Annotated in this window: 60 protein-coding genes and 1 tRNA gene (1 of these 61 only partly in view); 30 read left to right on the top strand and 31 right to left on the bottom strand. The window is 70.2% G+C overall.

Features of this window, described 5'->3' with window-relative positions:
• The 4 genes from VF330_RS30875 to VF330_RS30860 all read left to right on the top strand — a co-directional run.
• On the top strand, positions 1-6 hold the 3' end of the coding sequence (locus VF330_RS30875; protein ID WP_330855220.1) for an HAD-IB family hydrolase. Its footprint begins 789 nt before the window's first position; only the last 6 of its 795 coding nucleotides appear in the window; its start codon lies beyond the left edge, outside the window; it ends in the stop codon at positions 4-6.
• Positions 7-633: 627 nt separating this feature from the next.
• The gene (locus VF330_RS30870; RefSeq protein WP_330855227.1) at positions 634-2289 is read left to right on the top strand and encodes a glycoside hydrolase family 3 protein; all 1656 of its coding nucleotides are present in this window, start codon (positions 634-636) and stop codon (positions 2287-2289) included.
• Positions 2286-3491, top strand: a complete 1206-nt coding sequence (locus VF330_RS30865; RefSeq protein WP_330855219.1) for a DUF1343 domain-containing protein — start codon at positions 2286-2288, stop codon at positions 3489-3491. The genes VF330_RS30870 and VF330_RS30865 overlap by 4 nt, the downstream gene beginning before the upstream one ends.
• Positions 3492-3498: 7 nt before the next feature.
• The gene (locus tag VF330_RS30860) at positions 3499-5022 is read left to right on the top strand and encodes a serine hydrolase domain-containing protein (RefSeq protein WP_330855218.1); all 1524 of its coding nucleotides are present in this window, start codon (positions 3499-3501) and stop codon (positions 5020-5022) included.
• Here VF330_RS30860 and VF330_RS30855 read toward each other — a convergent pair.
• The gene (locus VF330_RS30855; protein ID WP_330855217.1) at positions 5005-6342 is read right to left on the bottom strand and encodes a PLP-dependent aminotransferase family protein; all 1338 of its coding nucleotides are present in this window, start codon (positions 6340-6342) and stop codon (positions 5005-5007) included. The genes VF330_RS30860 and VF330_RS30855 overlap by 18 nt on opposite strands.
• A gap of 50 nt (positions 6343-6392) precedes the next feature.
• Here VF330_RS30855 and VF330_RS30850 point away from each other — a divergent pair, with 50 nt between their 5' ends.
• The 3 genes from VF330_RS30850 to VF330_RS30840 all read left to right on the top strand — a co-directional run bounded on the left by VF330_RS30850 (position 6393) and on the right by VF330_RS30840 (position 8741).
• On the top strand, positions 6393-6839 hold the full coding sequence (locus tag VF330_RS30850; protein ID WP_330855216.1) for a carboxymuconolactone decarboxylase family protein: 447 nt from the start codon (positions 6393-6395) through the stop codon (positions 6837-6839).
• A 73-nt stretch (positions 6840-6912) separates the two neighbouring features.
• Positions 6913-7833, top strand: a complete 921-nt coding sequence (locus VF330_RS30845) for a MurR/RpiR family transcriptional regulator (protein ID WP_330855215.1) — start codon at positions 6913-6915, stop codon at positions 7831-7833.
• Entirely contained in the window at positions 7830-8741 is a 912-nt protein-coding gene (locus tag VF330_RS30840) for an N-acetylmuramic acid 6-phosphate etherase (protein ID WP_330855214.1), read from the top strand. Before VF330_RS30845 ends, VF330_RS30840 begins: the two co-directional genes overlap by 4 nt.
• On the opposite strand, the gene VF330_RS30835 is transcribed toward VF330_RS30840, so the two are convergent.
• From VF330_RS30835 to VF330_RS30825, 3 genes are read right to left on the bottom strand one after another with little or no spacing between them, the layout of a single operon-like run.
• Positions 8730-9854, bottom strand: a complete 1125-nt coding sequence (locus tag VF330_RS30835; protein WP_330855213.1) for a globin domain-containing protein — start codon at positions 9852-9854, stop codon at positions 8730-8732. The two genes, VF330_RS30840 and VF330_RS30835, sit on opposite strands and share 12 nt — an antisense overlap.
• A gap of 11 nt (positions 9855-9865) precedes the next feature.
• Positions 9866-10300, bottom strand: coding sequence for an Rrf2 family transcriptional regulator (locus VF330_RS30830; RefSeq protein ID WP_330855212.1), 435 nt, complete (start codon positions 10298-10300; stop codon positions 9866-9868).
• Positions 10301-10338: 38 nt separating this feature from the next.
• Complete coding sequence (locus VF330_RS30825) at positions 10339-10779, bottom strand: Lrp/AsnC family transcriptional regulator (protein WP_330855211.1); 441 nt, start codon at positions 10777-10779, stop codon at positions 10339-10341.
• Between the two features lie 105 nt (positions 10780-10884).
• On the opposite strand from VF330_RS30825, the gene VF330_RS30820 reads away from it, so the two are divergent.
• Together VF330_RS30820 and kynU are read left to right on the top strand one after the other, a co-directional pair.
• Positions 10885-11700: a tryptophan 2,3-dioxygenase gene (locus VF330_RS30820; protein WP_330855210.1), complete on the top strand. Its 816-nt coding sequence runs from the start codon at positions 10885-10887 to the stop codon at positions 11698-11700.
• Entirely contained in the window at positions 11634-12797 is a 1164-nt protein-coding gene (gene kynU / locus VF330_RS30815; RefSeq protein WP_414675490.1) for a kynureninase, read from the top strand. The genes VF330_RS30820 and kynU overlap by 67 nt, the downstream gene beginning before the upstream one ends.
• Here kynU and VF330_RS30810 read toward each other — a convergent pair.
• Positions 12787-13515 (bottom strand): oxidoreductase, encoded by a 729-nt coding sequence (locus VF330_RS30810; RefSeq protein ID WP_330855208.1) that lies wholly within the window; start codon positions 13513-13515, stop codon positions 12787-12789. The two genes, kynU and VF330_RS30810, sit on opposite strands and share 11 nt — an antisense overlap.
• 258 nt (positions 13516-13773) lie before the next feature.
• Here VF330_RS30810 and acs point away from each other — a divergent pair, with 258 nt between their 5' ends.
• The 4 genes from acs to VF330_RS30790 all read left to right on the top strand — a co-directional run bounded on the left by acs (position 13774) and on the right by VF330_RS30790 (position 18422).
• Positions 13774-15756 (top strand): acetate--CoA ligase, encoded by a 1983-nt coding sequence (gene acs / locus VF330_RS30805; RefSeq protein ID WP_330855207.1) that lies wholly within the window; start codon positions 13774-13776, stop codon positions 15754-15756.
• Positions 15757-15898: 142 nt separating this feature from the next.
• On the top strand, positions 15899-17068 hold the full coding sequence (nhaA, locus tag VF330_RS30800) for a Na+/H+ antiporter NhaA (protein WP_330855206.1): 1170 nt from the start codon (positions 15899-15901) through the stop codon (positions 17066-17068).
• Positions 17065-17508 carry a phage holin family protein gene (locus tag VF330_RS30795; protein WP_330855205.1) on the top strand — a complete coding sequence of 148 codons (444 nt, stop codon included), beginning with the start codon at positions 17065-17067 and terminating at the stop codon, positions 17506-17508. Before nhaA ends, VF330_RS30795 begins: the two co-directional genes overlap by 4 nt.
• Positions 17505-18422, top strand: coding sequence for an alpha/beta hydrolase (locus tag VF330_RS30790; protein WP_330855226.1), 918 nt, complete (start codon positions 17505-17507; stop codon positions 18420-18422). The genes VF330_RS30795 and VF330_RS30790 overlap by 4 nt, the downstream gene beginning before the upstream one ends.
• On the opposite strand, the gene VF330_RS30785 is transcribed toward VF330_RS30790, so the two are convergent.
• Complete coding sequence (locus VF330_RS30785; protein WP_330855204.1) at positions 18394-19878, bottom strand: FAD-dependent oxidoreductase; 1485 nt, start codon at positions 19876-19878, stop codon at positions 18394-18396. The genes VF330_RS30790 and VF330_RS30785 overlap by 29 nt on opposite strands.
• 72 nt (positions 19879-19950) lie before the next feature.
• Between VF330_RS30785 and VF330_RS30780 the strand changes: the two genes are divergently transcribed.
• On the top strand, positions 19951-20721 hold the full coding sequence (locus tag VF330_RS30780; RefSeq protein WP_330855203.1) for a TetR/AcrR family transcriptional regulator C-terminal domain-containing protein: 771 nt from the start codon (positions 19951-19953) through the stop codon (positions 20719-20721).
• Here the strand turns inward: VF330_RS30780 and VF330_RS30775 are convergent.
• From VF330_RS30775 to nth, 4 genes are read right to left on the bottom strand one after another with little or no spacing between them, the layout of a single operon-like run.
• A complete protein-coding gene (locus VF330_RS30775; RefSeq protein WP_330855202.1) occupies positions 20639-21826 on the bottom strand; it encodes a MarP family serine protease in 1188 nt (395 codons plus the stop codon). The two genes, VF330_RS30780 and VF330_RS30775, sit on opposite strands and share 83 nt — an antisense overlap.
• 15 nt (positions 21827-21841) lie before the next feature.
• Positions 21842-22516, bottom strand: a complete 675-nt coding sequence (locus VF330_RS30770) for a CoA pyrophosphatase (RefSeq protein ID WP_330855201.1) — start codon at positions 22514-22516, stop codon at positions 21842-21844.
• Positions 22513-23073 (bottom strand): TlpA disulfide reductase family protein, encoded by a 561-nt coding sequence (locus VF330_RS30765; protein WP_330855200.1) that lies wholly within the window; start codon positions 23071-23073, stop codon positions 22513-22515. Before VF330_RS30765 ends, VF330_RS30770 begins: the two co-directional genes overlap by 4 nt.
• Complete coding sequence (gene nth, locus VF330_RS30760; RefSeq protein ID WP_330855225.1) at positions 23070-23777, bottom strand: endonuclease III; 708 nt, start codon at positions 23775-23777, stop codon at positions 23070-23072. The genes VF330_RS30765 and nth overlap by 4 nt, the downstream gene beginning before the upstream one ends.
• Positions 23778-23913: 136 nt before the next feature.
• Between nth and VF330_RS30755 the strand changes: the two genes are divergently transcribed.
• The 3 genes from VF330_RS30755 to VF330_RS30745 all read left to right on the top strand — a co-directional run bounded on the left by VF330_RS30755 (position 23914) and on the right by VF330_RS30745 (position 26697).
• Entirely contained in the window at positions 23914-24153 is a 240-nt protein-coding gene (locus VF330_RS30755) for a hypothetical protein (RefSeq protein WP_090057862.1), read from the top strand.
• 206 nt (positions 24154-24359) lie between these two features.
• Positions 24360-25034 carry a Crp/Fnr family transcriptional regulator gene (locus VF330_RS30750; RefSeq protein WP_030469453.1) on the top strand — a complete coding sequence of 225 codons (675 nt, stop codon included), beginning with the start codon at positions 24360-24362 and terminating at the stop codon, positions 25032-25034.
• 415 nt (positions 25035-25449) lie between these two features.
• A complete protein-coding gene (locus VF330_RS30745) occupies positions 25450-26697 on the top strand; it encodes an MFS transporter (RefSeq protein WP_330855199.1) in 1248 nt (415 codons plus the stop codon).
• Positions 26698-26779: 82 nt separating this feature from the next.
• Here the strand turns inward: VF330_RS30745 and dnaN are convergent, their stop codons facing one another.
• The 3 genes from dnaN to VF330_RS30730 form a co-directional block, all read right to left on the bottom strand.
• On the bottom strand, positions 26780-27871 hold the full coding sequence (gene dnaN, locus VF330_RS30740) for a DNA polymerase III subunit beta (protein WP_330855198.1): 1092 nt from the start codon (positions 27869-27871) through the stop codon (positions 26780-26782).
• A 97-nt stretch (positions 27872-27968) separates the two neighbouring features.
• Positions 27969-28781 carry an MBL fold metallo-hydrolase gene (locus VF330_RS30735; protein WP_330855197.1) on the bottom strand — a complete coding sequence of 271 codons (813 nt, stop codon included), beginning with the start codon at positions 28779-28781 and terminating at the stop codon, positions 27969-27971.
• The gene (locus VF330_RS30730) at positions 28778-29572 is read right to left on the bottom strand and encodes an NUDIX hydrolase (RefSeq protein WP_330855196.1); all 795 of its coding nucleotides are present in this window, start codon (positions 29570-29572) and stop codon (positions 28778-28780) included. Before VF330_RS30730 ends, VF330_RS30735 begins: the two co-directional genes overlap by 4 nt.
• A 39-nt stretch (positions 29573-29611) precedes the next feature.
• Between VF330_RS30730 and VF330_RS30725 the strand changes: the two genes are divergently transcribed.
• Both VF330_RS30725 and VF330_RS30720 read left to right on the top strand, forming a co-directional pair.
• Positions 29612-29968: a hypothetical protein gene (locus VF330_RS30725; protein ID WP_330855195.1), complete on the top strand. Its 357-nt coding sequence runs from the start codon at positions 29612-29614 to the stop codon at positions 29966-29968.
• A 14-nt stretch (positions 29969-29982) separates the two neighbouring features.
• The gene (locus VF330_RS30720; RefSeq protein WP_330855194.1) at positions 29983-30873 is read left to right on the top strand and encodes a Gfo/Idh/MocA family oxidoreductase; all 891 of its coding nucleotides are present in this window, start codon (positions 29983-29985) and stop codon (positions 30871-30873) included.
• 5 nt (positions 30874-30878) lie between these two features.
• On the opposite strand, the gene VF330_RS30715 is transcribed toward VF330_RS30720, so the two are convergent.
• The 4 genes from VF330_RS30715 to VF330_RS30700 are packed head-to-tail and all read right to left on the bottom strand — an operon-like array spanning position 30879 to position 33247.
• Positions 30879-32024, bottom strand: coding sequence for a hypothetical protein (locus tag VF330_RS30715; RefSeq protein WP_330855193.1), 1146 nt, complete (start codon positions 32022-32024; stop codon positions 30879-30881).
• 11 nt (positions 32025-32035) lie between these two features.
• Positions 32036-32638, bottom strand: coding sequence for a hypothetical protein (locus VF330_RS30710; protein WP_330855192.1), 603 nt, complete (start codon positions 32636-32638; stop codon positions 32036-32038).
• Position 32639: 1 nt separating this feature from the next.
• Complete coding sequence (locus VF330_RS30705; RefSeq protein ID WP_330855191.1) at positions 32640-33095, bottom strand: RidA family protein; 456 nt, start codon at positions 33093-33095, stop codon at positions 32640-32642.
• A complete protein-coding gene (locus VF330_RS30700; RefSeq protein WP_086668176.1) occupies positions 33092-33247 on the bottom strand; it encodes a DUF4177 domain-containing protein in 156 nt (51 codons plus the stop codon). The genes VF330_RS30705 and VF330_RS30700 overlap by 4 nt, the downstream gene beginning before the upstream one ends.
• 68 nt (positions 33248-33315) lie before the next feature.
• Here VF330_RS30700 and VF330_RS30695 point away from each other — a divergent pair, with 68 nt between their 5' ends.
• Genes VF330_RS30695 through VF330_RS30685 form a run of 3 tightly spaced genes read left to right on the top strand, consistent with a single transcriptional unit; the run spans position 33316 to position 35725 of the window.
• Positions 33316-33567 (top strand): hypothetical protein, encoded by a 252-nt coding sequence (locus VF330_RS30695; protein WP_330855190.1) that lies wholly within the window; start codon positions 33316-33318, stop codon positions 33565-33567.
• A 44-nt stretch (positions 33568-33611) separates the two neighbouring features.
• Positions 33612-34604 carry an ArsA-related P-loop ATPase gene (locus tag VF330_RS30690; RefSeq protein WP_330855189.1) on the top strand — a complete coding sequence of 331 codons (993 nt, stop codon included), beginning with the start codon at positions 33612-33614 and terminating at the stop codon, positions 34602-34604.
• Complete coding sequence (locus tag VF330_RS30685; RefSeq protein WP_330855188.1) at positions 34601-35725, top strand: ArsA family ATPase; 1125 nt, start codon at positions 34601-34603, stop codon at positions 35723-35725. The genes VF330_RS30690 and VF330_RS30685 overlap by 4 nt, the downstream gene beginning before the upstream one ends.
• 15 nt (positions 35726-35740) lie before the next feature.
• Here VF330_RS30685 and VF330_RS30680 read toward each other — a convergent pair whose 3' ends face one another.
• A complete protein-coding gene (locus VF330_RS30680; protein ID WP_330855187.1) occupies positions 35741-36031 on the bottom strand; it encodes a WhiB family transcriptional regulator in 291 nt (96 codons plus the stop codon).
• 238 nt (positions 36032-36269) lie between these two features.
• On the opposite strand from VF330_RS30680, the gene VF330_RS30675 reads away from it, so the two are divergent.
• Positions 36270-38738 (top strand): transglycosylase domain-containing protein, encoded by a 2469-nt coding sequence (locus tag VF330_RS30675; RefSeq protein WP_330855186.1) that lies wholly within the window; start codon positions 36270-36272, stop codon positions 38736-38738.
• Here the strand turns inward: VF330_RS30675 and VF330_RS30670 are convergent.
• The gene (locus VF330_RS30670; protein ID WP_330855185.1) at positions 38735-39382 is read right to left on the bottom strand and encodes a GntR family transcriptional regulator; all 648 of its coding nucleotides are present in this window, start codon (positions 39380-39382) and stop codon (positions 38735-38737) included. The two genes, VF330_RS30675 and VF330_RS30670, sit on opposite strands and share 4 nt — an antisense overlap.
• 52 nt (positions 39383-39434) lie before the next feature.
• Here VF330_RS30670 and VF330_RS30665 point away from each other — a divergent pair, with 52 nt between their 5' ends.
• A complete protein-coding gene (locus VF330_RS30665; RefSeq protein ID WP_330855184.1) occupies positions 39435-40151 on the top strand; it encodes an HAD-IA family hydrolase in 717 nt (238 codons plus the stop codon).
• A gap of 49 nt (positions 40152-40200) precedes the next feature.
• Here the strand turns inward: VF330_RS30665 and VF330_RS30660 are convergent, their stop codons facing one another.
• Positions 40201-40671, bottom strand: coding sequence for a GatB/YqeY domain-containing protein (locus VF330_RS30660; RefSeq protein WP_330855183.1), 471 nt, complete (start codon positions 40669-40671; stop codon positions 40201-40203).
• Positions 40672-40739: 68 nt separating this feature from the next.
• Between VF330_RS30660 and VF330_RS30655 the strand changes: the two genes are divergently transcribed.
• Positions 40740-41693 (top strand): metallophosphoesterase, encoded by a 954-nt coding sequence (locus VF330_RS30655; protein ID WP_330855182.1) that lies wholly within the window; start codon positions 40740-40742, stop codon positions 41691-41693.
• Between the two features lie 19 nt (positions 41694-41712).
• Positions 41713-41786, top strand: a tRNA-Pro gene (locus VF330_RS30650).
• Here the strand turns inward: VF330_RS30650 and VF330_RS30645 are convergent.
• Complete coding sequence (locus VF330_RS30645) at positions 41768-41956, bottom strand: hypothetical protein (RefSeq protein ID WP_330855181.1); 189 nt, start codon at positions 41954-41956, stop codon at positions 41768-41770. The genes VF330_RS30650 and VF330_RS30645 overlap by 19 nt on opposite strands.
• A 399-nt stretch (positions 41957-42355) precedes the next feature.
• On the opposite strand from VF330_RS30645, the gene VF330_RS30640 reads away from it, so the two are divergent.
• A complete protein-coding gene (locus VF330_RS30640; RefSeq protein ID WP_330855180.1) occupies positions 42356-42583 on the top strand; it encodes a hypothetical protein in 228 nt (75 codons plus the stop codon).
• A gap of 9 nt (positions 42584-42592) precedes the next feature.
• Here the strand turns inward: VF330_RS30640 and VF330_RS30635 are convergent, their stop codons facing one another.
• Entirely contained in the window at positions 42593-43072 is a 480-nt protein-coding gene (locus VF330_RS30635; RefSeq protein ID WP_330855179.1) for a GAF domain-containing protein, read from the bottom strand.
• 202 nt (positions 43073-43274) lie between these two features.
• Between VF330_RS30635 and VF330_RS30630 the strand changes: the two genes are divergently transcribed.
• Positions 43275-45086 (top strand): S9 family peptidase, encoded by a 1812-nt coding sequence (locus VF330_RS30630; protein WP_330855178.1) that lies wholly within the window; start codon positions 43275-43277, stop codon positions 45084-45086.
• A gap of 60 nt (positions 45087-45146) precedes the next feature.
• Here VF330_RS30630 and VF330_RS30625 read toward each other — a convergent pair whose 3' ends face one another.
• The 3 genes from VF330_RS30625 to VF330_RS30615 all read right to left on the bottom strand — a co-directional run bounded on the left by VF330_RS30625 (position 45147) and on the right by VF330_RS30615 (position 46717).
• A complete protein-coding gene (locus VF330_RS30625; RefSeq protein WP_330855177.1) occupies positions 45147-45623 on the bottom strand; it encodes a DNA starvation/stationary phase protection protein in 477 nt (158 codons plus the stop codon).
• Positions 45624-45637: 14 nt separating this feature from the next.
• Positions 45638-46060: an organic hydroperoxide resistance protein gene (locus VF330_RS30620; RefSeq protein ID WP_330855176.1), complete on the bottom strand. Its 423-nt coding sequence runs from the start codon at positions 46058-46060 to the stop codon at positions 45638-45640.
• A gap of 81 nt (positions 46061-46141) precedes the next feature.
• Entirely contained in the window at positions 46142-46717 is a 576-nt protein-coding gene (locus VF330_RS30615; protein WP_330855175.1) for an NAD(P)H-dependent oxidoreductase, read from the bottom strand.
• A 65-nt stretch (positions 46718-46782) separates the two neighbouring features.
• Between VF330_RS30615 and VF330_RS30610 the strand changes: the two genes are divergently transcribed.
• On the top strand, positions 46783-47835 hold the full coding sequence (locus VF330_RS30610; protein ID WP_330855174.1) for an alpha/beta hydrolase: 1053 nt from the start codon (positions 46783-46785) through the stop codon (positions 47833-47835).
• Here VF330_RS30610 and VF330_RS30605 read toward each other — a convergent pair.
• The 6 genes from VF330_RS30605 to VF330_RS30580 all read right to left on the bottom strand — a co-directional run bounded on the left by VF330_RS30605 (position 47811) and on the right by VF330_RS30580 (position 54742).
• Positions 47811-48986 carry an MFS transporter gene (locus VF330_RS30605; RefSeq protein WP_330855173.1) on the bottom strand — a complete coding sequence of 392 codons (1176 nt, stop codon included), beginning with the start codon at positions 48984-48986 and terminating at the stop codon, positions 47811-47813. The two genes, VF330_RS30610 and VF330_RS30605, sit on opposite strands and share 25 nt — an antisense overlap.
• A complete protein-coding gene (locus VF330_RS30600; RefSeq protein ID WP_330855172.1) occupies positions 48983-50167 on the bottom strand; it encodes an MFS transporter in 1185 nt (394 codons plus the stop codon). Before VF330_RS30600 ends, VF330_RS30605 begins: the two co-directional genes overlap by 4 nt.
• 39 nt (positions 50168-50206) lie before the next feature.
• The gene (locus VF330_RS30595; protein WP_330855171.1) at positions 50207-51613 is read right to left on the bottom strand and encodes a gluconokinase; all 1407 of its coding nucleotides are present in this window, start codon (positions 51611-51613) and stop codon (positions 50207-50209) included.
• Positions 51610-52350 carry a class I SAM-dependent methyltransferase gene (locus VF330_RS30590; protein ID WP_330855170.1) on the bottom strand — a complete coding sequence of 247 codons (741 nt, stop codon included), beginning with the start codon at positions 52348-52350 and terminating at the stop codon, positions 51610-51612. The genes VF330_RS30595 and VF330_RS30590 overlap by 4 nt, the downstream gene beginning before the upstream one ends.
• A 65-nt stretch (positions 52351-52415) precedes the next feature.
• A complete protein-coding gene (locus tag VF330_RS30585; RefSeq protein WP_330855169.1) occupies positions 52416-53480 on the bottom strand; it encodes an aspartate-semialdehyde dehydrogenase in 1065 nt (354 codons plus the stop codon).
• Complete coding sequence (locus VF330_RS30580) at positions 53477-54742, bottom strand: aspartate kinase (protein WP_330855168.1); 1266 nt, start codon at positions 54740-54742, stop codon at positions 53477-53479. The genes VF330_RS30585 and VF330_RS30580 overlap by 4 nt, the downstream gene beginning before the upstream one ends.
• A 143-nt stretch (positions 54743-54885) precedes the next feature.
• Between VF330_RS30580 and VF330_RS30575 the strand changes: the two genes are divergently transcribed.
• Positions 54886-55803 (top strand): hypothetical protein (locus VF330_RS30575; protein ID WP_330855167.1); only part of this gene is annotated, 918 nt, incomplete at its 3' end.

Below are 55803 nucleotides of genomic sequence, written 5' to 3'. Positions count from 1 at the left end.
GATTAGTCAAGGCCGTACAACGCAAGAACCCGATGGAGACCCGGTACCGGCGGGTAGCGGCAACGGCCCGCGCACGTGGTGCCCCGGTGAGTGCACGCCACCGCCCTGTCAGCGGTACCGGAACGCGAACGCGGGCTCACAAATGCTGAAACCGCAGTGCTTTCCTCACTGAACGTGGCTTGACCGGTGCACCCTTCCGAGCCCTTGCTGTGACCGGGCCCACGCACTTAAATAGGTGGTGCGGACCTCGGGTCGGCCAGGGACCTGGCGAAGAGAAGCCAGACTCCACCCCGGCAGAGCTCCGTGCGCGGACTACGAGTACCCACGCGCGGCACGCCGCGGGAGGCTTGTCGTCTAGGGCCTGCGTACCGGGACGCCGGACGCCGAGGCCAGGGTTGTACGACACGAGTTGCACGCTTGGTAGCTCGCTGGCCCGCGCTGTCGACGGGGCACCCTTTCGAGGGTGCCCCGTTTGCTCGTTCCGGGGAAAGTGCATCCGAACGGCACAATGTGCTCCCGTTGACCCACCACGCAGCCGTGAGTAACTTGCGAAATACGCGAGGTACAGGTGGGAACATCACCGGGAGGCACGGACAAGTGCGGAAGTTCGCCGCGTTGACGCTGGTCACAGCCATGGTCGCCCTCACGCCGGTGGCGAGAGCGGACGCCTCGGTGACCACGCTCCGCGGGATGTCGCTGGAACAGAAGGTCGGCCAGCTGTTCGTCACCTACGTCAACGGCCAGGCCGCCGACGTCCCGCACCCCAAGAACCAGACAGACTTCGGCGTGGCCACCGCCGCGGAGATGGTGCGCAAGTACCAGCCGGGCGGGGTCATCTACTTCAACAACTCGAGCCGCGACAACATCGACACCCCGAGGCAGGTCGCGCAGCTCTCCAACGGCCTGCAGAAGGCCAGCAAGATCCCGCTGCTCATCTCCACCGACCAGGAGATGGGCCTGGTCACGCGCATCGGGCCGCCGGCCACGCAGCTGCCGGGCAACATGGCCCTCGGCGCCGGCCGCAGCACGAAGGACGCCGAGGAGGCCGCCCGGATCACCGGCCAGGAGCTCCGGGCGATGGGCATCAACCAGAACTTCGCGCCGGACGCGGACGTGAACTCCAACCCGGCCAACCCGATCATCGGCGTGCGCAGCTTCTCCAGCGATCCGAAGCTGGCGGCCGACATGGTGAAGGCCCAGGTGCAGGGCTACGAGGGCCACCGCTGGTTCGACCAGGAATCGGTCACCTCGACCGCCAAGCACTTCCCCGGCCACGGCGACACGTCCGAGGACAGCCACACCGCTCTGCCCGTCTCCAACCGCAGCCTCGACCAGTGGCGCCAGATCGACGCGCCGCCGTTCAAGGCCGCCGTCGCCGCCAAGATCGACTCGATCATGACCGCGCATATCCAGGTGCCGCAGATCGACCCGTCGGGCGACCCGGCCACGCTCAGCCCGAAGATCATCACCGGGCTGCTGCGCGAGGAGCTGAAGTACGACGGCGTGGTCGTCACCGACTCGCTGGAGATGGAGGGCGTCCGCAAGCTCCACACCGACGCCGAGATCCCCGTGCTGGCCGTCAAGGCGGGCGTCGACCAGCTGCTCATGCCGCCGAACCTCGGTCTCGCGATCGACAGCGTCGTCAAGGCCGTGCGCGGCGGTCAGATCTCCGAGCAGCGCATCGACCAGAGCGTCCTGCGCATCCTGAAGATGAAGCTCCTGCGCGGCGTCATGCTCACCGCCCAGGTCGACGAGAACAAGGTCGACCAGGTCGTCGGCTCGAACGCCGAGAAGGCCCAGGCCATCGCCGACCGCACCATCACGGCCGTCCGCAACGACCAGCAGGCGATCCCGCTCAACGCCACCGCTCCCCTGGTCGTCGGCACCGCCGACGCCGCCACGACGACCCTCGCGACCAGGCTCAAGGGCACCAAGGTCGTCACCGCGACCAGCCCCACGGCCGCCCAGGTCCAGCAGGCGGTGGCCGCGGCGGCGAACGCCGACAAGATCGTCGTGCTGACCAACGGCGCGAGCACCCGGCCTGCCCAGGTCGACCTGGTCAACCAGCTGGTCGCCACCGGCAAGCCGGTCATCGCGGTCGCGACGGGCAACCCGTACGACGTGGCCTACAGCGGCGCGAAGACGTGGCTGGCGACCTACTCGACGACCACGGTGTCGATGGAGGCGCTGGCCAGGGTCCTGCTCGGCGAGGTCAAGCCGCAGGGCAAGCTCCCGGTCGACGTCCCCGGCCCGACGCCCTACCCGTTCGGCCACGGGGTGACGTGGTGAGGCGGCGCAGCTTCCTCACCGCGACCGCCCTCTCCGTCCCCCTCGTCAGCACGGGTACCGCCCGCGCGACCGGAAGGCTCACCACCGCCGCGCAGCAACTCGCGGACGACGGCTGGCGCAAGCTCAAGGGCCGCAAGGTCGGCGTGCTGACGAACCCGACGGGTGTCCTCACGGACCAGACGCACATCGTCGACTCGATGGTCGCCCACGGCGCCAAGCCCACAGCGGTGTTCGGACCGGAACACGGCTTCCGCGGCACGGCACAGGCCGGCGGTTCCGAGGGCAGCTATCAGGACCCGCGCACCGGCATTCCGGTGTACGACGCGTACGGCGCCAACGCCACGAAGCTCCAGGCGATGTTCGTGAAAGCGGGCATCGACACGGTCGTGTTCGACATCGCGGACGTGGGCGCGCGTTTCTACACCTACATCTGGTCGCTCTACACGGCGATGCAGGCCGCACAGGGCCTGAGCTTCGTCGTCCTCGACCGGCCGAACCCCATCGGTGGCACCGCGAACGGCCCGCAGCTCGACCCCGCGTACGCCACGGGTGTCGGCCTCAAGCCGATCGTGCAGCAGCACGGCATGACCGTCGGCGAGCTCGCCCGCCTCTTCGCGGGCGAGTTCGGCGTACGGACCGGCCTCGACGTGGTCGACGTCCGCGACTGGCGCCGCGACCAGCTCGACACGGGTCTGCCGTGGGTCCCGCCGAGCCCGAACATGCCCACTCAGGACACGGCGTTCGCCTACCCCGGCACGTGCCTGTTCGAGGGCACGGTCCTGTCCGAGGGCCGCGGCACCACCCGCCCGTTCGAGACCGTCGGCGCGCCGGGCATCGACTGGCGCTGGGCCGAGGCGCTGAACGCCCTGGGCCTTCGGGGCGTCCGGTTCCGCGAGACCTACTTCTCGCCGACGTTCAACAAGTTCCAGGGCCAGACCTGCGGCGGCGTCACCCTGCACGTCACCGACGCGGCCCGGTTCGACGCCATCAGGGCCGCCGTGGCCATGCTGATCACCGCGAAGTCCCTGTACCCGGACGTCTTCGCGTGGCGGCCCGACAACTGGATCGACAACCTCAGCGGCTCCGCCAGGCTGCGCACGATGATCGACGCCAACGCCCCTCTGGACGAGGTCGTCGGCGCGTGGCAGCAGGAGCTCCAGCAGTTCCGCCGCACCCGCCAGCCCTACCTGCGCTACCGGTGAGGACGCCATGCTCATCCCCGCCCTGGCCGCCGCACTCGTGACGGTCGCGGTCCCCGGCCACTTCGACCAGCCCCAGGACGGTTTCGCGCCGGCGTGGACCACGCTGCGCGAGTCCAACCCGTACTGGGCGAACCTCGACCCCGAGCCGATCAACGCCGCATTGCGCCAGGTCCGCGACTTCACCCAGCCGCAGGCCAACGGCAAACCGCTCTACGCCGGCGCCGTCACGATGTACGTGCACGACGGCAAGATCGTCACGCACGACCGCACCGGTTACGCGGTTCTGTACGAGGACCAGCAGACCCAGCTGCCGGAAGACGAACGCGTCCCGATGCGCAAGGACACGATCTTCGACTTCGCCTCCATCTCCAAGCTCTTCACCTCGATCGCGGTGATCCAGCAGGTCGAGCGGGGCCGGGTGGGGATCGACGAGAAGGTCGCCGCCTACCTGCCCGAGTTCGGCGTGAACGGCAAGGAGAACATCACCGTCAAGCAGCTGCTCACCCACACGAGCGGCCTCGAACCGTTCATCCCGTTGTGGCAGAAGTACCCGGACGTCCCGTCCCGCATCAAGGCCGTCATGGACGTGACGCCGAAGTCCACGCCGGGCACCACGTACGTCTACTCCGACCTGAACCTGATCACGCTCGGCGAGCTGGTCCTCAGGGTCAGCGGCAAGCGCCTCGACGAGGCCGTGCGGGACGGCATAACCCAGCCGCTCGGCATGAAGGACACCGGCTACAACCCGAAGGCCAAGGACCGCACGGCGGCAACGGAGTTCCAGACAGCACCGCCACGCGGCATGGTCCGCGGTGAGGTGCACGACGAGAACGCGTGGTCCCTCGGAGGAGTGGCCGGACACGCCGGTGTGTTCGGCACGGCCGAGGACCTCGCCGTCCTCGGCCAGACGATCCTCAACGGTGGCACCTACAACGGCCGCCGGATCCTCACCGAGCACTCGGTCGAGCTGATGCTGACGAACTTCAACCAGCAGTTCCCCGACAACGCCCACGGCCTGGGCTTCGAGCTCGACCAGCGCTGGTACATGGGCGCGTTGAGCGGACCGGGAACCGCGGGGCACACCGGCTACACCGGCACGTCGTTCGTGGTCGACAAGGCCTCGCGGTCGATCGCGATCCTGCTGACCAACCGCGTGCACCCGAGCCGCGACTGGGGCAGCGTCAACCCGGCCCGACGGGCGGTCGCCGACGGACTGGCGAACGCGCTCGCGGTGCAGTCGGGCGGAAAGCAGTGGCGTGCCACGACTTCCGGCGGCACGCTCACCGCGGACCGCCCGGTCGAGGTGTTCGTCGACGTCGACAAGGGCGACAAGCTGACGATCCAGCACTGGGACGGCACCCAGTGGCAGGACGTCCGCACGATCACCACCACGGAACGCCGTTGGGTTGCCACGGAACAGAAGAAGTCGCGGTTCATCTACACCAAGGCAGGCCTGTACAACGGCCGTGGCGTGTACGTGCACGCACGTGGTGCCGTCACGGCCGAAGGCTGGTCAGTGGCACGCCGCTAGCACCTCGGCGAAGAACGGGAGCGCCCGCGGAAACGCGGGCGCCCCGAAGCTCACCACCACGCCGGACCGGTCGTCGGAACTCATCGAGTGCCGGAACCACGAGAGGGCGCTGACCGCGATCCCCCGTTCCCGCGCTGTTTCGACAATCGCGTCCTCGTGCGGCGTCTCCAGCACGGCGTGCATTCCCGCTGCGATCCCGGACACGGACGCATACGGCGACACGGCCTCGACGAGCCGATCACGCCGCCGTTGGTACTTCAGCCGCATGCGCCGCACGTGGCTGTCGTACGAGCCCGACGACAGGAAGTCGGCCAGCGTCAACTGGTCGAGCATGCTGACGTGTTGCTCGCGATCGGTCTTCAACGCCAGCACGGGGTCCACGAACCGGTCCGGCAGCACCATCCACGCGATCCGCAACGCCGGCGACAGCGCCTTGCTCGACGTCCCCAGGTACACGACGTGCTCCGGGTCCAGTCCCTGCACCGCACCGACGGGCTGCCGGTCGTAGCGGAACTCGCCGTCGTAGTCGTCCTCCAGCACAACGCCACCAACGCGCCGTGCCCACTCCACGGCCGAAGCGCGCCGCCTCGGGTGCAGAGGGCCTCCCAACGGGAACTGGTGCGCCGGCGTCAGAACACAGGCGCGCAGCTCATCGGGCAACTGCTCGGTGTTCGCGCCGTGATCGTCCACGGGCAGCGGAACCGTCGATTTCCACAACGACCGGTGGAACTCCAGCCCGTACTCCTCGACCACGACGGGCCCTCGGAGCAGCTTGTCGAACATCTGCACGGCACCGCCGAACCCGGAGCACACGACGATCCGTTCGGGATCCGCCCGCACGCCACGGGCCCGCGCCAGGTACTCCGCCAACGCCGTCCGCAGCTCGATGCGCCCCTGCGGGTCGCCAGGCCCGAACGCCTCCGACGGCGCCGCCATCACCGCCCGCCGCGTCGAACGGACCCACTCGGTGCGCGGGAACTCCGTCACGTCCGGCGTCGACACGGTCAGGTCGAACCGCACCTCCGGCGGGGAGATCCGGCGAGTGACCGGCGGAGGTGGCTCGACCCGTTGCGCGACAACGGTTCCCGAACCCTGACGGGCCGCCAGCCACCCCTCGGCCACGAGCTCCGCGTACGCCTCCGCGACGGTGTTGCGCGCGATCCCGAGATCGGCGGCGAGCGACCGCGAGGCCGGCAGCCGGGTGCCGGGAGGCAGCCGCGCCGACCGGACCGCGTCCCGCAGCGACGCCGTCAGCCGCTGCCGTAGCCCACCCGGACCGGACAGGTCGAGGTGGAAGTCAAGATTGGCCCACGATTCCACGACCGGATTGCACCACGGACAGTGCCAATCAGCGGCATAGGTTTCAGTGCATGACGAACCGCATCGACATCGCCAAGAAGGCCCCGAAGGTCTACCGCGCCATGATCGCGCTCGACGCCGCCGCCCGCGAGGGCCTCGACGAGCAGCTCGCCGAACTCGTCCGCATCCGAGCGTCCCAGCTCAACCACTGCGCCTACTGCCTCAACATGCACACGGTCGACGCGCGGAAGGGAGGCGAGACCGAGGCCCGCATCTACCTGCTCAACGCGTGGGAGGAAGCCGGCGACCTCTACACCGAGAAGGAGCGGGCCGCGCTGCGGCTGACCGAGGCGATCACCGTCCTGAGCAGCCACGAGTACGTGAGCGACGAGGTCTACGAGCGGGCCGCGGAGCACTTCGGCGAGGAGGAGCTCGCGCAGCTCATCGCGTTGATCTTCACCATCAACGCGTGGAACCGGATCGCCGTCTCCACCCGCAAGGTCCCCGACGTGCGGTGACGGGCCGCGCCGACAGAGTGACTTTCGGACACACTCCGTTGACCGTCGCAGTGGCGGTTAGTAAGTTTCCCACGTGTCCTCTGAGAGCAGTGCCGAGTCCAGTCCGCTGGTGAAGATCCGGTCGTTGCTGCCGGGTCTCGCGCGTGCCGAGCAGCGCGTCGCGAAGGTGGTGCTGGAGAACCCGGCGACGGTGGCGCACCGCAGCATCACCGAGGTCGCCGAGCAGGCGGGCACCAGCGAGACGACGGTGACGCGGTTCTGCAAGGCCATCGGCGTCGGCGGGTACCCGGAGCTGCGCATCGCCCTCGCCGCGGACACGGCGCGCAGCCAGGCCAGGGCCAACCACAACATGGGCGGTGACATCGGCCCCGGCGACGACCTCAGGCAGGTCGTCGGCAAGGTCGCGTTCGCGGACGCCCGCGCCGTCGAGGAGACCGCCGAGCAGCTCGACGTCGAGGCGCTCGACAAGGTCGTCCAGGCCGTCGCGGGCGCGCGCCGCGTCGACGTCTACGGCTTCGGCGCGAGCGCGTTCGTCGCGTTCGACCTCCAGCAGAAGCTGCACCGCATAGGGCTGACCTGCTTCGCGTGGAACGACACGCACATCGCGCTCACGTCGGCCGCCGTGCTGACGGAGGCGGACGTCGCCGTGGGCATCTCGCACACCGGCTCGACCTCGGAGACCGTCGAGGCCCTGCGCGTCGCGCGCGAGACCGGCGCCACCACGGTCGCCCTGACGAACTTCCCGCGCTCGCCGATCACCGAGGTCTCCGACCACGTGCTGACCACGGCCGCGCGCGAGACCACCTTCCGCTCAGGCGCGATGGCGAGCCGCATCGCCCAGCTCACGGTGATCGACTGCCTGTTCATCGGGGTCGCCCAGCACCACGTCGACACGGCGAAGACGGCGCTGGAGGCCACGTACGAGGCGGTGTCCGGCCACCGGCTGGGCGCGCGGCCGGACGGCAGGCGACGACCGCGGGAGACGTCTAAATGACCTCCCCCCGGAACGGTGTGGCGGTGCGCGTGGAGTCCCCGACCGAGGGGCGCAACCCCCGCACCGCGGACATCGACCGGGTCTCCACCATCGACGTGCTGCGCATGATCAACGACGAGGACCGCAAGGTCCCGGCGGCGGTCGCGGAGGCGCTGCCGGAGCTGGCCCGCGCGGTCGACCTGGGCGTCGCCGCGATCTCGGGCGGCGGCCGCGTCCACTACGTCGGCGCGGGCACGTCCGGCCGGCTCGCCACGCTCGACGCCGCCGAGCTGGTGCCCACGTTCAACGCGCCGGCCGACTGGTTCCTCGCCCACCACGCCGGTGGCCAGGAAGCGCTCGTCCGCGCCGTCGAGGAGGTCGAGGACCTCTCCGGCGCCGCCCAGATCCGTCGCCACGCGGGCGAGAACGACCTGGTCGTGGGCGTGACGGCGTCCGGGCGCACGCCGTTCGTGATCGGTGCGCTGGAAGAGGCGCGGGCGCTGGGCGCCCACACCGTGCTGGTGTCGAACAACGCCTCGGTGCCGTTCACGCCGGACGTGCTGATCGCCCTGAACACCGGTCCCGAAGCGATCGCCGGGTCCACCCGGATGAAGGCGGGATCGGCCCAGAAGCTGGTGCTGACCTCGTTCTCCACCGCGGTGATGGTGAAGCTCGGCCGCACCTACTCGAACCTGATGGTCAGCATGCGCGCCACCAACGCGAAGCTGCGCGGCCGCACGATCCGGATCCTGCACGAGGCCACCGGCCTGCCCGCGACGGAGTGCGAGCAGGCGCTGGCGGAGGCGTCCGGTGACCTGAAGGTGGCGCTGGTCCACCTGCTCGCCGGGGTGCCCGCCGACCGTGCGGCGAAGGCGTTGCAGGACGCGAAGGGCCACGTCCGCGACGCGCTGGAGCTGCTAGCCCGCTGAGATGGTGTCGGGCCCGAACACCTCGTAGTGGATGTCGGTGACGCCCGCCGCGAGCAGCTGGGTCCGCATCGCGCGCAGGAACGGCATCGGTCCGCACAGATAGGCGGTGGTGCCGGCGGGCACGGGCACCGAGGCGAGGTCGACGAACCCGGTCCGCTCGGCCGGCCACCCGCCGATCGGCTCCTCGTAGAAGACGTGCGCCTGCGCGTCCTCCAGCTTCGCCACCAGCTGCGCGAGCTCGGCGCGGAACGGGTGCGTGAGCTGGTCGCGGTCGCCGTGCACCGCGATGACCTGCCGCGCCGAGTCGGTGGCCGCCAGCTCGGCGAGCATGGAGATCATCGGCGTGCAGCCGATGCCGGCCGACGCGAGCAGCACCGGGCCGTCGCCCGGCTGCAGCGTCACGTCCCCGGCGGGCTGGCTGACCAGCACGGTGCTGCCGACCGGCGTGCGGTCGTGCAGGTGGTTGGACACCTCGCCGTCGCGCTTCACCGAGAACTGCAGGGCGTCGTCGGACCGCCCGGACAGGCTGTACTGGCGGATCTGCCGGGCACCGTCGGCGAGCGGGACCTGCACCGACACGTACTGCCCCGGCTCGCCCGGCCGCACCTGCCCGTCGACCGGCCTGACCACGAACGTCACCACGTCCTCGGTCTCCTGGAAGCGGGCGATCACCCGGTGCTCCCGCTGGCCCTGCGGCAGGAACCGCTCGATGCCGACGAGCGTGTCGGCCATCAGCCAGTAGACCTCGCTCCAGGCAGTGGCGACCTCGTCCGAGACGCCGAGGACCTCGGCGACGGCACCGAGCAGGTGCTTGTGGACGACGACGTACTGACCGGGCGTGACGCCGACCGAGACGTGCTTGTGGGCGATGCGCCGCAGCATCCCGTCGGGCGTCTGCCCGGCGATCAGCCCGGACGCGAAGGCCGCGATCGACCCGGCGAGCGCCTGGGCCTGGGTGCCGTTGGCCTGGTTGCCGCGGTTGAACATGTCGCGCAGCAGGACCGGGTGCTCCTCGAACATCCGCTGGTAGAACAGCGCGCTGATCTCGGCGATCGCGGCGCCGACGGCGGGCAGGGTGGCCTCGACCAGTTCGGCCGACTTGGGGGAGAGCATCGAATTGCTCCTCATCTGGGCTGCAGGGTGAGCAGAACAGGACCGGTGGGATCGGCGACGAGGTCATCGACGCGCAGCGGATCGAGTGAGGCGTAGAAGGCTTCCTGGGCCTGGCGCAACGCGCGGCGCAGCCGGCAGGCGGAGCTCAACGGGCACGGGACGTCGCCCTCGCAGTCGACGACGTCACCCACGCCTTCGAGCTGACGCACCAGGTGGCCGATCGAGCCGGCACGGCCGGTCGCGGTGAGCGCGAGCCCACCACCGCGACCGCGCTTCGCCTCGACGACACCGAGGTGCTGGAGCTGGGACACGACCTTCGCCGCGTGCGTGTACTGGACGCCCATGACGTCGGCGACCTCGCGCGTGGTCGGGTTCGACCGGCCGTCGACGACGGCCAGGCGCATCACGATCCTCAGCGCTATGTCGGTGCTCTTGGTCAGCCTCACATGATCGACACTAGCTTAATTGGAATCTCAGATGCGTGTTATCCGGGCAACACCGGACGCCACGGGATCGGCGTCGACAGCACCATTGCGCTGGACGTCTCCCCGTGTGCCGCCAGGCGGACCAGCAACCGTTCCAACTCGACGATGGACGTCGTGACGACCTTCACAACCGAGCAGATGTCCCCGGTCAGCCGGACGACCTCGACCACCTCGGGAAGGTCGTCGAGCAGCTGCGGGTGGACCGTGATGCACCTCGGGCCGTAGCACTTCATGCGCACCAGGGCGACGACCGGACGTCCGACGACGGTGGGGTCGACCACGGCCCGGTAGCCGGTGATCGCGCCCATGTTCTCCAGCCGCCGCACCCGCTGGGCGACCGTCGGCGGCGAGACGTGGACCCGGCGCGCCAGCTCGTTGTACGACAGCCGCGCATCCTCTTGGAGCGCCTCCAACAGGGCCTTGTCCACCTCGTCCAACATGAACGCAAAGCTACTCGGCGATCTGGTTTGCGTTCGGAAGAAGTTCGGCGCGAACGCCTTTCGTCATCCATTCAGGTGGCGGGCGCTTCCGGCGACGATTGAGCCATGAGCTGCCCGGTCTCCCCCAAGCTGGATTTCGGTGGCACCACGCCGTACGAGGACTACGTGCACGCGTCGGTGCTGCACACCCTTCAGCAGCAGTGGTCCAAAGACCCGCGCGAGATGTCGTTCCTGGTCATCACGCAGGTGATGGAGCTGTACTTCGGCCTGCTCTGCTTCGAGTGGCGGCAGGCCCAGACCGAGCTGCGGGCCGACGACCTGCGCGCGGCGGTCCGCACGCTGCGCCGTTCCGACCTGCACCTCCAGGCGTTGTCCGCGGCCTGGCGGCCGATCGCGCGGATGACGCCGACCGAGTTCAACTCCTTCCGCGACGCGCTCGGCGAGGGCTCCGGCTTCCAGTCGGGCATGTACCGCGAGATGGAGTTCCTGCTCGGCGAGAAGTCCCGCTCGATGCTCGTGCCGCACCGCGCGGTGCCGGCGATGCACGACCAGCTGGAGAAGTCGCTGGGCGAGCCCTCGCTCTACGACGACGTGCTGGCGGCGTTGCGGCGCAAGGGCTTCGACGTCCCGCAGGCCGTGCTGGACCGCGACCTCACGCAGGCCTACGAGCCGTCCGCCGAGGTCGAGCAGGTGTGGGCGGCGATCTACCGCGGCGACGACCGCGACCTGCTGGAGCTGGGCGAGGCGCTGACCGACATCGCGGAGGAGTTCGCGCGCTGGCGCTACGACCACCTGCTCGCGACCCGCCGGTCGATGGGTTCGAAGGTGGGCACGGGCGGCTCCGCCGGTGTCGCATGGCTGGAGAAGCGCACCCAACGAGCGGTGTTCCCGGAGCTGTGGACCGCGAGGAGCTACGTGTGAGGCGGGAGCTGTTCGACATCCCCGAAGGGGTCGTCTACCTCGACGGCAACTCGCTCGGCCCGCCGCCGAAGCACGTCGCCGCGCGGATGCAGGAAGTCGTCGCGCACCAGTGGGGAACGCGGCTGATCCGGTCGTGGTCCGAGGGCTGGTGGGAGACGCCGCAACGCGTCGGTGACCGGGTCGGCCGGTTGGTCGGTGCCGCTCCCGGCCAGGTCGTGGTCGGCGACTCGACGTCGGTCAACGTCTTCAAGGCGTTGATGGGCGCGGTGAAGGGCACCGAACGCACCGAGATCGTGTGCGACGAGTCGACGTTCCCGACCGACGGCTACATCGCGCAGTCCGTGGCCTCGCTGACGGGCCTGAAGATCCGGGCGGCACACCCGTCCTCTTTGGACCTCACCGAGGACACCGCCGTGGTGCTGCTCAACCAGGTCGACTACCGGACCGGCGAGCTGCACGACATGAGGGCGCTCACCGAGCAGGCGCACGCGGTCGGCGCGCAGGTGGTCTGGGACCTCTGCCACAGCGCGGGCGTGCTGCCCATCGAGTTGGACGCGCTCCAAGTCGACTTCGCGATCGGCTGCACCTACAAGTTTCTCAACGGCGGACCGGGCGCACCGGCGTTCATCTACGTGCCGAAGCACAAGCAGGCCACGTTCGAGAACCCGCTCTCGGGCTGGAACGGGCACCGCGAGCCGTTCGGCATGCGGCCGTCCTACGAACCGGACCCCGGCATCGCACGCGCACGGGTCGGCACGCCGGACATCCTGTCGATGCTGGCGCTCGACGCGGCACTGGACGTGTGGGACGACGTCGACCTCGCCGAGCTGCGGCAGCGCGGCCTCGCCCTCACCGCGTTGTTCCGCGAGCACGTCGAGAAGCTCACGAAACTGGAAGTGATCACGCCGGAGAACCGCGGCAACCAGATCTCCGTGCGCTGCCCGGACGCCAGGGCCGTCATGGACGAACTGATCGCCCGCGGCGTCATCGGCGACCACCGGCCGCCGGACGTCCTGCGGTTCGGGTTCGCCCCGCTCTACGTGACCGACGAGGACGCGGTCAAGGCCGCCGAGGTCCTGGCCGAGATCATCCGGTGAGTGCGGCGTCCGCGATGCTCTTGGCCTCGCGGGCGCCCGCCTCCACCGACGAGCAGACGAACAGGATCCACTGCGCCAGGCCTTCGAGAGTCCCCGACGCGAACGCCACGGACGCCGCCTCGTACTCGGAGGACCGGCGCAGGCACGCCACCTCGGGCACGCCGAGGCCCTTGGGGTCGAGCCCGCTGGAGATCGACGTCATCCTCGCGGCGGCGCGGGCCACCACGCCGTTGGCGACGTCGAACGGCGCCAGCCCGAGCAGTTCGCCGTGCACCACCGCGACGAGCACCGGCGCCGGCACGGACGTCCCGCCGGTGACCAGCGAGCCGAGCATGTCCAACCGCTGCGACACGTCCTCGGAGACGCGCGGGCGGCCGACGTCGGTCGTCAGGTCGGCGGCGGCCAGCACGTGCAACCGCGCGAGGGCCTGCAACGGCGCGCGCTGCCACGTCGCGACCAGACCACCCAACGCCTCGGCGACCCGCAACGACCCGGCCAGCACCGGGTCGGACACCTCACCGGATTCGGGGATCTCGGTCGGGCCGCCCTCGATCGCCGCCGAGGCGCGGGCCGCGCGGACGGACGCCTCGGCCGCCGTCGTCGCCCAGCCGCGGAGGTTCACCCGGTGGCGGTGGACCTGGAAGACGGCGTCCTTGGCGGCGTTCGCGGCCTCGGCCACACCGGGCAGGGAGAGCAGCGGGGCGAGAGGATCGGTCACGGTCGCGCAGAGTACCTGACCAGGTGAAACGCGTGATCCAGCTCACTGGGTGGACCGTTGAGCGCGCAACTGCGCCCGTTCAACGCGCCACACGTGCCCGGACCAGACGAAACGGGTTACACAGTGACAGCCGTGTAACCGACTTCCTCAAATTGGTCTGAACCTTTTTGAGGAGGAACCTGTCGAAGTGAACTGGCTCGCACTACGGTCAGTACCCGCATCCACGACAGGTCTGGACTTTCCAGGAGGTCTCGCACCATGACGCAGTCGCCAGGCCAGGGCAACGCCCTGGACAACCTGCTCACGGAGAGCAGGACGTTCCCGCCTTCCGACGAGTTCGCGGCACAGGCGAACGCACAGCCCGCGCTGTACGAGGAGGCGAAGGCCGACCGCGAGGCGTTCTGGGCGAAGCAGGCGGAACGGCTGCACTGGGAAACCAAGTGGGACCAGGTGCTCGACTGGTCGGGCGCGCCGTTCGCGAAGTGGTTCGTCGGCGGCAAGCTCAACGTCGCCTACAACTGCGTCGACCGCCACGTCGAGTCCGGCCACGGCGAGCAGGTCGCCATCCACTGGGAGGGCGAGCCCGGCGACTCCCGCGCCATCACCTACGCCGAGCTCCAGCGCGAGGTCTCCAAGGCGGCGAACGCGCTGACGTCGCTGGGGATCGGCGCCGAGGACCGCGTCGCCATCTACATGCCGATGGTGCCCGAGGCGATCTTCGCGATGCTCGCGTGCGCCCGCGTCGGCGCGCTGCACAACGTCGTGTTCGGCGGCTTCTCCGCCGAGGCGCTGCGCACCCGCATCCAGGACTCCGAGGCCCGGCTCGTCATCACGACCGACGGCCAGTACCGCCGCGGCAACCCGGCCCCGCTCAAGCCCGCCGTCGACGAGGCCGTCGCGGACGCGCCGTCGGTGGAGAAGGTCATCGTCGTCAAGCGCACCGACACCGAGGTCGCGTGGACCGACAAGGACGTGTGGTGGCACGAGCTGGTCGACTCGCAGTCCGACCAGCACACCCCCGAGGCGTTCGACTCGGAGCACCCGCTCTTCATCCTCTACACCTCGGGCACCACGGGTAAGCCGAAGGGCATCCTGCACACGTCCGGCGGCTACCTCACGCAGGCGTCGTACACGCACTTCAACGTGTTCGACCTCAAGCCGGACACCGACGTGTACTGGTGCACCGCGGACATCGGCTGGGTCACCGGCCACAGCTACATCGTCTACGGCCCGCTGTCGAACCGCGTGACGCAGGTCGTCTACGAGGGCACGCCCAACACCCCGAACGAGGGCCGCCACTGGGAGATCGTGCAGAAGTACGGCGTCTCGATCTACTACACGGCGCCGACGCTGATCCGCACGTTCATGAAGTGGGGCGCGGACATCCCGGCCAAGCACGACCTGTCGTCGCTGCGCGTGCTGGGCTCGGTCGGCGAGCCGATCAACCCCGAGGCGTGGATCTGGTACCGCGAGAACATCGGCGGCGGCAAGGCCCCGATCGTCGACACGTGGTGGCAGACGGAGACCGGCGCGATCATGATCTCGCCGCTGCCCGGTGTCGTGTCGACCAAGCCCGGTTCGGCGCAGCGCCCGCTGCCCGGCATCGGCGCGAAGGTCGTCAACGACGAGGGCGTCGAGGTCGAGCACGGCGGCGGTGGCTACCTGGTGCTCGACGAGCCGTGGCCGTCGATGCTGCGCGGCATCTGGGGCGACGAGGAGCGCTACCGCGACACGTACTGGTCGCGGTTCGGCGAGCAGGGCTTCTACTTCGCGGGCGACGGCGCGAAGTACGACAACGACGGCGACATCTGGCTGCTCGGCCGCGTCGACGACGTGATGAACGTGTCGGGCCACCGCATCTCGACCACCGAGGTCGAGTCCGCGCTCGTCTCGCACCCGACCGTGGCCGAGGCGGCCGTCGTCGGCGCGAACGACGAGACCACCGGCCAGGGCATCGTGGCGTTCGTGATCCTGCGCGGCGGCGCCGGTGACGACGCCGGCGGCGCCGAGGCGATCAAGGCGCTGCGCGACCACGTGGCGAAGGAGATCGGCCCGATCGCGAAGCCGCGGCAGATCATGGTCGTGCCGGAGCTGCCGAAGACGCGCTCGGGCAAGATCATGCGCCGCCTGCTGCGCGACGTGGCGGAGAACCGCGCGGTCGGCGACGTGACGACGCTGGCCGACTCGTCGGTGATGGACCTGATCTCGGCGGGCCTGCAGTCCGGCAAGTCGGAGGACTGAGTCTGAACCGGGTCTGATCTGCGCGAACGTGACGGGCGTCCTCTGCGGAGGGCGCCCGTTGCCGTTAGGATTCCGAGAAGGGTGAGCCGGGAAGTCTGGTCGGCACGAATTTGTCGTGCCCGCTGACCGCTCTGGGAGACCCGTGTCGCGCAAGAAGAAGACCGTCGTCGCCGACTTCGCCCGTTACCTCCGCACCGAGACCGTCGGCGGCTCCGTGCTGCTCGTGGCCACGGCCGTCGCGCTGGTGTGGGCCAACTCGCCGCTGTCCCCCGCCTACTTCGGCCTGCGCGACCTGCACCTCGGGCCGCTGTCCGTCGGCGACTGGGCCAAGGACGGGCTGCTCGCGGTCTTCTTCTTCGTCGCGGGGCTGGAGCTCAAACGGGAGCTCGTCGTCGGCGAGCTGTCGAACGTCAAGGCCGCGACGCTGCCGGTGATCGCGGCGGTCGGCGGGATGGTCGTCCCCGCGCTGATCGCGCTGACCGTCGGCTGGGGCCAGCCGGGCATCGAGAAGGCGTGGGCGATCCCGGTCGCCACGGACATCGCGTTCGCGCTCGGGGTGCTGGCGCTGACGGCGTCCGGGCTGCCGTCGAGCATCCGGGTGTTCCTGCTGTCGCTGGCCGTCGTGGACGACCTGGGCGCGATCATCGTCATCGCGGTCCTGTTCACGGCGGAGTTCAACCTGCTCGCGGCCGGTGCCGTCGTGCTGCTGCTGGCGCTGTACTGGTTCCTCCAGCGCAGGAGGACCACCAGCGCCTGGCTCTACGTGCCGATCGCGCTCGCGACGTGGTGGTTCATGCACGAGTCGGGCATCCACGCCACGATCGCGGGCGTCGCGCTGGCGTTGCTCACGCGCGTGAAGCGCGACCCGTACGAGCAGGAGGCGCCCGCGGTGCGGCTGGAGCACCGGCTGCAGCCGTTCTCGGCCGGGGTGGCGGTACCGGTGTTCGCGCTGTTCGCGGCGGGTGTGCCGGTCGGTGCCGAGGCGTTCGGGAAGCTCTTCTCCGACAAGATCGCGATCGGCGTGATCGCCGGGCTCGTCCTCGGCAAGGTGATCGGGATCGTCGGAGCGTCGGCGCTCGCCGTGTGGTTCAAGGCGGCGGTCTGGCCGTCCGGGGCGGGACCGCGCGACGTCGTGGCGGTGGCCGTGCTGGGCGGGGTCGGGTTCACCGTCAGCCTGCTCATCGCGGAGCTCTCGCTGGCCGATCCGGACACCGCGAAGGCCGCTGTGCTCATCGCCTCGATGATCTCGTCGCTGCTCGCCGCGGTGTTGCTCATTCGCCGCAGCCGGGCGCATGGCACGATGTCCGGGTGACCACCAGGGAACACATCGCGTCGATTCCGCTGACCGCTGACGACCCCACCGCCGAGGCCTCGATCGGTGGCCTCGTCCGCGACGCGACCGCGCACGTGTCCACTCTGGTCAGAGCGGAGGTCGAGCTCGCGAAGGGCGAGATCACCGCCGAGATCAAGAAGGGCGTGAAGGGCAGCGTCTTCTTCATCGTCGCGCTGACGGTGTTGTGCTTCAGCCTGTTCTTCCTCTTCATGGCGCTCGGCTTCGGCTTCGCCGAGTGGTTCGGCTGGGGCTACTGGGCGGGCTTCGGGCTCGTCTTCGCCGTCATGCTGCTCACCGCGGTCCTGTTCGCGTTCCTCGGCTACCGCAAGGTGCGCAAGATCAGGGCGCCGGAGAAGTCGATCGCGGCCGCGAAGGACACGGTCGCGGCGCTCACCCACCGCAAGGGTGACTCCGACTGAGCCGCAAGCCCGATCCGTCGGTGGTGCGGGTCGCGGGGCCGTGGACGCACCGCGACGTCTCGGCCAACGGCATCCGCCTGCACGTCGCCGAGCTCGGCGAGGGCCCGCTCGTGCTCCTGCTGCACGGGTTCCCCGAGTTCTGGTGGTCGTGGCGGCACCAGCTGACGGCGCTGGCCGAGGCCGGCTACCGCGCGGTCGCCGTCGACCTGCGCGGCTACGGCGACTCGGACAAGCCCCCGCGCGGCTACGACGGCTTCACCCTCGCGGGTGATGTCGCCGGGTTGATCAAGGCGCTCGGCGCCCAACGCGCGCACCTCGTCGGCAGCGCGTGGGGCGGTGCCACGGCGTGGACGGTCGGCGCGCTGCACCCGCGGGTCGTCTCGTCGATCTCGGTGCTGTCCGCGCCCCACCCGCTCGCGATGCGCCGCGCGTTCCGCCGGCACCCCCGCGTGAACTCGCACGTGCTGCGCTTCCAGCTGCCGATCTACCCCGAGCGGTGGCTGACCGGCGAGAACGCCGTGCAGGTCGCGAAGCTGCTCTCGGCGTGGTCCGGCCCGAAGTGGCGGTCGGCGCCGGAGTTCGACGAGGTGCTGCGCCGCTGCCGCCAGGCCATGACGGTGCCGGGCGTCGCCCACAGCGCGATGGAGTACTACCGCTGGGCGGTGCGCTCGCAGGTCCGCAGCGACGGCCGCCGGTTCACCGAGGCGGTCGACAAGAAGATGCAGGTGCCGGTGCTGCAGATCCACGGTGCGCTCGACCCGATCACCCTGGAGTCGTCGGCGCGCGGGTCCCTGGAGTGGCTCGGGCCGGAGTCGGAGTTCCGCTACCTGCCGGAGGTGGGGCACTTCCCGAACCAGGAGGCACCCCACACCACGAGCCGGCTGATCACCGAGTTCCTGCAGAAGTCGAGCTGAACGCCTCCCCCAGCGCGGTCGCCGGGTCGTCCGGCAGGTCCACCGAACGCCAGGCGACGTAGCCGTCCGGGCGCACCAGCGAGGCGCCCTTCTCGGACAGTCCGAAGACGTCCAGCCGCTCGACGCGTTCGTACGCGACACCGGCCTGCTGGGCCGCCTCCTCCCACTGCGGGTGGTCGGCGACGAGCACCCAGCCGCGTTGGAAGAGGTCCAACGTGGACTTGCCGGGCTCGACCCACACGTGCGGGGCCCGCGTGCCGGGCTGGCCGTTCCACTCCTCGGGCAGCCGCGCCGGCGGCAGTTCCTCGCCCGCACCGAGCACCGCGGACGAGCGGTAGAGGACGCCGAAGTGCATCGCGTTGTTGTCGTACAACGTCGCCTCCTCGGCCTCCCCGTCGCGGTTGTGCCCGTCGTTGCGCGCGAAGATCTGCTGGTGGCAGAGGGTCGCGACCGGCCGCCGTTCGGCGTCGTAGGTGTCGAGCAGCTCCGCCCGTGACCGGCCCTCGAGCACGGCGGCGAGCTTCCAGGCGAGGTTGTGCGCGTCCTCGATGCCGACGTTGGCCCCGAACCCGCCGCGGCTCGGCGGCAGGGTGTGGGCGGCGTCGCCGGCCAGGAAGACGCGTCCGCGCGAGAACTCGTCGGCGACCGAGGCGCTGATCGTCCACTTGCCCGTCGTGACGATCTCGACGTCCACGTCGTCGCGGCCGATGGCGCGGAAGATCTTCTGGCGCAGCTCGGCCTCGTCGTACTCGCCGTCGTCGAGCATCAGGACCCACCGGCCGTCGCCGTAGGTGGTCAGGAAGCCGACGTCGTCGATCACGAACTGGCCGATCCCGTCCTTCAGGTACTCCTCCAGCGGCGCGCGGAACAGCACGCTGCGGGACGTGTGCATGTACCCGCGCCCGCTGCGGGTGATGCCGAGCTGCTCGCGGACCGGGCTGCGGTGGCCGTCCGCGGCGACCAGGTAGTCCGCCCGGATCTCGTAGGGCTCGCCCTCACCCCGGACGATCGCCGTGACGCCGTCGTCGTCCTGCGAGAACTCCAGCATCCGGGTGTTCATGCGGATGTCCGCGCCCAGCTCGCGGGCCTTGTCCCGCAGCAGCGGCTCCATCCGGTCCTGCGCCACGCCGACGCCCCTGACCGGGGAGTACTCGATGTCGGAGAGCTGGGCGGGCGGCGTCCAGAACGTCTCGTCGTACTTCCTGCCGACCAGGCTCTCCGCCCTGACCCTGCGCACCCCGAAGCCCTTGGACATCCTGCTCTTCGGCAGCTCTTCCTCCAGCCCGACCGCGCGCAGCAGCTCGCCGACCCGCGCGTTGAAGCCGACCGCCCGCGGGTGCGGTGAGCTGCCCGGATGCTTCTCGACCAGCACCACGTCGACACCGCGCCACGCCAGGAACAGCGCGGCCGACGTCCCCGCCAGTCCTCCACCCACCACCAGCACCGAAGTCTTCACGAACGTCCCCTCTCAATACGCTGTATCGCTCAATACACTGTATCGCGCACAGACGCTGTATTGTCCAGTCCGATGTCGAACGAACTCGTGTGGGACCGCCCGGAGCCGCCCAGCAGGCCGTCCCCTACCCCGTTGAGCAGGGAGTCGATCGTGGCCGCCGCGATCGGCCTCGCCGACGAGGGCGGGCTGGACGAGGTGTCGTTGCGCAAGGTCGCCGCAGTGCTCGGCGCCGGGCCCATGCGCCTCTACGGCTACATCGAGACCAAGGACGAGCTGCTCGACCTGATGGTCGACGCGGTCTACGGCGAGATCGCCCTGCCGGAGCCGGGCGCCGGGTGGCGGGCGGGCCTGACGGAGATCGCCCACGGCATGCGCGCGGCGGCTCAGCGGCACCCGTGGTTCGTCGACCTGCTCGGTGGTCGTCCCCACCGCGGCCCGAACTCGCTGGCGCACATCGAGGCGACGCTGAGGACCCTCGCCGGCCTGCCGGAGTTCCCCGGCATCGACGACGTCCTCGGCGCGGTCGGCGCGGTCATGGCGTTCGTGCACGGCGCGGTCCGCAACGAGATCACCGAGGCCCGCGAGGAGCGGTCCAGCGGCCTGACCGAGGAGCAGTGGCAGGCGGCGTCCGGCCCGTACATGCAGCGGATGCTGGACACCGGGAAGTTCCCGATGCTCGCGAGGGTCATGTACGAAGCCGAGCAGACGAAGGCGTCGGCGCGGTTCGACACCGGCCTGGGCTACGTGCTCGACGGCATCGCTACGAGGCACACCCCTGGGTCGACGCCCGGCGGGTCAGCGACGGCGCCTTCTGCACCATCGACTGCACCTGCTGGGACGTGAGCACGAAGCCGGTCTCCGGGTCGTCGACGGCCGCGCCGAACACCACGCCCATCACGCGGCCGTTCGGGTCGACCAGCGGGCCGCCGGAGTTGCCGGAACGGACCTCGGCGCGAACCGTGTAGACGTCGCGCGTCACGGTCTGCGCGTCGTAGATGTCCGGGCCGCGCAGCAGCGGGATCCGCTCGCGCACACGGGCGGGCGACGCCTTGTACGGGCCGTCGAGCGGGTAGCCGAGCACGATGCCGTCCTCGCCCGGCTGGACCTCGTCCGAGCGGAACTGCAGCGGCGTGGCCTCCAGGTCCGGCACCGCGAGCACGGCGATGTCCGTGCGCGGGTCGTAGGAGACGACGGTGGCGTCGAACTGGCCGCGGCCGACCTCGACCGTCACCTCGTTGGTGCCGGCGACGACGTGGGCGTTGGTCATGACGCGTTCCGGCGCGATGACGAACCCGGTGCCCTCCAGGGCGCGCGAGCACGACGGCGCCCGGCCGCGGACCTTCAGCACCGAGGCCTTCAGCTTGTTCGCGACCGGCGAGTTCGCGAGCTGGCCGTCCGGCGGCTCGACCTCCTTGAGCGGCGTCCGGTTGAACGGGTCCATCGCCTGCGGGAAGCCCGAGACGTCGAAGAGCTTCTGCAGGTCGCCCGACAGCACGCGGGCGGCCTGCGGCATGGTCTGGTCGACCTTGCCGAGGATCACCGACTGCTTGAGCGACGACGTGAGGTCCGGCAGGCCGACGACGGAGGTCAGCGGCAGCGCGATCATCCACGCCACCACGAACACGACCAGGCCCTGCACGATCGCGCCCAGGGCATTGTCCGCGCCGCGCAACGGCGACGCGTTGACGCGGGCCTTGATCGTCCGGCCGATGTAGACGCCGATCGTCTCGCCCAGCGCCACGAGCAGCACGACGATGCCGACCGCGAACACGACCTTGGTGACGACGTTCTCGAACTGGGACACCAGCAGCGGAGCGATCTGCGTGCCGAGGATGAGGCCGACGAGCACACCGACGAAGGCGGGCAGCGCGACGACCATGCCCTGCCTGGCCCCGGAGACCGCGGCTATCGCGGCCAGGCCCAGCACGAGCAGGTCAACCCAGTTCAACCCAGAACCTCCGCCTCACTGTGTAGCGCGCAACGCTAGTTCAAGATCGCGCACATCGGTCGCATCCCACGGCTGTTCCCAGCCGCCGAGTGCGATCAGGCCGTTGATCAACCCCGCGGTGAAGCCCCACACCAGCATGCCCGGCGCGGAGAACGCCGCACTGACGTAACCCGCGGGGTGGCGCACGCGGAACCGGTTGGCGGGGTCCGCGAGGTGCGCCACCGGGACGCGGGCGACCGCGGCGGTCTCCGCCGGGTCGACAGGTGCGACGGGGCTCGGCTGTTCCCAGTAGGCGAGCACGGGCGTGACCACGAACCCGGACACCGGCACGTACAGCTCCGGCAGCAGGGCGAGCGGTCTCACTCCTGACCCAAGTACACCGGTCTCCTCGTAAGCCTCGCGTAATGCGGTGGCCACGGGCCCGTCGTCGTCCGGGTCGGACGCCCCGCCGGGGAACGCGACCTGGCCGGGGTGCGAGCCGAGCGTGTCCGACCGGCGCAGCAGCAGCACGTCCGGCCCGTGCTCCTCGGACTCGCCGAACAGCATCAGCACCGCCGCGGCCCGGTAGGAGCGCGTCGGCGTGCGGGGGTCGCGCATGAACGTGCGTGCGTCGATCTGCTCGGTGGCCTTGGCGAGGCGCTGCATCCAGTCGGGTGGCTGGACGGCCTCCGTCTCGGCTGCCTCCGTCATGAAACCGCCTTCTCCACCTGCTCGGGCGCCGTGAACACCGGCGGGTCCGTGATCTGCCGGACCGCACCGTCCGCTGCTACGTAATACGTGGCGGGGAGCGTGATCGGCGCCTTGACTCGTTTGCGCAGCTCGTCGGGGCCGTCGTAGACCGAGGGAAGCCGCACGCCGAGCCGCGTGAGCAGTTCCAGCCCGTCGGCCTCGGTGCTCTCCACGAGAACCGGGACGACCGGAACGGCGCCGGGTTGCTTCGCGTAGGCGTCCAGGACGGGCAGCTCCTTCTGGCACGGCTGGCACCAGGTCGCCCAGAAGTTGATCAGGACCGGCCCTTTGAGCGCGAGGGCCGTCCGGGTGCCGTCACCGAGGCACGTGACGGCGGCGCCACCCTCTCCGGCGGGTTCGCAGGCCCTGAGCTGGGCCTGCGCGCGCAACGCGGCCACGTCCTGCGTCGGGCGGGTGGGCGCGGGCGGCTCCGGTGCCTTGTCACGGGGCCACAGCGCCACGACACCCGCCACGCCGAGGACGAGCACGACGACGAGCCAGCGCGAGCGGTTGTTCACCCCACCAGTTTCTCACCGGCCCGCACTCGGTCGGCGAGCTCGAGCAGGTGGGGCTTCTCGTCGCCCTTCACGAGCTTGGCGGCCTTGTCCGGGTCCTCGGGGCCCAGGCCGTACGACGGGCAGTCCTTCATCAGCAGACAGGCACCGCACGCAGGCGTTTTGGCGTGGCAGACGCGGCGGCCGTGGAAGATGATCCAGTGCGAGGCCATCGTCCAGTCGCGCTTCTCGATCAGCTCGCCGACGGCGTGCTCGACCTTGACGGCGTCCTCGAGGTCGGTCCAGCCCCAGCGGCGGACGAGCCGGCCGAAGTGGGTGTCGACTGTGATGCCGGGCACATCGAACGCGTTGCCGAGAACCACGTTGGCGGTCTTGCGTCCTACACCGGGGAGCTTGACCAGCTCTTCGAGAGTGCTGGGGACCACGCCGTCGTACTGCTCCACAAGAGCAGCGCCGAGGCCCAGCAGGGAGGTCGCCTTGTTCCGGTAGAAGCCGGTGGGGCGGATCATCTCCTCGAGCTCGACCCTGTCGGCGCCGGCGTAGTCGGCGGCCGTGGGGTACTTGGCGAAGAGAGCGGGAGTGACCTCGTTGACCTTCTTGTCGGTGCACTGCGCGGAGAGGACGACCGCCACGACGAGCTCCAGCGGCGTGGTGAAGTCCAGCTCGCAGTGCGCGTCGGGGTATCCCTCGGCCAGCACGCGCACCATCCGGCGGGCCCTGCGGGTCAGGCCTAGCTTGGTTTCCGGCTTCTTGGTTGCGGGCACTGATCCAGAGTAGTCAACACGCCGGAACCGACCCCTAGATCCGTACTCGAATCCTCCATGCGGAACACTGCGGAGCATCATGACTGCCTGGCTTGTGATCGTCGTTCCGATCGTGATCATGTTCTTCGCGCTCTTCATGGAGCGTGTGGAAGCGAAGCTCCGGCACGTTGCCGTGCAGGAGAACGAGGTCGAGGAGTTCCTGGAGTCCGCCAGGCCTGAAGAGGTCAAGGCGCTCTACGGACACGGCATCGGTCGCGCACTCGACATGTTCCGCCTCCGCCGGCGTGGCCGCGGCACCGCACGCAAGCGCGTCCGGTGACCGTCCCGCGCTGACACGCACCCGAATGGCGTAGACTGGTTCGTTGGGCTCTGGATCGAATCAGTCTCGTTGTTCCAGTTGGGACGGCGAGCCGAGCGGCGATCCACATGAGAGCCCTTAGACTGCAACGCAGTGATCGGCGGCACGGCGCTGACTCCACCAAAGAAGGTGGTAGGCGTGCCGTCGCGTCGATTAGGAGGGACGAGGTGGACGAGACCCTGGCGCGAGCGGGCATCTTCCAAGGGGTTGACCCGGCGGCAGCGGAGGCGCTGGCGCAGACCCTGGAGACGGTGGAGTTCCCGCGTGGCCACGTGATCTTCGCGGAGGGTGAGCCGGGCGACCGCCTGTACATCATCCAGTCCGGCAAGGTGAAGATCGGCCGCAAGTCGCCGGACGGCCGCGAGAACCTGTTGGGGATCTTCGGGCCCTCCGACATGTTCGGCGAACTGTCCATTTTCGATCCCGGCCCCCGCACGTCCACCGCGACGACGGTGACCGAGGTGCGCGCGGTGTCCATGGACCGCCCCGCGCTCCGCCAGTGGATCACCAACCGGCCGGAGATCGCCGAGCAGCTGCTGAGGGCCCTGGCCCGCAGGCTGCGCAGGACGAACTCCATGCTGGCCGACCTGATCTTCACGGACGTGCCCGGCCGCGTCGCCAAGGCGCTGCTGCAGCTCGCGCAGCGCTTCGGCTCGCAGGAGGCCGGTCTGCTCCGCGTCACGCACGACCTGACGCAGGAGGAGATCGCGCAGTTCGTCGGCGCGTCCCGCGAGACCGTGAACAAGGCGCTGGCCGACTTCGCGCACCGCGGCTGGCTGCGCCTGGAAGGCAAGAGCGTGCTGATCCTGGACCCGGAGCGCCTGGCGCGCCGCGCCCGCTGACGGCCCACGCGACGACTCGGGCCCCGTTCGCTCAGCGGACGGGGCCCCGGTCGTCGTGACGTAGTTCGCGAACAAAGGACCGGGCGCCACCCCCGACGTGGCGCACCGGTCCTTTGTGGTGCACGGCCCATCCCCCGACGAACCGTGCTTTCCGCCCTCTGGCGCGTAGGCCCCGACCCTCAAGCCAGAGGTTGGTCTTCGATCGATCGAGCAGCGTGGTCGTCTCGGTCGACGAGTCAACTTTCGCACGTCGCAGCCCCGGCCGCTCAAGCCCTTTCACCCTCAAGGACCCCATGTGTGGCCGATTCGTTGCATGTTTCACCCGGTCATCGCATTCCCGTGACCGAATCGCGACCTCGGTGACTCTCGGCACCCGATGTGGTACACGCGTACCAAGTTTGGCATACTGGTACACATGTCCCACTCTGCCCGCCTGTCCGACTACCGCGCTGCCCTGACGACCCCCGGCATGCGCGGCCCCGTGGTCGCGTCGCTGCTCGCCCGCCTGCCCATCGCGATGGTCGGGCTCTCGCTGCTGCTCTACGTCGAGCGCGCGACGGGGTCGTTCGCGGTCGCCGGCATGGTCTCGGCGGCGGCACTGGTGGGTGTAGCCCTCGGTTCGGTCGTCCAGGGCCGGTTGATGGACCGCTTCGGTCCCACCCGTCCGCTGGCCTTCACGACCGCGCTGTTCGCGTTCTTCGTGACCGTGTCGGTGCTCGCCGTCGAGGCCGGTCTGCCGGTGTTCGTGCTGGTGCCGCTGGCCCTGGGCGTGGGCGCGACCGAGCCGATGGTGGGCTCGGCGTCGCGGGCGCTGTGGGAGCGGATGGTGCCGACCGGTCCGACGCGCATGGCGGCCTACGCCTACGAGGCGATCAGCATGGAGGTCTTCTTCATCCTCGGCCCCGGCCTCGCCGGCCTGCTGCTGGCAGCGCCGTGGGCGGGCACCGGCGTCGTGGTCGGTGCCGTGCTGATGGTCGTGGGCGCGCTGTGGTTCGCGTTCAACCCGGTCGTCCGCGCCTGGGGAGCGGCCGCGGTCACCCGCCGCCCGCTGCTGGGCGCGTTCGCCTACCCCGGCATGCGCACGGTGGCGCTGGCCGCGCTCGGCTTCGGCGTGACGATCGGCTTCGTCGAGGTGGCGGTACCGGCGTTCGCGAAGGCCGCGGGCGAGGCCTCGATGGGCGGCCTGATGCTGTCGCTGTGGTCGATCAGCTCGGTGGTCTTCGGCGTGCTCTACGGCATGCGCCCGTGGCCGCGCCCCATGCACCTGCGCCTGCCGGTGCTGCTGGGCGGCTTCGGCCTGCTGGCGTTCGTGCTGGCGGTCCCGGCGACGCTGGTCGGCCTGGGCCTGGCGCTGTTCCTGGTCGGCACGCTGATCACGCCGCAGTCGACCGCGCACTCGGCGGCGATCGAGCAGGTCACGCCCAACGGCATGGCCGCGGAGGCGTTCGGCTGGGTGATCACCTCGGTGACCGTCGGGCTGGCGATCGGGCAGGGGCTGTCCGGGCAGCTGATCGAGCACTTCGGCACCCGGCCCGCGTTCGTCGCGTCCGGTGTGGCCGGGTTAGTGATCGCGCTGGCGGTGTGGCTGCTGCGCGGGACCGTGCGGCGCGGGGTGCCGGCTGAGGTGCCGCTGCGCTCGGAGATGGAGCTGGCGGCCCGCTGAGCCACGGCACGCGACAGACCGGGACGGCTGGTGTCAGAACGTTGGCACCAGCCGTTGGCGTACGTCGGTCTTCGCCCAGGAGTCAGGCCACCGAGCGCATCGGGACCACCAGGTAGGTGAGCTCCACCCCGTCCTCGCCCGGCGTCGACGTGAGCACCGTCGAGCGGAGGCCGTCCTGGATCTTCAGCTCGATGCGGCGGCCCGCGAACGCTTTCAGGGCGTCGGCCAGGTAGCGGGCCTGGAAGGTCTTGGTCAGGTGGTCGCCTTCGACGTCCGCCTTCACGAACTCCTCGGACTCGCCCTGCTGGGGGTCGCTGCCCTTGACGCGGATCTCGGAGTCCTCGACCTGGATGGTGACGGCCTGGTGCGGGCCGCCGTAGGGCGTGGCTCTGCGGACGGCGCGCGCGAGGGAGTCCGCGTCCACTAGCACCGTGCTGTCGATGACTGCCTCCAGGAGTCGGCGCGCCCGGTCGTCCGGGAACGGAGCGGCCAAGAGTGCGGTGGAGATCGAGTTGTTGCCCCAGGCGAGGGCGATGCGGTCGGAGCTCGCGTGGAGCGCTACCCGGCCGGTGGCCTGGCGTGCGGCCTCCACGAGGGGCTTCGCCGGTACCAACAGGTCCAGCTCGCCCGCTTGTTCCCACGGGAGTGTGGCGTACGCCATGCGGTAGCGGTCGGTCGCGATCACGTGCAGCTTCTCGGCGTCGGACTGGATCCGGAGGCCGGTGAAGATCGGCAGCGCGTCGTCCTTCGAGGCGGCGCCGGCCACCGCGGCGACGACACCGAGCAGGGCGGCGTCGACGTGGCCCTGCAGAGGGGGCAACGCGGGCACGCCGGGGTGGTTGGCCAGCGACAGCAGCGGCAGCGCGAAGCGGGCCGTCGGGGTGCGGACGGCCAGGCGCTGGCCCTCCACCTTCAGCCTCACCTGCGGGTCGTCCAGCGCCTGGAGGGTGGCGGCCAGCGGCTTGGCGGGCACGAGCACCTCTCCCTCCGTGTGGACGACGGCGTTGACGGACAGGCGCACGCCGTGCTCCTGGTCGCTGCCCGCGATCTCGACGTCCTGCCCTGCTGTCAGGCGGAGCCCGGCGAGCACCGGGTCGAGCACACGGGTCGGCAGCAGTCGCGCCACCTCCGCCGCGGCGCTCGCGAGCTCTGCTGTCGTGGCGGTGAGGTCCATGCTTCCGGACGTTAGCGGGCACCCCTGACAATTCCGGGTGTCCCGAAGCGACTGGAGAACGCTAGCGGTCCGCGCAACGCAGCGGAAGCGCGCTGTCTCATTCGGTGACGGTGCGCAGGTGCTCCAGCTGGGCGCGCACGGACCACTCCGCGGCCGGCCACAGCACGCGGTCGACGTCGGCGTAGACGACTTCGACGACCTGGCGCGGCGTGGGCGAACCCCCGAGGGAGGCGACGGCGGCGCGGACCTGTTCCAGGCGTTGGGTGCGGTGCGCCAGGTACATCCGCGCGGCCTCGCCGGCGTCCGCGAGCTCCGGGCCGTGGCCGGGCAGCACGGCGGTGTCCGGGGGCAGCTCCGCCAGGAGCCGCAACGACTCGAAGTACTCGCCGAGCTTGCCGTCCGGGTGCGCCACGATGGTCGTGCCGCGTCCCAGCACCGTGTCGCCGGTCAGCACCGCCTCGCCGTCGACCACGAAGCACAACGAGTCGCTGGTGTGGCCCGGCGTGCCGAGCACCCGCAGCTCCAGACCGGCGCTGGTGACCACGTCGCCGTCCACCAGCCCCTCGGAGCCGTGGGTGAACGTCGGGTCCAGCGCGCGCACCGGAGCACCCACCATCTCGGCGAACGAACGCGCGCCGTCGGAGTGGTCGGGATGGCCGTGCGTCAGCAGGATCTCCGCGACCGGCCCGACGGAGGCGATCCGCTCGAGGTGCACCGGATCCAGCGGACCGGGATCGACCACGACGTACGACGACGCGTCCGGAGCCTTCAACAGCCACGTGTTCGTGCCGTCGAGCGTCATCGGCGACGGGTTGTCCGCCAGCAGCACGGCCGCGTGCGGCGTCACCTGCCGCACCTGCCCGTACAACGGGTGCGCGGCGCGGGCACCGATCAGCGGCGACCCGCTCACGGCAGGACCACCCGCACGACGTCGCCCTCGCGGATCAGCTTCGGGATGATCTTCTCGACGCTGCGCTCCTCGGCCATCACCTTCTCGACGCTCCCCAGCGCCCCGACCTCGTCGAGCGTGCGCCAGGTCGGCGGCATGAGCATCCGGCGGCCCTCCGCGGCGTCCGCCACGGCCTCGGCCGGCGTCTGCCACGACGCGTCGGACGCCTCGGTCGTCTCGCCGTCGGCGCGTTGCCCGGAAGGCAGCGCGGCGACGAAGAACCGGGTGTCGTACCGGCGCGGCTCCTCGACCGGGGTCACCCAGTTCGCCCACGGCCGCAGCAGGTCCGCCCGCAGCACCAGGCCCTCGGCCGCGAGGAACTGCGCGAGCGAGAGCTCGCGGTCCACCAGCTTCTGCCGGGCCCCCGCGTACGCCGAGGTGTCCGCGACGACCGACGCGGGGTCCGGCCCGGCGAGCAGCACGCCCGACTCCTCGAACGTCTCCCGGACCGCCGCGCACACGAACGCCCGCGCGGTCAGCGGGTCGACGCCGAACACCGACCCCCACCACTCGGGCGGCGGACCGGCCCACGCGACCGACGTGTCCGCGTCGCGCGGATCGACGCCTCCGCCGGGGAACACGGTCATGCCACCGGCGAACGCCATCCCCTTCACGCGCCGCAGCAGGAACGCCTCCACGCCCTCGGCACCGTCCCGCAGCAGCACGACGGTCACGGCGTCACGGGCCTGCGCGGGTTCGGCGGCGGGCCTGGTGGGTACCAGGTTTCCCGGCAAGGTCATGTCGTCGGGCATCCTCCGAGCGTACGACCGCGCTTACCCGAGGATGGTGTGATGGCGACGAACGTCTCCGGCTGCCTGGTGAAGATCCTGCTGTTCGTGCTCGGCGCGGTGATGGGCACAGCCCTCACCGCGGTGGCCGTGGTGGTGATGTTCGTGCCGGACCGCACGACCGTGATCAGCGTCGACCCGACTTCCACGTCGCCAGGCGTGTACGTGAAGAAGGTCGAGCAGCTGGTCGGCAGCACCTACTACGAGATCTGGCTCGGCCCGACCCCCGACCGCGGCCACGTGGTGACCGTTCCCGCCGGCTGGGAACACGACCCCGAGCGGGAGACGACCGGCGACGGCCTGCGCCTGAAGTTCGACAACGGCGGCGAGATCTTCGTGCCCAAGGCCAGCTACTCCTGAGGCAGGATGTGCGAGTGGACGAACAGTTGCGCGTAGGACTCGTCGGTGCGGGCCCGTGGGCGGAGATGGTGCACGCCCCCGGCATCGCGAACCACCCGGGAACGGCGCTGACCGGCGTGTGGGCCCGGCGACCGGAGGCCGCGCAGGAGCTCGCGCACGCCCACGGCGCCGAGCCGTTCGCCGACTACGCGGAGATGCTGTCCACTGTGGACGCCGTCGCGTTCTGCGTGCCGCCGGGCGTGCAGGGCCCGATGGCGGTCGAGGCGGCGCGGGCCGGCAAGCACCTCGTGCTGGAGAAGCCGGTCGCCGAGACCGTCGAGGTCGCGGAACGGCTCGTCGCGGCGGTTGAGGAGGCCGGCGTCGCGTCGCTGGTCGTGCTGACCCGCCGCTACGCGCCGGAGACCAAGGAGATGCTGGCCCAGCTGCACCGCACGGGCGGCTGGACCGGCGCCGACAGCCGCTGGATCTCCGGCGCGCTGCTCGACGGCCCGTTCTCGAACTCGCCGTGGCGCCACGACAGGGGCGCGCTCGACGACGTCGGCCCGCACGCGTTCGACCTGCTCGACGCGGCACTGGGCGAGATCACCGACGTGCTCGCGGCGAACGTCACGGACACCGGTCTCTGGCAGCTGATCCTGCAGCACGCGGGCGGCGCGACGAGCACGGTGTCGCTGTGCCTGTCGTTGCCGCTGCAGCCGCCGTTCGCGGACTTCACGGTCTTCGGCACGCACGGCGCGCGCACGCTCACGAACCGGGACACGCCCGCGCTCGAGTGCTTCACGAACCTGCTCGACGACTTCGTGGCCATGGTGCACAGCGGCACCACGACCCACGAGTGCGACGTGCGGCGCGGCCTGCACCTGCAGAAGGTCATCGACCTGGCCCGGCGCAAGGCCGGGGCCTGATCCACCTACGGCGTCTGGTGCCCGTTGTTCGAGGCGCCGAACGTCTGGCGCGACGAGCGGTCGATCTGCCAGCGACCGCTGTCCGCCGTCTTCGACCCGATCTGCTCCCGCTGCGCCAGCTCCTCGTGGAGCTGCTGCAGCAGGGCGCGTTCCCGTTCGCTGAGGTTCGCGTCCACCGAGGACGGTTCCGCCGGCGACTCCGCCAGCGCCGCCTGCAGTGCCGCGAGCTCGTCACCGCGGAGCTCGGTGGTCACCTCGGCCCTGTTGATCGGCGTGGGCTCGGGGAGCGGGAAGATCTCCGCCTCCGGCTCCGGTTCGGGCGCCGGCGCGGGTTCCGCCGCCGCCTTCGGGATGCGCTTGACGGGCTTGGGCGGGAAGGGCTGCGACCCCTCCAGCGTGGACGTTCTGCTGCGACGTGAGCCGGTCTCTTCCAGTGGCTCCGGCGCCGGTGTCGGCTCGGCCACCGGCGCCGGAGCGGGAAGTTCCTCTGACTGGTCGAACCAGGCGCCCTGGGGCGAGACCGGCTCGGCGACCCGCATCGGGGCGCCGCCGGAGACCGGCACCGCCTTCGAGGCCGTCACCGCGGACGCGTGGTAGTCGCTGAGCTGCACACCCGTCGTCAGCACCTCGACCGCGGCCCGGACGCCGATCTTGCGCAGCACCGAGTCGACCCGGTAGGCGGTCGCCGGCGCGAAGCCCTGCGGACCGATGTCCACCAGCACCACCCGCTGCGGCAGCGGACCGGGCGTGGACCCCGTCGGCGAGGACCGCCAGACCGCCCGCACCGAGCGGACGTCCGGCAGCACCGACACCGCGCGGGCCAGCGCACCGGTGATGTCCGAGACCGGGTCGGTCTCGGAGGTGAAGCGGTGGCGGATGAACGGGAGCATCTCCGCGACCGGCAGGCGGTCGGTCAGCGACGCGTCCGAGCGGACCTCGTGCAACGCCCACGTGATGGCCGCACGCTCGTCGGGCAGCACCGGGATGCCGCCGGCGAGGAGCGTGCCGACCAGCATCTCGACCGCGCGGTCGAGCTCTCCGACCGCGAGGAACTCGCGGGCCTGCGACAGGGCGGCGTCGTCGATCCGCCCGGCCACGGACAGCAGGAGATCGTGCAGACGGACCGGCAGCCCGACCCCGTCGTTCGTCACGGCAACTCTCCTTAGCTGAGCACGAGGTGCTCATCGGACTCGGCGCCGGCGCACACCAGCTCCGATGCCGCCAGCGCCGCCCGGTGGTAGGGCGGCAGGTCCAGACCGGACGGCACGACCTCGACGCACGGGTCGTGTTCGCCCAACGCCCGCAGAACGCGCTGCAGCTCGCCGGTCAGCCGGGCGTGGCCGGTCGTGGCCGCCACCAGCAGGACGCGGTTGACCCCGGAGGGACCGATGCGCCAGCAGGAGCGGACCTCGCCGACCCCGTTCCGGCCACGCAGCGTGGCACCGAGAACGACGGTCGCGGAATCCCCCATGGACACCCGATCGGGTGATTCCGGGGAAAAGGTGTAGTCGGTGGGGGGCAGTTCGTCCAGCCCTTTGACCGAACTGACGGCACCCGGTTCCGCCCCGTAGGGCACGAGCGCGTCCTGCAGAAGGCGCATCTCGTGGTCCGTCAGGGGGATGCGGTCGTGCAGCAGCGTGCGCGGCAGCGACCGCGCCAGCACCGCGTACGCGTCGGAGGCCGCCCAGTCCCGGTACCGCCACAGCAGCTCGTCAGGAAGGCGCCCGGCGAGCCGCAGCAGCAGTTCGTGGCACGTGTCCGACATGTCACACCTCGACGATCAGTTCGATCTCCACCGGAGCGCCGATCGGCAGCTCTGCGACCCCCACGGCCGACCGGGCGTGCTTGCCCGCGTCGCCGAAGATCTCCCCCAGCAGCTCCGAGGCCCCGTTCACGACGCCCGGCTGCCCCGTGAAGCCCTCGGCGGAGGCCACGAACCCGACAACTTTCACGACTCTCTTGATCGAGTCAATCCCCACGAGCGCGTCGACGGCCGCCAGCGCGTTGAGGATGCAGGTCGCGGCGTACTGCTTGGCCTCCTCCGGGGAGACCTCCGCGCCGACCTTGCCGGTAGCGGGGAGCTTGCCGTCCACGAACGGCAGCTGGCCGGAGGTGAAGACCCACGGACCGCTCTGCGTGGCGGGGACGTACGCGGCGAGCGGCGCGGCCACGGCGGGCAGCTCGACGCCGAGCTCCGCCAGGCGCTTCGTCCAGGCGCTCACGCCTTGACCCTCTTCAGGTACGCGACGTGCTGCTCACCGGTCGGGTTCGTCAGCACCGTGACCAGCTCCCAGCCGTCCTCGCCCCACTGGTCGAGGATCTGCTTCGTGGCGTGGATCAACAACGGCACGGTCGCGTACTCCCACTTCGTCATGCGCGGAGCCTAACGCGCCACCCGATCGACGCCTGCGGGGTTGCCGCCCACCGGGCTAGGTTGATCACGTGGAGACCTGGCGGATCGTCGCCACCAGCCTGTTCGCCGTGGGCGGGCTGGTGATGGTGCTCGTCGCCATGGCCCAGGTGCGCGACCGCAAGCACAGCCGGCGCGACCAGGTCGTGCAGGCGGGGCTGATCGGACTCGTGGTCGTGGTGGTCGTCACGGTCAGCATCGCGCTGTGGCTGCCGTCGGTCGTGTCCTGGGCTCTGGTGGCCGCAACGGCCTTCGCCGTTCTCTTCCTCACCATGGTCGATTGACCGGCTGGTCCACCTTCTGCCGGATTCACACCTAGTCTGGACGTGTGACGTCGTGGACCGAGGAGCTGACCCGAGCCCGTCTGCACGTGGTCTCCGGCAAGGGCGGCACCGGGAAGACCACGGTCGCGGCGGCGTTGGCGCTCGCGCTGGCCACCGGTGGCCGCCGGGTGCTGCTGGTCGAGGTCGAGGGCAGGCAGGGCATCGCCCAGCTCTTCGACCGCGCCCCGCTGCCGTACTCGGAGGAGCGGATCGCGTCCGCGCCGGGCGGCGGTGAGGTGCACGCGCTGGCCGTCGACGCCGAGGCCGCGCTGCTGGAGTACCTGGCGATGTTCTACAACCTCGGGTTCGCGGGCCGCACCCTGCGCAAGATGGGCGCCATCGAGTTCGCCACCACCCTCGCGCCCGGCCTGCGGGACGTGCTGCTGACGGGCAAGGTCAAGGAGTGCGTGAACCGCGTCGGCCCGGACGGCCGCCACCTCTACGACGCCGTCGTGCTCGACGCGCCGCCCACGGGCCGCGTCGTCAAGTTCCTGGACGTCACGAAGGCCATGGCCGACCTGGCGAAGGTCGGGCCGATCAAGGGGCAGAGCGAGGGCGTGGTGCGGCTGCTGCACTCCGGTGACACGGCGGTGCACCTGGTCGCGCTGCTGGAGGAGATGCCGGTGCGCGAGACCCTGGACGCGGTCGCCGAGCTCGACGGCGCCGACCTCCGACCCGGCGCGGTGCTGGTCAACCGGGTCCAGCCGGAACGCCTGCCCGCCCGTTCCATCCCCGTCGCCGCCGAGGGCCGGATCGACGAGTCGCGGGTGCGCACGGGCCTCGCCGCCGCCGGTCTCGACCTCGACGAGCTCACGCTCGAGGGCCTGGTGGACGAGACGGTGGAGCACGCCATCAGGGTGCAGTCGCAACAGGAGGCGATGGAACTGCTCCGCGAGTCCGACCTGCCCACGCTCGACCTGCCGGAACTGACCGACGGGGTGGACGTGGCCGCGCTCTACGAACTGGCCGAGGTGCTGGTCGCGGCGGGTGTGCGGTGAACAAGCTCGACTTCGACCCGCTGCTCGACGACCCGGAGACCCGCGTCCTGGTGTGCTGCGGCTCCGGCGGCGTCGGCAAGACGACCACGGCGGCGGCGCTGGCGTTGCGGGCGGCCGAACGCGGCAGGCGCGTCGTCGTGCTGACGATCGACCCGGCGCGGCGGCTGGCGCAGTCGCTGGGCCTGCGGGAGCTCGACAACCACCCGCGCGAGGTCGTGGTCGACGGCTTCGAGCCCAAGGGCGAGCTGTTCGCGATGATGCTGGACATGCGCCGCACGTTCGACGACATGGTGCTGACCCACGCCGGCCGCGACCGGGCCGACCAGATCCTGTCGAACCCCTTCTACCAGACCATCTCGTCGTCGTTCTCCGGCACGCAGGAGTACATGGCGATGGAGAAGCTGGGCCAGCTGGTGGCGCAGGACGAGTGGGACCTGATCGTCGTCGACACCCCGCCGAGCCGGTCGGCGCTCGACTTCCTGGACGCGCCGCAGCGGTTGTCGACGGTGCTCGACGGCAAGTTCATCCGGATGCTCTCGGCACCGGCGCGGGCGAGCGGACGCGGTCTGATGAAGATCGTCGGAACCGGTTTCAGCCTTTTCACGCGTGCCGTCTCGACGATCGTCGGCGGCCAGCTGTTGCAGGACGCGTCCACTTTCGTACAGGCTTTCGACAGCATGTTCGGAGGATTCCGCGAGCGCGCGCAGCGGACGTACGAACTCCTCCGCTCGCCCGGAACCGGTTTCGTGGTGGTGGCGGCGGCAGAACCCGACGCTTTGCGCGAGGCGAGCTATTTCGTGGAACGCCTCAGCGCCGAGGGCATGCCTTTGTGCGGCCTCGTCGCGAACAGGACCCACCCCGTGCTGGCGGCGGACCTGCCCGCGGCGAAGGCGCTCGCGGCAGCGGACGACCTCGACCGCTCCGGTGACGCGCCGCTCGCCGCGGCGGTGCTCCGGCTGCACGCGGACCGGGTGGCAGTCGCCGATAGGGAGAAGCGGCTGCTCGCCCGGTTCACGCGTGCTCATCCCGCGGTCGCGCTGGTCGGCGTGCCGGCGTTGCCCGCCGACGTGCACGACCTCGACGGCCTACGGGAGATGGGTCGCCGGCTCGCGGGTGAATGAAGTGTTCACCCGCCGTTAACCGACCCTCGTGTCCTCGACGTGCTCCTGACGCGCGTTGCTCAGCAGCTCGAACCACGACTCCACGTCCGGGCGACGGCGCAGCAGAGCGCGGCGTTCGCGCTCGGTCATGCCTCCCCAGACCCCGAACTCGATCCTGTTGTCCAGCGCTTCGGCCAGGCATTCCATGCGCACCGGGCACCCCAGGCACACGAGCTTCGCCTTGCGCTGCTCCGCACCTCGGACGAAGAGCTGGTCCGGCTCCTCATCCCTGCACGAAGCGTTGATACGCCAATCCCCCTGGTTCATATCCCCCACTCCTCAGTGCTGTCCAAATGTGGAAAATCCGCCACACCCCTGCCACGGATGCCGTAGCGTTCGAGCTACGACTGCATTCCTTGGACGTTGACGGACTGTAGTGCCGTTCGGTTCCCCTTCCAACCCTGGGTCACCCGACTGTTACCTGTCTTGCGTATCTCTACTCATGCTGAGTAACGGCACTTACTGATCACGCTCACCCGTTCGTGTACGGCGTACGCTGGCCCGCGTGCGAGTCAGGAATGGCGTGCTCAAGATGCTCGGCCTGTGCCTGCTGGCTGGGGTTCTCCTCGCCGGCATGCTGTTCCCAGTCGTGGGCGCGACCGGCCTCGTCTCGAACCGAGCCAGCGACACCGTGGACAGCATCTCCGCCGACCTCGTGACGACGGATCCTCCGTTGATCTCGACGGTCACCGACAAGGACGGCGCCCCCATCGCCTACCTGTTCGACCAGTACAGGGTGCTCACGCCACCCGAGAAGATCTCGCCGACGATGAAGGCGGCGCTGATCTCGGTCGAGGACAGGCGGTTCTACGAGCACCAGGGCGTGGACTGGAAGGGCACGATCCGCGCGGGCCTGACGAACCAGGTCAGCGGCTCGGTGTCGCAGGGCGCGTCCACGCTGACCCAGCAGTACGTGAAGAACTACCTGGTCCACGTCGTGGCGCGGAACAACAAGCTGGAGCAGGCCAAGGCCCAGGAGCAGACCATCGCGCGCAAGATGCGCGAGGCCCGCATCTCGCTGCAGCTGGAGCGCAAGCTGGGCAAGGAGGAGATCCTCGCCCGCTACCTCAACGTCGTGCCATTCGGCTCGACCATTTACGGCATCGCCGCGGCCGCCCAGGCTTACTTCAACACCACGCCGGACAAGTTGACGGTTCCCCAGGCCGCGATGCTCGCGGGAATGGTGAACAGTCCGTCAGCGCTCGACCCCGAAGCGTATCCGGACAAAGCATTGGAGCGCCGGAACAAAGTCATCGACCGCATGGTCGAGAACGACAAGCTGTCGCGCGACGCGGGCGAGGCGGCCAAGAAGGAGGGTCTCGGGCTCGCGAACCCGGTCCGCACGCCGCCCAACGGCTGCGTCGGCGCCGGCCCCGAGAACGGCTTCTTCTGCTCGTACGTCATCAACTACCTGCAGCGCGCGGGCTTCAGCGAGGAGCAGCTGCGCACCGGCGGCTACACCATCCAGACCACTTTGGACCGGACGGTCACCCAGCAGGCGAAGGCCGCGGCCGAGGCGGGCGTCGGCAAGGGCATCGACGGCATCGCGAACACGATGGCGGTCGTGAAGCCCGGCAAGGAGCGCCACGAGGTGCTGGCGCTGGTCGCCAACCGCGACTACGGCCTGAAGGCCGACCTGCGCCAGACGACGTACGACCTGCCCAGCGGCGTCGAGAACAAGTTCGGCGCCGGCTCGGTCTACAAGGTCTTCACGGCCGCGGCGGCGCTGGAGAAGGGCCTCGGCATCGAGAACGTCATCCAGACGCCGACGTCCTACACCTCGCGGGTCTTCAAGGGTGGCGCCCAGCGCTGCCCGAGCACCGGCGAGCCCGGTACCCGCTGGTACTGCCTGTCGAACTTCGACTCGAGCTACCCGTCGTCGATGACGCTCCAGCAGGCCCTCGCGACCTCGCCGAACACCGGCTTCGTGATCCTGGAGGAGCAGACCGGCATGGACGCGGTGGTCGACATGGCCTCGCGGCTGGGCATGCGCGAGACGATGGCGACGAACCTGCAGGGCACCCGGCCGGACCCGAAGGCCAAGGACAAGCAGAACCGCGTCTCGCAGACGGAGTTCTACAAGCAGAACGGCGGCAACGCCTCCTTCACGCTCTCCCCCGCGCCGGTGTCCACGCTGGAGCTGGCGAACGTCGCCGCGACCATCGTGAGCGGCGGCAAGTGGTGCCCGCCCACCCCGGTCGCGAAGGTGCTGGACCGCAACGGCAAGGCCGTCACGGTCAACGAGGCGCCGTGCGAGCAGGTCGTGGCCGAGGGCCTCGCGAACGGTCTCGCGGTCGGCATGAGCAAGGACGACGTCGGCGGCGGCACCGCGGCCGCGGCCGCCCGCGCCGCCAAGTGGACCCGCCCGATGATCGCCAAGACGGGCACCACCGAGGAGTACAAGTCGGCGGCGTTCATCGGCGCGACGCCGGACTTCGCGGGCGCCGTGCAGACGTTCAACGACGGCACCTCGCCCCGCCCGATCTGCCTGGCGGGCAACGGCGCGCCCCGGTTGTGCGGCAACGGCAACATCTTCGGCGGCACGATCCCCGCGAAGACGTGGTTCGAGACGATGACCCAGGTGCACGGCTCGATCCCGGTCTCGCAGCTGCCCGCGGTGGAACCGCGCTACCTCAAGGGCGGCAAGGAGATCCAGATCCCCGACGTCGTCGGCCGCCAGGTCAACGACGCTATCCGGGTGCTGGACCAGGCGGGCTACAAGGCGAGCCAGCAGTCGGTGAACTCCGACCGGCCGAAGGGCACAGTCGTCAGCCAGACGCCGCGCGGCAACGCGTTGCGCGGCACGGTGATCACGCTGCTGGTCAGCACGGGCTACGTGCCGCCGCCGGTGCCGACCGAGCCGGCGAACCCGAACCCCGGCCAGCCGACGTCGCCCGGCAACCCCGGCGATCCGAACAACCCAAACCGGCCGCCGTTCACGCTGCCGACCGAACCCGGCCGGCCAGGCCGCTAGAGCAGCTGGTTGAGGCGTTCGACGCTCGTCGCGACGTGCGCCTGGATCTCGGCGACCGCCCTGTCGCGGTCGCCGAGGCGGATGGCGTCGAGGATCAGCCGGTGCTCGGCGACGACCTCCTGCGGCGTCTCGGACTCGCTGAGCACCGTGAGGTAGAAGCGCAGCTCCTTCGTGAGGGCGGCGAAGAACTCGTCGAGCCTCGTGCTGTCGAGCAGCGCGACGACGGCCTGGTGGAACGCGAGGTCGCGGTCGACGATCTCACTCGCGTCACCGGTCTCCGCGGCCCGTTCCAGGTCCTCGAACGCGGCCGTGATGGCGTCGAGCTGCTCGGGGCGCGGGGCGCGGACGATCGCGGCGGACTCCAGGCGTTCGCGAGCGGTGTAGAGCGCCTCGACCTTCTCGCGGGTGGGCGCGATGACGACGGCGCCGCGGTTGACCTCGTAGCGGACCAGGCCGGTGAGCTCCAGGATCCGCACGGCCTCGCGGATGGTGTTGCGGGCGACGCCCAGCTCGGCCGCGATCGCGCTCTCCCTGAGCCTGTCACCGGGACCGAAGGCGCCGGCCATGATCCGTTCGGACAGGCCGTCGGCCAGCTGCTGGGCCGTGGTGGTGCGACGCACTTCGAGGCCTTCGAGGGCGGACATGCCGCCAGTCTAGCCAGTTGCAGTGCAGTTGAACTGTACTACAGTTCTACACATGGACCTGACGGAGTTCCAGGCGCTCAGCTTCGACTGCTACGGCACGCTCATCGACTGGGAGGCCGGCATCGCCGCCGTGCTCTCGCCGTGGGCCCGCGAGGAGGGACTCGACCTCTCCGACGAGGAGCTGCTCCTCGCCTACGCGGACCAGGAGGCGGCGGTCGAGGCCGCGACGCCGGCCGCGCTGTACCCGGAGGTGCTGGCCGAGGCGTTCCGGCGGACGGGCTCCGGACTGGGACGCGAGGTGGGCGACGAGTGGGCGGAGCGGCTCGGCTCCTCGGTCCCGGACTGGCCGGCGTTCCCCGACTCCGCGGACGCCCTGGCGCGCCTGGCTTCCCACTACCGGCTGATCATCCTGTCGAACGTGCACCGGGCGGGGTTCGCGGGCAGCAACCGGCAGCTGCGCGGGGACTTCGCGGCGATCATCACCGCGGAGGACGTCGGCGCGTACAAGCCGGCGGAGAACCACTTCCGGGCGCTGGACGCGAACCTCGGCGAGCTGGGCGTGGAGCGGCCGGGGCTGCTGCACGTGGCGCAAAGCCTGTTCCACGACCACGTTCCCGCCAAGCGCGAGGGGCTGCCGTCGGTGTGGATCAACCGCAGGCGCGACCGGCCGGGCTGGGGCGCGACGCCGCGGCCGTCCGGGGAGTTCAGCTACGACCTGGAGTTCGGGTCGATGGGCGAGTTCGCGGACGCGGTGGACAGGGCGTTCTGACAAGGCTTGTGCCGCAGCGGTTTCCTGACCGCTGCGGCACTCCTCGGTCCTACTTGGTGAGCTTGGACTTCACCGCGGCGGCGACGCGGCCCCCATCGGCGCGCCCGGCGACCTCGGCGTTGACGGCCTTCATGACCTGGCCCATCTGCTTGGGTCCCGGCGTCTCGCCGAGCTGCGCGGCGACGGCCTCGACGGCCTTGTCCACAATGGACGCGAGCGCGGCGTCGTCGAGCTGCGCGGGCAGGTAGTTCTCCAGCACCGCGAGCTCCTGGCGCTCCAGCTCGGCCTTCTCGGCCCGGCCGGCGCCGTCGAACGCCTCGGCGGCCTCCTTGCGCTTCTTCGCCTCGCGCGAGAGGACCTTCACGACCTCGTCGTCGGAGAGCTCGCGGGCCTCCTTGCCCGAGACTTCCTCGTTCGTGACAGCCGTGAGCGCCATACGCAGCGCACCAGCCGTGACCGTCTCCCGGGCCTTCATAGCCGCAGTCAGGTCGTTCTTCAGCCGCGTCTTCAACTCCGCCATGGCGCAGAACGGTACCGCCCCCCGGATGCCGCGCCGATCGAGTTAACGCCCTTCCGTACCCTTGACGCGTGAACAAGCTCGGCCGAGCCCTCCTCGCCACGACCGCAGTCGGTGCCGCGACCATCGCGTACGCGGCGGGAATCGAGAGGAGGCACTGGACCCTGCGCACAGCGACGGTGCCGGTGCTGTCCCCCGGCGCCAAGCCGATCCGCGTGCTGCACATCTCGGACCTGCACATGACGCCGAACCAAGTGTCGAAGCAGCGCTGGGTGGCCTCGCTCGCCGACCTGGACCCCGACTTCGTCGTCAACACCGGCGACAACCTCGCGCACAAGGACGCCGTCCCCGGCGTGCTGCGCGCGCTCGGCCCGTTGCTCGACAAGCCGGGCGTGTTCGTCTTCGGCAGCAACGACTACTACGCCCCGAGGCTCAAGAACCCGGTGCGCTACCTGCTGCCGTCGTCCAAGACCAAGCGCATCCACGGCGTGACGCTGCCGTGGCGCGACCTGCGCGCGGGCATGGTCGAACGCGGCTGGGAGGACCTGACCCACCTCCGCAAGACCATCAAGGTGGGCGACCAGGAGATCTTCTGCGCGGGCCTGGACGACCCGCACCTGAAGCGCGACCGCTACGCCGACATAGCCGGCGCCCCGGACCCGTCCGCCGCCCTGCGCCTGGGCGTCACGCACTCGCCGGAACCGCGCGTGCTGGACCCGTTCGCCGCCGACGGCTACGACTTCGTGATGGCCGGCCACACCCACGGCGGCCAGCTGCGCGTGCCGTTCTACGGCGCGATCGTGACGAACTGCGAACTGGACCGCTCGCGCGCCCGCGGTGTTTCGCGGTGGGGTTCGCACATGTGGATGAACGTGTCCGCGGGCATGGGCACTTCTCCGTACGCGCCGGTGCGGTTCTGCTGCCCTCCGGAGGCCTCCCTGCTGACCCTGGTTCCCAGGCCTGTTACGCCTGGTCAGGGCCGAAATGAGGGGGTCCGATTCGGAGCTGGGGCGGACATGATGTAGAGTTCTACATGTTCCCAGCCGGGGTGTGGCGCAGCTTGGTAGCGCGCTTCGTTCGGGACGAAGAGGTCGCAGGTTCAAATCCTGTCACCCCGATTAAGAACGAAAGAGCCGGTTTCGCTTCGCGCGAGACCGGCTCTTTCCTTTTCCCGGCTTTCGCCATTCCGCCGGTCGATTTCTCCGACTTCCAGCGGATGGTCTTCAGCACGGTCCTCGACCGCGTTCGCGATGACGTCCGGGCGTTCGGCGGTGACGACGGTGATCACCGGCACGTCCCGCTGCCAGGAGAGAAGTGATGCTCGACACAAGAGCCCGGAACCATTCCATTTTCATGCGAATTGTCCCGAGCTTTGTTTGTCGACAAGTCGATGGACACGCCTGGCGAGCCACAGAGTCGAAGGTCCCGAGCCCTCTCGCGAAAGGGCATCAACGTTCCCGATAAGCCACCCGATCGTGTGACACGTCTCGACACCGGCGGCAGCAGACTTCACCGTGATTACCTGACGTAGAGACATCGTTCTACGCCAAACAATTCGATACGACTACGTAGCGTTAACCCTTACGAGTGAAGGTTGAAGCTTCAACTCACCGAACGTAACAGCTGTCTAGATCCAAACGACGTAGGCAGTGGTTCGACACTCGTTGAATAACTGGGAGAAGCTGTGATGGACTCCGCCCCCGCCGTCAGTCCTGCTCATAGGTCGTGGATCGCGATTACGGCCAAGACCGTCGTGGTGCTGCAAGTGCTCGCAATCGTCTACATGCTCACGTCGGTGTGGGTCGCCGTCGCCGTCGCGGCCGGGTTCACCCTCGTCGTGCTCGCCGTCCGGTCGCTGTCCCGCGCGTCGGACAAGGTCGACCAGATCTTCACGGAAGAGCTGCACCGCCCGTAGGGGTCCACGTCAGCCGATGAAGCCCCGCGAGGGCAGTCCCTCCGGGAAGCGTTCCAGCGCCTCGCCGGCCACCAGCGCCAGCGACTCCAGCGCCTCGGTCTCGGCCGGCGTCGCCGAGTGCGGGACGGCCCAGTAGCACCCGATCGCGCCGACCGGTTCCGGGCGCAGGATCGGGGTCACGAGCAGACTTCTCACGAATGTCGGCCGATACGCTTCCTGAGGAATCCTCGAATCGAAGCGGATGTCCCTGATCGCCACGGACTGACGATTCATCATCGCCCAGCCGCTGATGCAGTTCACCGCCGGGAACCGCTGGCCCTTCCACAGCGGGCTCATCGAGTCCTCGTCGGCGTAGTAGCAGAGATCGCCGTCGAGCAGCACCAACGTCGCACCGTGCGCGGCCAGCGAGGACCGGGCCGTCGTGCGGACGATCCGCTGCACCTCTTCCAACGTGGCTGCCCCGGTGAGGCGATCCATCGTTTCCGACATGTATCCAGATTAACGCTCGCGGAGGCGCGCACACCAGTTTTTCCACGCCGGGGAAACACGATCCGATCAATTGATCTACACGACTGTGCAGGTCTTTTTCGCCATGCGCTCGCACTGCGCGAGATCGGGTGCCCTGTTGTGGTGATGGTTGTGTCAACCCGCAAATCCCCATCACCCGGACTTCGGACTCTAGTGTTGAAGGGTGACGACGCACCCCTCTCCCAACGTCCCGGACCAGCTCTTCGACGACCCGGCCGCCGAGACCCGGTGGCGCGAGCGGTTCACCGCTCCCCGGATGAGCCTGCCCGGCTGGGCCGACGACGCACCGGACCGCACGCTGTACGTCTCCAACGCGAGCGGGGTCTGGGAGATCTACGCCTGGGACCGGGCGACCGACGAGCACCGCCGCGTCACCGACCGGCCGAACGGCACGTCGCACGCCACGCTGAACCCCGACGGCACGCAGATCTGGTGGTTCGACGACCACGACGGCGACGAGTTCGGCATCTGGGTGCGCGAGCCGTTCACCGCCGACGGCAGCAAGGCCGAGCCGGCGCTGCCCGACGTGACGCCCGGCTACCCGGCCGGCCTGGAGATCGGGCCGAACGTCACGGCGGTCGCCGCGTCCACCGACGACGGCACGACGGTCTGGCTGTCGCGCGGCGGCAAGTCCGAGGTGATCTACCAGCACGTCAACGACGCCGGTGTGTCCGCGATGTCCAAGGACGAGTCGCTGGTCGTCATCGCGCACTCCGAGCACGGTGACAACCGGCACATGGCGCTGCGCGTGCTCGACGCCGCCACCGGTGAGGCCGAAGCCGAGAAGTGGGACGGCAAGGGCAAGGGCCTCGACGCCATCTCGTTCAGCCCGGTGCGCGGTGACCAGCGGCTGCTGGTGCTGCACGAGCGCCGCGGCCGCGAGGAGCTGCTGATCTGGGACGTCGCGGCGGACACCGAGTCCGAGATCGTCCTGGACCTGCCGGGCGAGGTCGCCGCGGACTGGTACCCGGACGCGTCGGCGTTGCTGATCGTGCACACCCACCACGGCCGCAACACCGTGCACCGCTACGACCTCGCGAGCGGCGAGCTGTCCACCCTGGACACCGCGCCCGGTGTGGTCGGCTCGGCGGGCGTGCGACCGGACGGCACGGTCGAGTACTCGTGGTCGTCGGCCGAGAAGTCCACGGTGATCCGCGCGCTGGCCACCGACGGCACCGAGAGCGTGCTGGTCGAGCCGCAGGGCGCGAAGCCCGCGACGTCGCGCAAGCTCGAGGACGTGTTCGTTGGCGACGTGCACGCGCTGGTCTCGAAGCCCGACGGCGAGGGCCCGTTCCCCACGGTCTTCCTGATCCACGGCGGCCCGCACTCCTCCGACGAGGACCGCTTCTCCGCCTACCGCGCGGTGTGGCTGGACGCCGGGTTCGCCACGGTGCACGTCAACTACCGCGGTTCCAGCGGCTACGGCTCGAAGTGGCGCGACGCCATCGAGGGCAGGCCGGGCCTGACCGAGCTCGAGGACATCGCCGCCGTGCACGACTGGGCGGTCGAGTCCGGGCTCACCGACCCGGCGAGGTCGGTCCTGAACGGCGCGTCGTGGGGCGGCTACCTGACCCTGCTCGGCATCGGCACCCAGCCGGAGCGCTGGGCGGTCGGCGTCGCGGGCGTCCCGGTGGCGGACTACCTCGCCGCCTACGAGGACGAGATGGAGCCACTGCGGGCGTTCGACCGGGCGCTGTTCGGCGGTTCGCCGGAGGAGCTGCCGGAGCTCTACGAGGAGTGCTCGCCGCTCACGTACGTCGACCAGGTCACCGCGCCGGTGCTGATCCTCGCGGGCGAGAACGACCCGCGGTGCCCGATCCGTCAGATCGACAACTACCTCGACGCGCTCGCGGCCCGTGGCCACACCTACGAGATGTACCGCTACGACGCCGGCCACGGCTCGCTGGTCGTCGCCGAGACGCTGGTGCAGACGGCGGCCGAGGTCGACTTCGCGCGCAGGCACCTCGCGAAGTAGTCCCCGCAGACACGACGAGGCCCGCTCCAGCCGGAGCGGGCCTCGTCGTGTCGTTGCCGGTCAGGCCGCCTGGGCCTGCCACATCCAGTGCGCCTGCTCCAGCTCCTGCGTGATGCCGATCAGCAGGTCCTGGCTGACGAGGTCGTGCTTGTCGGTCTCCTCGATGCGCGTGCGCATGCGGGCGATCAACGACCCCAGCGAAGCGGTGATCGACGAGACGACCTGCTCCTCCTTCAGCCAGCCGGTCTCGATCTCCTGCACGCCGGACGAGTCGGCGATGGTCTTCGCCGTGCCGTTCGGCGTGACACCGAGAGCGGCCGCGCGCTCGGCGACCTGGTCGGCGGCGTTGCGCGCCAGGACGACCAGCTCGTCGAGCTGCAGGTGGACGCTGCGGAAGTTCTTGCCGATCACGTTCCAGTGCGCCTGCTTCCCGATCAGGGACAGGTCGACCAGGTCGACCAGCGTCGCCTGCAGCACGGCTCCGACCGCGTCGCGGGCGTCGTCGGGCAGCGGGCTGGTGATCGGGTTCTTGGCCATGGTGAACGCGCCTCCTAGACGGTGACGTTGAGCGTCACTTCGATGTTGCCGCGCGTCGCGTTGGAGTACGGGCAGACCTGGTGGGCCTGCTCGACGAGCTTCTCCGCGACCGCCTGGTCGAGTCCGGGGATCTTCACCGCGAGCTCGACGGCGAGCTGGAAGCCGCCGGCACCGTTGGATCCGATCCCCACCTTGGCGGTTACCTCGGAACTCGCAACTTGAATCTTCCCGGCGCGCGCGACGGCTGCGATGGCGGAGTTGAAGCACGCCGAGTACCCGGCCGCGAAGAGCTGCTCGGGGTTGGTCGCGTCGCCGCCGGGGCCGCCCATCTCCTTCGGGACCGACAGGACCTCGTCGATCACACCGTCGGAGGAACGCACCTCGCCGTTGCGGCCTTCGCCGTAAGCAGTCGCCTCAGCCGTGTACAGCGCTTCCATTCCGCTCTCCCTTGGGTCAGTAAGTCGAGCCTTTCACCCAGGGAGAACGCATCGTGCGCGATTTAAATGCCCGGTCGTGACTCAGTTCACTCCGCGGCGGGACGCCTGGCTGAGCGCGAACTCGACGACCTGGCGGCCGATGACCCTCAGGTTGCGGTCGACGTCGGCGTCCGAGCAGGCGCCGTCGCCGTCGAACTTGACCTGCGCGGAGTTGATCGCGGCACCCAGCGGCGTCGGCCAGCCGCGCAGCGCGTGCACGATCGAGCGGACGCCCGCGAGCGTGTTCACCGCTGCCTGCCAGCCGAACGCGGCGGTGATGGTGCCGATGGCCCGGCCGTCGAGGTACGGGCGTTCGTCGTCGCGGAGGTCCTCGATGTAGTCGAGGGCGTTCTTGACCAGGCCGGACACGGTGCCGTGGTAGCCGGGCGACACGACGATGACGCCGTCGGCCCTGCGCAGGTCCTCGACCATCCGCACGGCCACGTCGGTGCGGTCGGGCACCGACGGGTCGTAGAACGGGAGCACCAGGTCGGGGCCGCTGTACTGGATCGTCTCCGCACCGAGCTCGCGGGCACCCTCCAGAGCCACCCGCAGCGCCCGTTCGGACTGCGAGTCGGACCTGATCGAGCCCCCGATGCCCACCACCGTCACCGTCATGCCAACGATCCTTCCACCTCCAGATACCTGGAGATCCAGCACTACTCGCGAGTAACCTGCACCACATGTCGAACTTCCAGGCGGCCGCGCTGGCCGGTGCTCTGCGCTTCGCGTTCGGTCTCCCCGGTCCCGTGCGCCGTCTCATCGCCGGCACGCCGATCCGCCTGGACGGTCAGGACCTGCACCCGGAGGCGCAGCTGCTGCTCAGGCTGCAGCAGCTGTCCGGGACGGACTGGCGCACGAGGTCAGCATCCGAGAGCCGGCTGGACCTGGAGTTGAGTTCCAAGCTCGTCTCGGGACCGAAGATCACCGGGGTGGGTGCGCGCGAGCTCACGATCGGGGAGTTCGCCGGCCGCCTCTACACGCCGGACGGCCTCGCGCCCGGCTCGGCGTTGTTGATCTTCTACCACGGCGGCGGGTGGGTCACCGGGAGCCTCGACAGCCACGACAACCTGTGCCGGTTCCTGGCGAAGGAGGCCGGTGTCCGCGTGCTCGCGGCCGACTACCGGCTCGCGCCGGAGGCACCGTTCCCCGCCGCGGCCGACGACGCCGCCGAGGTGCTGCGCCACGCCGTCGCGAAGGCGGAGGACCTGGGCATCGACCCGAAGCGGATCGCGCTCGGCGGTGACAGCGCGGGCGGCAACCTGGCCGCGGTCACCGCGCACGGCGCCGAGGTCGACATCGCGTTCCTGCTGCTCTTCTACCCCGGTGTCGACGCGTCGGTGCGCCGCCGGTCGCGGGAGATCTTCGGCAACGGGTTCTTCCTGACCGACGAGAAGATGGACTGGTTCCTCGACCAGTACGCGGCCGACGGCGAGGACCGCCACGACCCGCGCCTGTCGATCATGCTGGCCGACGACCTGTCGAAGATGCCGCCGACCTACGTCGCGACTGCGGGCTACGACCCGTTGCGCGACGAGGGTGAGGCCTTCGCGGAACGCCTGGCCGCCGAGGGCGTGCCGGTCGTGCTGCGCCGGCACAAGGGCCTCTTCCACGGCTTCGCGAACGTGCTCGGCATCGGCGGGATCTTCCGCGAGGCCGTGTCCGAGGCCGTCGGGGCGCTGCGGACCGGTCTGGCGCTCGCCAACTCCGCTCAGGACGTGGCCGAGACCGCCTGACGCTGGCGGCTGAACACCCAGCCGAGACCGGCGACGAGCAGTCCGGCGAGCCCGGCGACGACGAAGCCGAGCGGGGGTCCGCTCTGGTCCACGGCGACCCCCGCGAGCGGCTGACCGGCCGCGACGCCGAACGTGAACGCCGAGCCCTGCAACCCGAGCGCGAGACCGCGGGCGGTGGGCGGCGCGTGCCTGCTGATCAGCTCGGTCGAGGCCGTGATGGTCGGCGCGCAGAGGAGGTTCATCGGGATGAGCGCCAACGCCAGCAGCAGCACGCTGCCGTCGCCGAGGCCGACCGGGATCTCCAGCAACGCCATGCCGGCCAGCAGGACGACACCGCTGGGAACGCGTCTGAGGCTGCCGTAGACGAGCCCGCCGGTGGCCGACGCGGCGCACATCACCACGAACACGAGGCCGATCCAGCCCTGCTTGCCCGCCTGTTCCAGCGAGGCGATCGAGGCGATCTCCATGCCGGACAGCGTCATCGTGGCGCCGAACGGGATGATCAACGCCGCGAGCACCGGTCCGCGCAGCCACTGCCTGACCTTGGGCGGCGGACCGTCGACCACCTCGTCCTCGTGCACCAGCACAGGGTTCACGGCGAACAGCACCGCGCTCGCCACCAGGATCGCCACGCCGATCGTCACCAGCGCCGTGCCGGTCGAGAACTTCGTCGCGATCAGCACGCCCGCGGCGGGTCCGACCATGAACGACAGCTCGACCGAGATCGAGTCCAGCGAGAACGCGGGCCTGCGGTGGGGTTCGGGCACGAGCGCGGTCAGCGCCTGCCGGCCGATGGACATCATCGGCACCGCCACCAGCCCGTTGGCGAACGCCAGCACGAGCAGCACGTAGTAGTCCATCAGCGGCGCGGTCACCCAGAAGACGCCTTCGAGCAGGCTCAGCGCCAGCACGAACCGCAGTCCCCTGGTGTCGACCAGCTTGCCCATCAGCGGCGATCCGAAGCCGAGACCGATCATGGTTGCGAAGCCGACCGTGCCGGCGGCCGCGTAGCCCTTGTCGAGCGTGGTGACGACGTGCAGCGTCACCGTGACGCCCGCCGCGGTCGGGGGGATCCTGGCGAAGAGCATCAGCATCATCAGGGGACGGACCCCCGGCAACGTCAGGACGCTTCGGAACGGGGCGAGGTTCACGATGCCATCGTCGCCGCGGTGGCAACCGGTTTGCGCGCCAGGACCCAGCCGACGCCCGCCACGACCAGTCCGATCACGCCCACGATCGCGAACCCGGCCGGTGCGCCGCCGCGGTCGATCGCCACCCCCGCGATGGGTGCGCCGATCGCGCTGCCGACGGTGAACGCCGAGCCCTGCAGACCGAGAGCAAGTCCACGGGCCGAGGGCGGCGCGAGCCTGCTGATGCGCTCCCCGGACGCCGCGATCAACGGCGCGCACATGAGGTTCATCGGCACGAGGAGCAGGCACAGCAGCAGCACGTTGCCGTCACCCAGACCGACCGGGATCTCCAGCAACGCCATGAGCGCCAGCAGCACCAGCACGCTGGGCACCCGCTGCACACCGCCGTAGACCAGGCCGCCCACGATCGACGCCGCGCACATCGCGAAGAACACCACGCCGAGCCAGCTCTGCTTGCCGATGTGCTCCAACGACGCGATGGCCGAGACCTCCATGCCGGCCAGGCACACGGTCGCACCGATGCACACGACCAGTACGCCGAAGAGCGGTCCGCGCAGCCACTCGACGATCCTCGGCTTGGGCCCGTCGAGGACCTCGTCCTCGTGGACCATCGGCGGGTTGGCCGCGTACAGCAGCGTGCCCGCGATGAGGATCGCGACGCCGATGAACGGCAGCGCGACGTTCGTGGAGAACTTCGTCGCGACGAGCACGCCGAGCGCGGGCCCGGCCATGAACGACAGCTCGACCGAGATGGAGTCGACCGACAGCGCCACCCGGCGCCGGCTCTCCGGCACGAGCGCGGTGATGGCCTGGCGGCCGACCGACATCATCGGCACGCCCATCAGCCCGACCAGGAACGACGTCCCCAGCAACGTCCAGTAGCCCATCAGCGGCGCGGTCAGCCAGAACGTCGCGGACGCCGTGACGCTCACGGCCAGCATCGACCGCAGGCCGCGCTCGTCGATGAGCCTGCCCATCAACGGCGCGCCCAGCCCCATGCCGATCGTGCCCGCCGCCCCGACCAGCCCCGCCGCGCCGTAACCCCGGTCGAGCGTGACGGCGACGTGCAGCGTCAGGATCACGCCGGTGGCCGCCGGGGGCATCCTCGCGAAGAACATCAGCAACGCCAGCGGGCGTACTCGGGGCAGCATCAGGACGTGTCTGAAGGGGGCGAGGTCCACACCGCTCATCCTCGCCCGCCCGGCAAAAGGTTTTCTTTGCTAACGATGTGATTCGGCGTACAGCTCTTCCAGTGCCCGGTAGGCCTTCGCGACGAACGGCCGCGCCTTCGCGTACCTCACGATCGCGTCCTCGTCGGGGACGATCGTCCGCGTCGGCCGCACGAGGTCGACGGTGAGGCTCGGGATCTCGTCCAGCGCCCGCCACGCCAGCAGCGCCGCGCCGACGGCCGAACCGCCGCTGTCCTCGGTGAGGTGCAACGGCATGCCGAGCGTGTTCGCCAGCGTCTGCGCCCAGATCGGCGACCGGAAGGCACCGCCGGTGATCCGCAACGACTCGACGTTCGGCACGGCGTCCAGCACCAGCGCCAGTTGCTGACACACACCCTCGACCAACGCCTTGGTGATCTGCTGAGGGGTGTGTTCGCGCCGCAGTCCGAGCAGTGCGGCGTGCGTCGTCGGGTCCCACCACGGCGCACGTTCGCCCAGCAGGTACGGCAACGCGACGAGCCCGTCGGAGTCGACCTTCGAGGCCTGGTCGAGCAGGTCGCCGACCTCGATGCCGAACGTCTCCGCGGCCCACTGCGCGACCACGCCGCCGTTGCTGATCGCACCGCCGCGGACCCAGAGGCCCTCGCCGATGGCGTAGCTGAACGTCCGGCCCTCCTCGTCGACGCCGGGACCCTGCTGCGCCACGCGGAGCGCGCCCGACGTGCCGAGCGAGACCGCGCCCGCTCCCGGCGTGGCCGCGCCGACGCCGAGGTTGCCGAGCGGGCCGTCGCCACCGCCGACGACCACCGGGATGCCGGGGCGCAGACCGGGGATGACGGCCGTGAGCGGCGTCGAGTGCGTGGGTTCGACGAGCGGCGGCAGCTGGTCCGCGGTCACCCCGGCGAACTCCAGCGACGGCTCGTGCCACTGCAGCGTGTGGATGTTCATCAGGCCCGTGCCGGAGCCGCACGAGTGCTCGTTGATCAGCTGACCGGTGAGGTGGAGGTGGACGAAGTCCTTGATCTCGCACCACTTCGCGGCCGTGACGCCGTTCTCGTGGAACCACGCGAGCTTCATCAGCGGCGTGAACGAGTGGATCGGCGCGCCGGTCGCCTGGTGCAGCGCGCGGCCCTCCGCGGTGCCGCGCAGGCGTTCCGTCTGCTCGACCGCGCGGTTGTCGGCCCAGCTCAACGCGTCCGTCACCGGCGTCAGCGACGCGTCCAGGCCCATGATCGAGTGCATGGCGCCGGTCAGCGCGATCGCCCGCACGTCCTCGGAGGCCAGCTCGCGGATCGCGTCGAACGCGGCGTCGAGCACCTGCCTCGGGTCGTGCGTGGCCTCCAACCCGCTGGTGTGCATGGGATAGGTGCGTTCGGTCGAGGCGACGACCCGCGCCATGGCGTCGACCGCCACGACCTTCGTCGCCGTCGTGCCGAGGTCCACCGCGAGAACGATCACGACTCACCCCGCACGGCGGTGAAGACGGCGAAGCTCGGGGACTGCCGCAGCGGGCCCCAGAACTCCTCGCCGCGGTCGTCGTCGGGCGTCACGGTCGGCTGCCGCGCCACCTCGACCAGGCCGGCGCGGGTCAGCGCGCCGTCGAACACGCCGCGCTCCCAGTAGAACGAGTCGAAGTCGAACGGCGGATCACCCAGCACGTGCACGGTGACCGGCTGCTTCACGGCCGGCGGGCCGGTGCGGGTGATCTCGTAGCCGTAGCGGCCGTACTGGCCGAGCAGGTCCCAGTCGGCGTCGGGGTTGGGCACCAGCACGACGAGCCGGCCGCCGGGCGCGAGGTTGGCCTTCAGGTTGCCGATCATGGCGTCGAGCGCGGGCACGTCGTCCGCGTACCCGAGCAGCCACACCGCCGTGACGACGTCGAACTCGCCGAGCACCGGCAACGCCGTCGCGTCGTGCTGCTCGAAGGTGATGCCGCGCGGCTCGCGTTCCTCGACGTGCTTGGCGTAGCCGATCATCTCGCCCGCCGAGTCGACGCCGGCGACCCTCACCGCGCCGAGGTCGTGGAAGAGCCGGGCGTAGAAACCGGTGCCGCAGGCCACGTCCAGCACGGACCTGCCGCGCAGGTCACCGACCGCGGACAGCAACGTCGCGCGCTCGGCCAGTCCGGTCGGGATGTGCTTGGCACGTTCGTAGATCGCGCCCAGCGCGTCGTACTGCTCGTCGCTCTCCGCCATGACCACACCCTAGGAGAGAAGAGGCCCCCGTCGTCCGCACGACGGGGGCCTCGACCTCACGATCCTCAGAGGCGCTTCGCGAGCTCTTCCGCGACCTCGTAGGTGTTGAGCGCCGCACCCTTGCGCAGGTTGTCACCGCACACGAAGAAGTCCAGCGTGTTCGGGAAGTCCAGCGCCTGGCGCACGCGGCCGACGTACGTCGGGTCGCCGCCCACCACGTCGGCGGGCGTCGGGAACTTCTTGGCGGCCGGGTCGTCGATCAGGACGATGGTCGGCTGCTCCTCGAAGATCTTGTGCGCCGCCTCGACGGTGACCTCGCGCGCGAACGTCGCGTGGACCGACAGCGAGTGCGTCGTGACGACCGGGACGCGGACGCACGTGGCGGAGACCTTGAGGTCCGGGATGCCGAGGATCTTGCGGGCCTCGTTGCGGACCTTCAGCTCCTCCGACGACCAGCCGTCCTCCTTCACCGAACCGGCCCACGGCACCACGTTCAGCGCCAGCGGGGCCGGGAACGGCGAGTCGTCCGCCGACAGACCGGCGGAGGCCAGCGCCTCGGCCACGTCACCCGCGGTGACGCCCGCCTCCTTGCCCGCCAGCGCCGCGATCTCGGCGTACAGGCGGTCGATGCCGGACTGGCCGGCGCCGGACGCGGCCTGGTACGACGCGACGACCAGTTCCTTGAGCTCGAACTCCCGGTGCAGGGCGCCGAGCGCCGCCATCATCGACAGCGTCGTGCAGTTCGGGTTCGCGATGATGCCGCGCGGGCGGTTGTCGATCTGGTCGGCGTTGACCTCGGGCACGACCAGCGGCACGTCGGCGTCCATCCGGAACGCGCCGGAGTTGTCGATCGCGATCGCGCCGCGCTCGGCGGCGACCGGCGCCCACTCGGCCGAGATCTCGTCCGGCACGTCGAACATCGCGATGTCGACGCCGTCGAACGCCTCGGGCGACAGGGCGACGACCGTGAGGTCCTGCCCGCGCACGTTGATCTTCTTGCCCGCCGACCGCGCGGAGGCGATCAGCCGCACCTCGCCCCACGGGAAGGTGGAGCGGGTGTTCATGATGTCGATCATCACGGTGCCGACGGCACCGGTCGCGCCCACCAGCGCGAGTACAGGCCCAGTCATCGTCCAGTCCCTGCGTAAACGACGGCCTCCTCGTCGCCACCGAGCTCGAACGCGTCGTGCAGGGCACGGACGGCGTCGTCGAGCTGGGTGTCGCGGCAGATGACCGAGATGCGGATCTCCGAGGTGGAGATGATGTCGATGTTGACGCCGGCCGTGGCCAGCGCCTCGCAGAACGTCGCCGTGACGCCGGGGTGCGAGCGCATGCCCGCGCCGATCAGCGACACCTTGCCGACGTGCTCGTCGTAGAGGACCTGGTCGAAGCCGATCTCGCCGCGGGACTTCTCCAGCGCGGCCACGGCACGCGGTCCGTCGACCTTGGCCAGCGTGAACGTGATGTCCGTGCGGCCGGACGCCGCCTGCGACACGTTCTGCACGACCATGTCGATGTCGAGCTCCGCCTGCGCTACGACCCGGAAGATCCTGGCGGCGATGCCGGGGTGGTCCGGCACGGCGGTCACGGTGATCTTGGCTTCAGACCGGTCGTGCGCGACGCCGGTGATCATCGCCTGTTCCACGGGAAGGTCCTCCACTGAACCGGACACGATGGTCCCGGTCTTGTTGCTGAACGAAGAGCGGACGTGCACGGGGACGTTGTAGCGCCGGGCGTACTCCACGCAGCGGAGCATCAGCACCTTGGCGCCGCAGGCGGCCATCTCGAGCATTTCCTCGTACGTGGTCGTGTCGAGCTTCTTCGCGTTCGGCACGATCCGCGGGTCGGCGGTGTAGACGCCGTCCACGTCGGTGTAGATCTCGCACACGTCGGCCTTCGTCGCCGCCGCGAGCGCCACCGCCGTGGTGTCGCTGCCGCCGCGGCCGAGCGTGGTGATCTCCTTGGAGTCCTGCGAGACGCCCTGGAAGCCGGCGACGATCACGATGGCGCCCTCGGCCATCGCGTCCTGGATCCGGCTGGGGGTCACGTCGATGATCCGGGCCTTGCCGTGCGCGGACGTGGTGATCACACCTGCCTGCGAGCCCGTGTACGAGCGCGCCTCGGCACCCAGCGAGTTGATCGCCATCGCGAGCAACGACATCGAGATCCGCTCACCGGAGGTCAGCAGCATGTCGAGCTCGCGGGCCGGCGGTACCGGCGAGACCTGGCGGGCGAGGTCGAGCAGCTCATCGGTCGTGTCGCCCATGGCGGACACCACGACGACGACGTCGTTGCCCGCTTTCTTGGTCGCGACGATGCGCTCGGCCACGCGTTTGATCCGCTCGGCACTTCCAACCGATGAACCGCCGTACTTCTGGACGACGAGCGCCACCGACCTGACCTCCTTCGCGCGACCAAAACCCCACGTCGTGGGCAGCCTACCCGGACCACCTGGTGAGACTCTGGAGCCGTGACGCGCGTGACTACGCTGTCCGGGTGTCGTCGAGCACCGATGTCGTGGAGGCCCCAGCAGCCGTGCCTGAGAGCAGTGCGCGCTCGCGGATGGCCGAGGCGCTCAGACACCCCGCCGCCCTCTGGACGGCGCCCGCGCTGATCTACCTGGTCGTGCGCCAGGTCGGCCTGTTCGTCCTCCAGCTGGTCGTCGAGTACCAGAACGGGCTCAACGGCAAGACCGACACGTCCGTCGACAACCTGAAGTCGTGGGACGGCGAGTGGTTCCTCGGCATCGCCCAGGGCGGCTACGACGACGTGCCGGCGCGCCTCACCGACGCGGCGGGCAGGCGCACCGCCGAGACCCCGCTGGCGTTCTTCCCCGGCTACCCCGCGCTGATCAGGTGGGTCGACGCCCTGCCGGGCGTGGACGTGGTGGGCGCGGCGTTCGCGGTCAGCCTGGTCAGCGGCCTGTTCTGCGCCTACGGCCTGTTCGTCCTGGGCCGCGTGGTCCGCGACGGCTCCGCGGTCACCGGCCTGGTCCTGGTCACGCTCTTCGCCGCCTCGCCGATGGCGGTCGTGCTGTCGATGACCTACTCGGAGGCGACGTTCTGCGCGTTCGCCGTGTGGGCCCTCGTCGGCGTGGTGAAGAAGCGGTGGCTCCTCGCGGGCGTGTGCTGCGCGGCGGCGGGCCTGGTCCGCCCCACGGCGGCGGCCCTGATCGTGGCCGTCGGCCTCGCGGCGCTGGTGGCGGTCGTCGCCGACCACCGCGACTGGCGCGCGTGGGCGGGCGGCCTGATCGCCCCGCTCGGCCTGCTCGGCTACCTGGCCTGGGTCTCGTCCCGCACCGGCGACCTCGCGGGCTGGTTCGGCGTGCAGCAGCGCGGCTGGGGCTCGAAGTTCGACGGCGGCGAGGCGACGTGGGAGTTCGCCCTCGGCCACCTCGCCAACCCGCGTTCGGTGCTGGAGACCGGCACCGTCTGGCTGCTGGCGCTGGCGATC

Origin of the sequence: Lentzea sp. (assembly GCF_036380075.1) — a bacterium.
In the GTDB taxonomy this organism is placed as follows: Bacteria; Actinomycetota; Actinomycetes; order Mycobacteriales; family Pseudonocardiaceae; genus Lentzea.
The sequence above is the reverse complement of the archived record's forward strand: the minus strand, read 5'-3'. Positions and strand labels throughout refer to the sequence as shown.

What these genes read in the sequence shown, in the direction of transcription:
- VF330_RS30870 (WP_330855227.1), top strand. Translation starts at nt 634, where the DNA reads ATGGTCGCCCTCACGCCGGTGGCGAGAGCGGACGCCTCGGTGACCACG.
- VF330_RS30860 (WP_330855218.1), top strand. Translation starts at nt 3,499, where the DNA reads ATGCTCATCCCCGCCCTGGCCGCCGCACTCGTGACGGTCGCGGTCCCC.
- VF330_RS30850 (WP_330855216.1), top strand. Translation starts at nt 6,393, where the DNA reads ATGACGAACCGCATCGACATCGCCAAGAAGGCCCCGAAGGTCTACCGC.
- VF330_RS30840 (WP_330855214.1), top strand. Translation starts at nt 7,830, where the DNA reads ATGACCTCCCCCCGGAACGGTGTGGCGGTGCGCGTGGAGTCCCCGACC.
- VF330_RS30835 (WP_330855213.1), bottom strand. Translation starts at nt 9,854, where the DNA reads ATGCTCTCCCCCAAGTCGGCCGAACTGGTCGAGGCCACCCTGCCCGCC.
- VF330_RS30825 (WP_330855211.1), bottom strand. Translation starts at nt 10,779, where the DNA reads ATGTTGGACGAGGTGGACAAGGCCCTGTTGGAGGCGCTCCAAGAGGAT.
- VF330_RS30820 (WP_330855210.1), top strand. Translation starts at nt 10,885, where the DNA reads ATGAGCTGCCCGGTCTCCCCCAAGCTGGATTTCGGTGGCACCACGCCG.
- kynU (WP_414675490.1), top strand. Translation starts at nt 11,634, where the DNA reads ATGGCTGGAGAAGCGCACCCAACGAGCGGTGTTCCCGGAGCTGTGGAC.
- acs (WP_330855207.1), top strand. Translation starts at nt 13,774, where the DNA reads ATGACGCAGTCGCCAGGCCAGGGCAACGCCCTGGACAACCTGCTCACG.
- VF330_RS30780 (WP_330855203.1), top strand. Translation starts at nt 19,951, where the DNA reads ATGTCGAACGAACTCGTGTGGGACCGCCCGGAGCCGCCCAGCAGGCCG.
- VF330_RS30770 (WP_330855201.1), bottom strand. Translation starts at nt 22,516, where the DNA reads ATGACGGAGGCAGCCGAGACGGAGGCCGTCCAGCCACCCGACTGGATG.
- nth (WP_330855225.1), bottom strand. Translation starts at nt 23,777, where the DNA reads ATGGTGCGCGTGCTGGCCGAGGGATACCCCGACGCGCACTGCGAGCTG.
- VF330_RS30755 (WP_090057862.1), top strand. Translation starts at nt 23,914, where the DNA reads ATGACTGCCTGGCTTGTGATCGTCGTTCCGATCGTGATCATGTTCTTC.
- VF330_RS30745 (WP_330855199.1), top strand. Translation starts at nt 25,450, where the DNA reads ATGTCCCACTCTGCCCGCCTGTCCGACTACCGCGCTGCCCTGACGACC.
- dnaN (WP_330855198.1), bottom strand. Translation starts at nt 27,871, where the DNA reads ATGGACCTCACCGCCACGACAGCAGAGCTCGCGAGCGCCGCGGCGGAG.
- VF330_RS30730 (WP_330855196.1), bottom strand. Translation starts at nt 29,572, where the DNA reads ATGCCCGACGACATGACCTTGCCGGGAAACCTGGTACCCACCAGGCCC.
- VF330_RS30725 (WP_330855195.1), top strand. Translation starts at nt 29,612, where the DNA reads ATGGCGACGAACGTCTCCGGCTGCCTGGTGAAGATCCTGCTGTTCGTG.
- VF330_RS30710 (WP_330855192.1), bottom strand. Translation starts at nt 32,638, where the DNA reads ATGTCGGACACGTGCCACGAACTGCTGCTGCGGCTCGCCGGGCGCCTT.
- VF330_RS30700 (WP_086668176.1), bottom strand. Translation starts at nt 33,247, where the DNA reads ATGACGAAGTGGGAGTACGCGACCGTGCCGTTGTTGATCCACGCCACG.
- VF330_RS30680 (WP_330855187.1), bottom strand. Translation starts at nt 36,031, where the DNA reads ATGAACCAGGGGGATTGGCGTATCAACGCTTCGTGCAGGGATGAGGAG.
- VF330_RS30670 (WP_330855185.1), bottom strand. Translation starts at nt 39,382, where the DNA reads ATGTCCGCCCTCGAAGGCCTCGAAGTGCGTCGCACCACCACGGCCCAG.
- VF330_RS30665 (WP_330855184.1), top strand. Translation starts at nt 39,435, where the DNA reads ATGGACCTGACGGAGTTCCAGGCGCTCAGCTTCGACTGCTACGGCACG.
- VF330_RS30660 (WP_330855183.1), bottom strand. Translation starts at nt 40,671, where the DNA reads ATGGCGGAGTTGAAGACGCGGCTGAAGAACGACCTGACTGCGGCTATG.
- VF330_RS30640 (WP_330855180.1), top strand. Translation starts at nt 42,356, where the DNA reads ATGGACTCCGCCCCCGCCGTCAGTCCTGCTCATAGGTCGTGGATCGCG.
- VF330_RS30635 (WP_330855179.1), bottom strand. Translation starts at nt 43,072, where the DNA reads ATGTCGGAAACGATGGATCGCCTCACCGGGGCAGCCACGTTGGAAGAG.
- VF330_RS30625 (WP_330855177.1), bottom strand. Translation starts at nt 45,623, where the DNA reads ATGGCCAAGAACCCGATCACCAGCCCGCTGCCCGACGACGCCCGCGAC.
- VF330_RS30620 (WP_330855176.1), bottom strand. Translation starts at nt 46,060, where the DNA reads ATGGAAGCGCTGTACACGGCTGAGGCGACTGCTTACGGCGAAGGCCGC.
- VF330_RS30615 (WP_330855175.1), bottom strand. Translation starts at nt 46,717, where the DNA reads ATGACGGTGACGGTGGTGGGCATCGGGGGCTCGATCAGGTCCGACTCG.
- VF330_RS30610 (WP_330855174.1), top strand. Translation starts at nt 46,783, where the DNA reads ATGTCGAACTTCCAGGCGGCCGCGCTGGCCGGTGCTCTGCGCTTCGCG.
- VF330_RS30590 (WP_330855170.1), bottom strand. Translation starts at nt 52,350, where the DNA reads ATGGCGGAGAGCGACGAGCAGTACGACGCGCTGGGCGCGATCTACGAA.
- VF330_RS30585 (WP_330855169.1), bottom strand. Translation starts at nt 53,480, where the DNA reads ATGACTGGGCCTGTACTCGCGCTGGTGGGCGCGACCGGTGCCGTCGGC.